At 65.7% G+C, this 57,671-nt stretch carries 42 protein-coding genes and 6 pseudogenes (1 of these 48 running past the window's edge); 34 read left to right on the top strand and 14 right to left on the bottom strand.

The window, feature by feature from the left end:
• Positions 1 to 936: a replication protein RepA gene (locus ABAZ39_RS32180; protein WP_040138461.1), complete on the top strand. Its 936-nt coding sequence runs from the start codon at positions 1 to 3 to the stop codon at positions 934 to 936.
• 206 nt (positions 937 to 1,142) lie between these two features.
• Here the strand turns inward: ABAZ39_RS32180 and galE are convergent, their stop codons facing one another.
• The gene (gene galE / locus ABAZ39_RS32185) at positions 1,143 to 2,141 is read right to left on the bottom strand and encodes a UDP-glucose 4-epimerase GalE (RefSeq protein ID WP_040138462.1); all 999 of its coding nucleotides are present in this window, start codon (positions 2,139 to 2,141) and stop codon (positions 1,143 to 1,145) included.
• Positions 2,142 to 2,801: 660 nt separating this feature from the next.
• On the opposite strand from galE, the gene ABAZ39_RS32190 reads away from it, so the two are divergent.
• The 18 genes from ABAZ39_RS32190 to ABAZ39_RS35955 all read left to right on the top strand — a co-directional run bounded on the left by ABAZ39_RS32190 (position 2,802) and on the right by ABAZ39_RS35955 (position 29,656).
• On the top strand, positions 2,802 to 3,770 hold the full coding sequence (locus tag ABAZ39_RS32190; protein ID WP_040138463.1) for a calcium-binding protein: 969 nt from the start codon (positions 2,802 to 2,804) through the stop codon (positions 3,768 to 3,770).
• A gap of 204 nt (positions 3,771 to 3,974) precedes the next feature.
• The gene (locus ABAZ39_RS33635; protein WP_144243679.1) at positions 3,975 to 8,117 is read left to right on the top strand and encodes a glycosyltransferase; all 4,143 of its coding nucleotides are present in this window, start codon (positions 3,975 to 3,977) and stop codon (positions 8,115 to 8,117) included.
• Between the two features lie 79 nt (positions 8,118 to 8,196).
• Positions 8,197 to 8,916: a class I SAM-dependent methyltransferase gene (locus tag ABAZ39_RS32200; protein WP_063922774.1), complete on the top strand. Its 720-nt coding sequence runs from the start codon at positions 8,197 to 8,199 to the stop codon at positions 8,914 to 8,916.
• On the top strand, positions 8,913 to 10,151 hold the full coding sequence (locus ABAZ39_RS32205; protein WP_040138464.1) for a glycosyltransferase family 4 protein: 1,239 nt from the start codon (positions 8,913 to 8,915) through the stop codon (positions 10,149 to 10,151). Before ABAZ39_RS32200 ends, ABAZ39_RS32205 begins: the two co-directional genes overlap by 4 nt.
• Complete coding sequence (locus ABAZ39_RS32210; protein WP_051658830.1) at positions 10,148 to 11,707, top strand: class I SAM-dependent methyltransferase; 1,560 nt, start codon at positions 10,148 to 10,150, stop codon at positions 11,705 to 11,707. Before ABAZ39_RS32205 ends, ABAZ39_RS32210 begins: the two co-directional genes overlap by 4 nt.
• Before the next feature lie 28 nt (positions 11,708 to 11,735).
• Entirely contained in the window at positions 11,736 to 12,851 is a 1,116-nt protein-coding gene (locus ABAZ39_RS32215) for a glycosyltransferase family 4 protein (RefSeq protein WP_247881818.1), read from the top strand.
• A gap of 115 nt (positions 12,852 to 12,966) precedes the next feature.
• Positions 12,967 to 13,755 carry an ABC transporter permease gene (locus ABAZ39_RS32220; RefSeq protein WP_040138466.1) on the top strand — a complete coding sequence of 263 codons (789 nt, stop codon included), beginning with the start codon at positions 12,967 to 12,969 and terminating at the stop codon, positions 13,753 to 13,755.
• 409 nt (positions 13,756 to 14,164) lie between these two features.
• Positions 14,165 to 17,437 carry a glycosyltransferase family 2 protein gene (locus ABAZ39_RS35320; RefSeq protein WP_247881819.1) on the top strand — a complete coding sequence of 1,091 codons (3,273 nt, stop codon included), beginning with the start codon at positions 14,165 to 14,167 and terminating at the stop codon, positions 17,435 to 17,437.
• A 3-nt stretch (positions 17,438 to 17,440) separates the two neighbouring features.
• Positions 17,441 to 17,992: a dTDP-4-dehydrorhamnose 3,5-epimerase gene (gene rfbC, locus ABAZ39_RS32230; protein ID WP_040138467.1), complete on the top strand. Its 552-nt coding sequence runs from the start codon at positions 17,441 to 17,443 to the stop codon at positions 17,990 to 17,992.
• A gap of 19 nt (positions 17,993 to 18,011) precedes the next feature.
• Positions 18,012 to 19,067 carry a dTDP-glucose 4,6-dehydratase gene (rfbB, locus tag ABAZ39_RS32235; RefSeq protein ID WP_040138468.1) on the top strand — a complete coding sequence of 352 codons (1,056 nt, stop codon included), beginning with the start codon at positions 18,012 to 18,014 and terminating at the stop codon, positions 19,065 to 19,067.
• A complete protein-coding gene (gene rfbD / locus ABAZ39_RS32240; RefSeq protein ID WP_040138469.1) occupies positions 19,064 to 19,996 on the top strand; it encodes a dTDP-4-dehydrorhamnose reductase in 933 nt (310 codons plus the stop codon). The genes rfbB and rfbD overlap by 4 nt, the downstream gene beginning before the upstream one ends.
• Before the next feature lie 25 nt (positions 19,997 to 20,021).
• Positions 20,022 to 20,885: a glucose-1-phosphate thymidylyltransferase RfbA gene (gene rfbA / locus ABAZ39_RS32245; protein ID WP_040138470.1), complete on the top strand. Its 864-nt coding sequence runs from the start codon at positions 20,022 to 20,024 to the stop codon at positions 20,883 to 20,885.
• Between the two features lie 114 nt (positions 20,886 to 20,999).
• A complete protein-coding gene (locus tag ABAZ39_RS32250) occupies positions 21,000 to 23,795 on the top strand; it encodes a glycosyltransferase (protein ID WP_051658831.1) in 2,796 nt (931 codons plus the stop codon).
• Complete coding sequence (locus tag ABAZ39_RS32255; RefSeq protein ID WP_051658832.1) at positions 23,792 to 25,708, top strand: glycosyltransferase; 1,917 nt, start codon at positions 23,792 to 23,794, stop codon at positions 25,706 to 25,708. Before ABAZ39_RS32250 ends, ABAZ39_RS32255 begins: the two co-directional genes overlap by 4 nt.
• Positions 25,709 to 25,735: 27 nt before the next feature.
• Positions 25,736 to 26,842 (top strand): non-hydrolyzing UDP-N-acetylglucosamine 2-epimerase, encoded by a 1,107-nt coding sequence (gene wecB / locus ABAZ39_RS32260; protein ID WP_040138471.1) that lies wholly within the window; start codon positions 25,736 to 25,738, stop codon positions 26,840 to 26,842.
• Positions 26,843 to 26,877: 35 nt separating this feature from the next.
• A complete protein-coding gene (locus ABAZ39_RS33640) occupies positions 26,878 to 27,843 on the top strand; it encodes a class I SAM-dependent methyltransferase (RefSeq protein WP_081863501.1) in 966 nt (321 codons plus the stop codon).
• A 138-nt stretch (positions 27,844 to 27,981) separates the two neighbouring features.
• Complete coding sequence (locus tag ABAZ39_RS32270; RefSeq protein ID WP_040138472.1) at positions 27,982 to 29,361, top strand: ABC transporter ATP-binding protein; 1,380 nt, start codon at positions 27,982 to 27,984, stop codon at positions 29,359 to 29,361.
• 157 nt (positions 29,362 to 29,518) lie between these two features.
• Positions 29,519 to 29,656, top strand: a complete 138-nt coding sequence (locus tag ABAZ39_RS35955) for a hypothetical protein (protein ID WP_200885656.1) — start codon at positions 29,519 to 29,521, stop codon at positions 29,654 to 29,656.
• A 109-nt stretch (positions 29,657 to 29,765) separates the two neighbouring features.
• On the opposite strand, the gene istB is transcribed toward ABAZ39_RS35955, so the two are convergent.
• The 3 genes and pseudogenes from istB to ABAZ39_RS32285 form a co-directional block, all read right to left on the bottom strand.
• Positions 29,766 to 30,638, bottom strand: coding sequence for an IS21-like element ISAzs30 family helper ATPase IstB (istB, locus tag ABAZ39_RS32275; RefSeq protein WP_040138473.1), 873 nt, complete (start codon positions 30,636 to 30,638; stop codon positions 29,766 to 29,768).
• Positions 30,638 to 31,007: pseudogene (locus ABAZ39_RS32280) on the bottom strand (Mu transposase domain-containing protein); the annotation flags it as partial. The gene istB and the pseudogene ABAZ39_RS32280, both read right to left, overlap by 1 nt.
• 1 nt (position 31,008) lies before the next feature.
• A complete protein-coding gene (locus ABAZ39_RS32285) occupies positions 31,009 to 31,599 on the bottom strand; it encodes a recombinase family protein (RefSeq protein ID WP_040137482.1) in 591 nt (196 codons plus the stop codon).
• 131 nt (positions 31,600 to 31,730) lie between these two features.
• Here ABAZ39_RS32285 and ABAZ39_RS32290 point away from each other — a divergent pair, with 131 nt between their 5' ends.
• On the top strand, positions 31,731 to 34,724 hold the full coding sequence (locus ABAZ39_RS32290; RefSeq protein WP_040137483.1) for a Tn3 family transposase: 2,994 nt from the start codon (positions 31,731 to 31,733) through the stop codon (positions 34,722 to 34,724).
• A gap of 35 nt (positions 34,725 to 34,759) precedes the next feature.
• Here the strand turns inward: ABAZ39_RS32290 and istA are convergent.
• Positions 34,760 to 35,680 (bottom strand): annotated as a pseudogene (gene istA, locus ABAZ39_RS32295) (IS21-like element ISAzs30 family transposase); the annotation flags it as partial.
• A 166-nt stretch (positions 35,681 to 35,846) separates the two neighbouring features.
• Between istA and tnpA (ABAZ39_RS36390) the strand changes: the two are divergent.
• The 3 genes from tnpA (ABAZ39_RS36390) to tnpC all read left to right on the top strand — a co-directional run bounded on the left by tnpA (ABAZ39_RS36390) (position 35,847) and on the right by tnpC (position 38,245).
• Positions 35,847 to 36,239, top strand: coding sequence for an IS66-like element accessory protein TnpA (tnpA, locus tag ABAZ39_RS36390; protein ID WP_040138475.1), 393 nt, complete (start codon positions 35,847 to 35,849; stop codon positions 36,237 to 36,239).
• Positions 36,236 to 36,589 (top strand): IS66 family insertion sequence element accessory protein TnpB, encoded by a 354-nt coding sequence (gene tnpB / locus ABAZ39_RS32305; RefSeq protein ID WP_040138476.1) that lies wholly within the window; start codon positions 36,236 to 36,238, stop codon positions 36,587 to 36,589. The genes tnpA (ABAZ39_RS36390) and tnpB overlap by 4 nt, the downstream gene beginning before the upstream one ends.
• Before the next feature lie 72 nt (positions 36,590 to 36,661).
• A complete protein-coding gene (tnpC, locus tag ABAZ39_RS32310; protein ID WP_040138477.1) occupies positions 36,662 to 38,245 on the top strand; it encodes an IS66 family transposase in 1,584 nt (527 codons plus the stop codon).
• A gap of 81 nt (positions 38,246 to 38,326) precedes the next feature.
• Here the strand turns inward: tnpC and ABAZ39_RS37800 are convergent.
• A pseudogene (locus ABAZ39_RS37800) lies at positions 38,327 to 38,782 on the bottom strand (winged helix-turn-helix domain-containing protein); the annotation flags it as partial.
• Here ABAZ39_RS37800 and ABAZ39_RS37305 point away from each other — a divergent pair.
• Positions 38,676 to 38,996, top strand: a complete 321-nt coding sequence (locus ABAZ39_RS37305; protein ID WP_247881820.1) for a hypothetical protein — start codon at positions 38,676 to 38,678, stop codon at positions 38,994 to 38,996. The pseudogene ABAZ39_RS37800 and the gene ABAZ39_RS37305 sit on opposite strands and share 107 nt — an antisense overlap.
• A gap of 437 nt (positions 38,997 to 39,433) precedes the next feature.
• On the opposite strand, the gene ABAZ39_RS32320 is transcribed toward ABAZ39_RS37305, so the two are convergent.
• Both ABAZ39_RS32320 and tnpA (ABAZ39_RS33645) read right to left on the bottom strand, forming a co-directional pair.
• Positions 39,434 to 39,769 carry an IS66 family transposase gene (locus ABAZ39_RS32320; protein ID WP_505436649.1) on the bottom strand — a complete coding sequence of 112 codons (336 nt, stop codon included), beginning with the start codon at positions 39,767 to 39,769 and terminating at the stop codon, positions 39,434 to 39,436.
• A complete protein-coding gene (tnpA, locus tag ABAZ39_RS33645) occupies positions 39,673 to 40,047 on the bottom strand; it encodes an IS66-like element accessory protein TnpA (protein ID WP_051658835.1) in 375 nt (124 codons plus the stop codon). The genes ABAZ39_RS32320 and tnpA (ABAZ39_RS33645) overlap by 97 nt, the downstream gene beginning before the upstream one ends.
• Before the next feature lie 100 nt (positions 40,048 to 40,147).
• On the opposite strand from tnpA (ABAZ39_RS33645), the gene ABAZ39_RS37310 reads away from it, so the two are divergent.
• Positions 40,148 to 40,420 carry a transposase gene (locus ABAZ39_RS37310; protein WP_081863503.1) on the top strand — a complete coding sequence of 91 codons (273 nt, stop codon included), beginning with the start codon at positions 40,148 to 40,150 and terminating at the stop codon, positions 40,418 to 40,420.
• Between the two features lie 33 nt (positions 40,421 to 40,453).
• Positions 40,454 to 40,603 (top strand): annotated as a pseudogene (locus ABAZ39_RS37840) (IS701 family transposase); the annotation flags it as partial.
• A 247-nt stretch (positions 40,604 to 40,850) separates the two neighbouring features.
• On the opposite strand, the gene ABAZ39_RS35335 reads toward ABAZ39_RS37840, so the two are convergent.
• From ABAZ39_RS35335 to ABAZ39_RS32355, 5 genes are all read right to left on the bottom strand, one after another.
• A protein-coding gene (locus ABAZ39_RS35335; RefSeq protein ID WP_144243682.1) for an IS5 family transposase occupies positions 40,851 to 41,656 on the bottom strand; the annotation gives its coding sequence in 2 pieces (ribosomal slippage) (positions 40,851 to 41,329 and positions 41,329 to 41,656; 807 coding nt in all).
• 174 nt (positions 41,657 to 41,830) lie between these two features.
• On the bottom strand, positions 41,831 to 42,865 hold the full coding sequence (locus ABAZ39_RS32340) for an IS110 family RNA-guided transposase (RefSeq protein WP_040138479.1): 1,035 nt from the start codon (positions 42,863 to 42,865) through the stop codon (positions 41,831 to 41,833).
• A gap of 269 nt (positions 42,866 to 43,134) precedes the next feature.
• Complete coding sequence (locus tag ABAZ39_RS32345; RefSeq protein ID WP_051658836.1) at positions 43,135 to 44,208, bottom strand: GHMP family kinase ATP-binding protein; 1,074 nt, start codon at positions 44,206 to 44,208, stop codon at positions 43,135 to 43,137.
• A 154-nt stretch (positions 44,209 to 44,362) separates the two neighbouring features.
• Positions 44,363 to 45,307 carry an NAD-dependent epimerase/dehydratase family protein gene (locus ABAZ39_RS32350; protein ID WP_040138480.1) on the bottom strand — a complete coding sequence of 315 codons (945 nt, stop codon included), beginning with the start codon at positions 45,305 to 45,307 and terminating at the stop codon, positions 44,363 to 44,365.
• Between the two features lie 299 nt (positions 45,308 to 45,606).
• Complete coding sequence (locus ABAZ39_RS32355) at positions 45,607 to 47,154, bottom strand: B12-binding domain-containing radical SAM protein (RefSeq protein WP_051658837.1); 1,548 nt, start codon at positions 47,152 to 47,154, stop codon at positions 45,607 to 45,609.
• Between the two features lie 1,181 nt (positions 47,155 to 48,335).
• On the opposite strand from ABAZ39_RS32355, the gene ABAZ39_RS32360 reads away from it, so the two are divergent.
• The 5 genes from ABAZ39_RS32360 (at position 48,336) to ABAZ39_RS32380 (ending at position 56,223) form a co-directional block, all read left to right on the top strand.
• A complete protein-coding gene (locus ABAZ39_RS32360; protein ID WP_040138481.1) occupies positions 48,336 to 49,181 on the top strand; it encodes a transketolase in 846 nt (281 codons plus the stop codon).
• The gene (locus tag ABAZ39_RS32365) at positions 49,178 to 50,098 is read left to right on the top strand and encodes a transketolase family protein (RefSeq protein WP_051658838.1); all 921 of its coding nucleotides are present in this window, start codon (positions 49,178 to 49,180) and stop codon (positions 50,096 to 50,098) included. Before ABAZ39_RS32360 ends, ABAZ39_RS32365 begins: the two co-directional genes overlap by 4 nt.
• Before the next feature lie 176 nt (positions 50,099 to 50,274).
• Positions 50,275 to 52,020: a B12-binding domain-containing radical SAM protein gene (locus ABAZ39_RS35340; protein WP_081863504.1), complete on the top strand. Its 1,746-nt coding sequence runs from the start codon at positions 50,275 to 50,277 to the stop codon at positions 52,018 to 52,020.
• Between the two features lie 133 nt (positions 52,021 to 52,153).
• A complete protein-coding gene (locus ABAZ39_RS32375; protein WP_081863505.1) occupies positions 52,154 to 53,242 on the top strand; it encodes a class I SAM-dependent methyltransferase in 1,089 nt (362 codons plus the stop codon).
• A gap of 149 nt (positions 53,243 to 53,391) precedes the next feature.
• Entirely contained in the window at positions 53,392 to 56,223 is a 2,832-nt protein-coding gene (locus ABAZ39_RS32380; protein WP_040138484.1) for a glycosyltransferase family protein, read from the top strand.
• Between the two features lie 270 nt (positions 56,224 to 56,493).
• Here ABAZ39_RS32380 and ABAZ39_RS32385 read toward each other — a convergent pair.
• Positions 56,494 to 56,793, bottom strand: a pseudogene (locus tag ABAZ39_RS32385) (IS66 family transposase); the annotation flags it as partial.
• A 79-nt stretch (positions 56,794 to 56,872) separates the two neighbouring features.
• Between ABAZ39_RS32385 and tnpA (ABAZ39_RS35345) the strand changes: the two are divergent.
• From tnpA (ABAZ39_RS35345) to ABAZ39_RS32395, 3 genes and pseudogenes are all read left to right on the top strand, one after another.
• The gene (gene tnpA / locus ABAZ39_RS35345; protein WP_051658835.1) at positions 56,873 to 57,247 is read left to right on the top strand and encodes an IS66-like element accessory protein TnpA; all 375 of its coding nucleotides are present in this window, start codon (positions 56,873 to 56,875) and stop codon (positions 57,245 to 57,247) included.
• Positions 57,151 to 57,531 (top strand): IS66 family transposase, encoded by a 381-nt coding sequence (locus ABAZ39_RS32390; RefSeq protein ID WP_040138485.1) that lies wholly within the window; start codon positions 57,151 to 57,153, stop codon positions 57,529 to 57,531. The genes tnpA (ABAZ39_RS35345) and ABAZ39_RS32390 overlap by 97 nt, the downstream gene beginning before the upstream one ends.
• A gap of 12 nt (positions 57,532 to 57,543) precedes the next feature.
• A pseudogene (locus ABAZ39_RS32395) lies at positions 57,544 to 57,671 on the top strand (IS256 family transposase); its annotated part runs 631 nt beyond the window's last position; the annotation flags it as partial.

A 57,671-nucleotide genomic window follows, 5' to 3' on the forward strand; every position in this document is an offset into this window, starting at 1 on the left:
ATGGGCCAGTTGCACCACCTGATCACCCAAGTGGGACGTGAACAGGCCAAAGCTCTCCAGAGCGAGCCCAAGCGACTTCAGCTAATCGACATAGCTACGGCTGTGCTGGAAGAGGAACGACAAGAACTTGGAATCACCTATTCCGGGTTCGCGTTGACGGCGCTTCCTCACCGGCGGCTTCCCGATGAACAGCCTTGGGAACGGCGAGGTCACAAGATACGTCTTCTGATCGAACCCGGTCGATTGCCGGTGCGTGGTGGTGGCTTCAAACTCTACGGGGTTCCTTACGGCAGCCGGGCCCGGATGATTCTTCTCTATCTGCAGACCCGCGCCCTGCAAACCGACAGCCGCGAGGTCGAACTCGGCCGCAGCATGCACGAATGGCTCGACCGCATGGGCTTGTCGGTCGGGGGCCAGACCTACCGCGACATCCGCGAACAGGCATCCCGCATTGCCGCCTGCAACCTGACCTTTGCCTGGGAAGACGCCAACAGCCTGGGTTTCGAAAAGGATTCCATCGTCAAGGGCGGTATCCATTTCTCGACCGCGGATTCCCAGCAGGGCACCCTGTGGGAAGATCGCGTCCTGCTGTCCGAAGCGTTCTTCCGCGAATTGAAAGCCCATCCCGTCCCGATCTGGGAACCGGCACTGCGGCACATCCAGAACAACAGCTCCAGCATCGACATCTATATCTGGCTGGCCTACCGGCTGCATGTCCTGAGCAGGCCGACGACCATCACTTGGCCCGCCGTGTTCGAGCAGTTCGGCGCCGGCTATTCCCGTCTGCGCGATTTCCGCAAGCGGTTCGTGGAAGCGCTGCAACTGGCCCTGGCCGTCTACCCGGACGCTCGCGTGGATGTAGAGGAGCATGGGTTGCTTCTCCATCCCTCGCCTCCCCCCATTCCGGAACGCAAGGCCCAGCAGCTGAGCCGGTAAGGGCCGCCATCGCGGCCCTCAGGCGCGTGCCTGCAACGGCAAGCGGGCAGCACCGATGCGCTCGCACCCACCGTTTCGGGGGCGAGCGCAAAGCCCGATTTATGGGACTCGCGCTCACCGAAAGTTGACGGGGCCAGGCATGGGCGACAAGACTCCAAGCCCGCTCTCTCCCGACGACATTCCAAAAGCGGAGAAGGCGGACCAGGTCAGACGGTCACACCCGCCAGCTTGCGCTCCCAAGCGAGCGCCGAGGACACGATGGTGTCGAGGTTGTCGTGACGCGGCGACCAACCGAGCTCGCTGACGATCCGCTTCTGAACGGCGATCAGTTCCGGCGGGTCGCCGGCACGGCGACCCACCACCTTCACCGACAACGGCTTGCCGGCGAACCGCTCCACCGTGTCCAACACTTCACGCACCGAATAGCCGTAGCCATAACCGCAGTTGAAGATGCCGCTCTCGCCGCCGCGTTCGAGATGGCGGAGCGCCGCGATGTGGGCATCGGCGAGATCGGACACATGGACGTAATCACGGATGCAGGTGCCGTCCCGCGTTGGATAATCGTCGCCGAACAGCATGATTTCCTCACGACGGCCGACCGCAGCCTCGCAGGCGATCTTGATGAGATGCGTGGCGGCCTTGGAGCATTGCCCCGCCCGGCCCTTTGGATCGGCTCCGGCGACATTGAAATAGCGCAGGGCGATGAAGCGCAGACCATAGGCCGCGGCGGCATCGCGCAACATCCATTCCGTCATCAGCTTGGAACGGCCATAAGGGTTGATCGGAGCGGTCGGCGACTGCTCGTCGATCGGCAGAACATCCGGAATGCCGTAAACGGCAGCCGTCGACGAGAAGATGAAGCGCTCCACGCCCGCCCGGACGCAGGCTTCGATCAGGGTGTGGCTGTTCAATGTATTGTTACGGTAGTAATCGAGCGGTGCCTGCACGGATTCAGGCACGACGATGGAACCGGCAAAATGCATCACCGTACGGATGCCATGCTGACTGATCACATCGGCCAAGCAAGCCGGGTCACCCACGTTGCCATGGACGAAGGGCACATCCGCCGGCACCGCCTCGCGCCGGCCGGTGGACAGATCATCGATGACAACGGCTTGGTAACCCGCTTCGCCCAGCGCCAGAACGGCGTGCGCGCCGATGTATCCGGCTCCCCCGGTGACCAGGACGGTCGTTTGTCCGCTCATGCCCTTAACCTCTCCAGTCAGTCCACGATGCCTAGGCGGATTTTAGAACGGGGCGTCGGCCCTCCTGATCCGGTCATTGGGTGGCGTGAGCTGGAAATAACCGGTTAGGACCTTCCGCGAAGATCAAGGGGGGTACCACTTGTGACAAATGAAACGCGGGCGTTTTCCCCTTTCCAGCCAGTAGCAGCCCCTGCCACCATGCTGCAACCCCCTATTGATCCCCGGTTTAAGTTCCCCCCTCCTCTGCACGCCGGGTTGTTCTTCCATAAAGAAATAAATGCTATAATAATTTTCGGTATAGCGAAATTTTTCACAATTAAAACGACATATTGTTCCAAAAACGTTTTGGGATCCTCCCGTAATAATTGATGATCTGACGATTCATTCCGAATATTTACTTTGACTCCCCAAGTATTCCGCATCTACGCACAAAACGACGAGAGTCGCCCCCTCCCCACCGCCTCCCTATGGCCCGGAAAAATAAAACGTTTCAAATCAATGGGTTGCAAGGTTTTTCCTGCCTTTTGTGCATTGCGTTACGCGAATGTAACACAATGGATTAGGTCCCCCGGCTTAACCACTTTGCGCTTGCGATACCTAATAGAGTGAGGTATCTACCCGCATAGACCTTAGGGACTAAATCATTGCGGGGGCATGACAATGGCGATTACGGGCTCGATCGACGGCGGCAACTTCTCCAATCCGACGAGTGTCGGCGTCACCTCGACGGTCGTTGGCGCGGTTCTCTCCAACGCGACGCTGGTCAACACCAGCACGCTCGAGATGGGGAAGATCGTGACGAATGATGGCACGGACGGCATCATCACGCTGGACGGCGCGCCCGACAACGGCGGCGTCGTTGTGACGGCCGTGACAGCCGCGACCGTCGTGGGCGGCAGCGGTGTCAACCAGCTCATCGCGTCGAACGACGCCTATCTCACGACGATCACCACCGGCACCGGTTCGGGCACCGTGATCGGCGGCGCCGGCGGGCAGCTCCTCGGCACCGCGGCCGAGGTGGGTGGCACCTACCAGATCTATGCGGGCTCGGGTGACGACACCGTCATCGCCGCGTCCGGCAACAACACGATCACCTCGGGCCACGGCAACAACATCGTCGCGGCCTTCGGCGGCAACAACGCCATCGTCGCCTCGGGGACCAACGACACCGTTATCGCCGCCGGCGGCAACAACGTGATCCTGGCCATCAATTCGGGCGGCATGCTCGCCGGTCTCGGCGGCAACACCACGATCGTCGGCAGCTCCGGTGACGACTTCATCATCGGCAGCAGCGCGTCGGACGCGACCTTCATGGCGGACGGCGGCGCCGGCAACGACGTCATCTTCGCGGGCAAGGGCACCAACGCTCTGCTCGGCGGCGAAGGCCGGGACATGTTCGTGTTCAGCAGCGTTTACGGTGGCGGCAAGTCCGTCATCGGCGACTTCAAGGCCGGCACGGACACTCTGGCCATCTCCGGCTACTCCGGCCTGACGGTCGGCAGCCTGCTGAACAGCGCCGTCAACACCGCGAACGGCGTCGTGATCACCCTGGGCCAGGACAAGACCACCATCCTGATCTCCGGTGTGACCGACAAGAACACGCTGAACGGTTCGATCGTGATCGGCTAACAGCCTCCGACGATCGTTTGATTGGGCCTGTCGAACACTCGGCAGGCCCAATTTTATTTGGTGCGAAAATCCACACGCACCATTCCTTTCCGATCTATAGTCCGTTTCCAGCCAGCGTCGATGCGCCATGCCGGATGGTTGGGGCGCCGCCTGGCTTTTCGCTGCCGACGCCATCGGGTTGATCACATCGCGGTTCGTTGCTCCATGACACGCACAGCTTGGCTAACCACCGCGGGCGATCGTCTGGACGCGATGCTGGCCGAGGCCCGCCTGGACGATGCGGAAGCCCTGGCTCATCAACTTCTGGGCATCAAGGACGAGCACCTCCGTGCCGTCATCGCACTGGCCCGTTGCGCCGCCGCGCGTGGGAACATTCCCACCGCCCTGCGCTGGAGCGAACGGGCGGCCCGGTTGGATCCCGACGACCATTCCCTGGCCGCCTTCCACGGCACCCTGCTGGTCGCCGCCGGCCGGCGCGACGCGGCCCGCCCCATCCTGGAAAGGCTGCTTGCCATCACGCCGCTCGCCATGCCCGGCGTGGCGCTCGCCCAACTCCTGCTGCTCGACGGCGATGCACGGACGGTCGACCTGCTGGCACGGCTGCTTGCCGACTATCCGGTGTCGGCAACGCCCCATCTGGCCAATCTGGCCGGGGCGGTCGTCGAGGCGACGGAGCGGCCTGGCTGGGTGGCGGTGGACCTGGGAACACGCCTTGCCGGGGCCATCCGCCGGCCTGCCGGGACGGGGGACGGCGTCGTGTGGATCGGCGTTCCGGGAGCCTCGGGAACCGATGCCGAGCGGCGGACCCTTCTGACGGCACCGCTCGGCGCGTTCCTGGCGCGTTTCGCCGATGCTGCGGAAATGGACGGCCAGGACGGCAGCTCTCTGGTGCGCTTCTCCGTCACCCTGGACGCGGAGGTCGGACGGCTGGCCGGCGCCCCGGATCTGCGCATGACTCTCGACGGGGTGCCGCTGTTCGGCGCGCCGCTGCGCCTGCCGCGCCGCCTGGAGGCGGAAGGGGCCGTGGACGTGGACGGGGGCCGGCTTTACGGCTGGGCGTGGTTGCCCGGCAACCCGCAGGCTTCGGCGACGCTGCGCATCACCGATGCGCAGGGGCGCTCGATCCAGCGGGCTCCCGACCAGCGTCTTGCGGAGGCCCGGAGTCTGGGGTTGGACGAGGGTCGGCAGGCTTTTTCCATCGACCTCATGGACAGCGGCCTGGCCCCCGGTTTGCTGACCGTCACCGCCGGCCCCGAGGACACGCCGCTGACCGGCAGCCCCCTGTGCTGGACGGAGGGTCGTCTCCAGACCGTGCCGATGCCCATCGGGCCGCGCCCCCGCCGTGACGGCACGGTTTCCATCGTTCCAGCCCCTATCGTTCCAGCCGGGGCGATCGACATCCTTATCCCGGTCTATGCCGGGCGGGCCGAAACGATGGCCTGCCTGCAGGCGGTCCTGGAAAGCGTGGCCGACCTGCCCTGCGAGGTCGTGGTCATCGAGGACGCCAGCCCCGAACCGGCGCTGGTCGAAGATCTCCGGGCGCTCGCCGCGCAGGGGCGGATCACGCTGCTGTCCAACGCGCGCAACCTCGGCTTTCCGGCCACGGTGAACCGGGGATTCCAGCTGCATCCGGACCGCGACGTCGTTTTGCTGAACGCTGACACGCTGGTCGCCGGGGACTGGCTGACGCGGCTGCGGGTGGCCGCCTATTCCGCGCCCGATATCGGCACGGTCACGCCCTTCTCCAACGACGCCACCATTCTCAGCTATCCCGGTGGCGACGAAGAGGACGATCCACCGCCCGGTCCCGAGGAAACCGCCGCCCTTCACGACGCGGCGGCCCGTGCGAACAACGGGCGGGTGATCGATCTGCCGACGGCGGTCGCCTTCTGCACCTACATCCGGCGAGATTGTCTGACCGAGACCGGTCCCTTCGAGGAAGTGCTGTTCGGGCGCGGTTATGGCGAAGAGAACGACTTCTGCCTGCGCGCGCACCGTCTCGGCTGGCGCCACGTGGCGGCGGCGGACGCCTTCGTTGCCCATGTCGGCGGGCGGTCCTTCGGCCGCCACAAGCGGGTTCTGACCTGGCGCAACATCCGGGTCCTCAACCGCCTGCACCCCGGCTACGACGCGCTGGTCGGCGATTTCCTGAAGCGGGACCCGCTGGCCGGGGCGCGTCGCGGGCTCGACCTTGCCCGTTGGATGGCCCCTCGCCGGACCGGCGGCGCGCCGGCGCCGCTGCTGGGGGGTGAGGGGCCAGCGGACGTGATGGCGGCGGTCCTGGTGATCACGCTCGACCTTGGCGGCGGCGTGTCCCGTCACATCGGCGAGCGTCGCCACCGCCATGCGGACGAAGGCTTGCGCACGCTGCTGCTGGCTCCCCACGCCGTCGGCGAGGATGGTCCGCCGGAGCTGTGCCGGCTGGAGGACCCGCAGCGGCGCGACCTCCGCCATCTGATCTTCCGCACGGCGGAGGAGATCGACCTTCTGGTCGGCGTGCTGCGCCGCGCGGGGGTGGTGCGGGTGGAGATCCACCATGCGCTCAACCACGATCCCTCGGTGCTGGACCTGCCGTCCCGGCTCGGCGTGCCCTACGACATGGTGATCCACGACTACAGTTGGATCTGCCCGCGCATCACCATGATCGGCATGGATGGCCGTTATTGCGGCGAGCCCGCGCCGTCCGTGTGCGAACTGTGCGCCGTCCAACCGGGGCCGCGCATCGACGAAGCGATCTCGGTCGCCGACCTGCGTCACCGCTCGGCCCGCCTGATCGCCGGCGCCCGCCGGGTGATCGTGCCCAGCGGCGACGTCGCCCGGCGCCTGTCGCGCCATGTCCCCGGAGCCGCCCTTGCCATTGAGGACTGGGACGCCGCCGCTCCGGCTCCCCGCCCCCGTCCGCCGCGGCCGCCCGGCGAACGCTGGCGGATCTGCCTGATCGGCGCCATCGGCGATCACAAGGGGCGGACGATCCTTCTGGAATGCGCGCGGGACGCGGTGCTGCGCGACCTGCCGCTGGAATTTGTCATCGTCGGCTACACGGACGACGACGGGCCGCTGTTCGCAACCGGCCGGGTCTTCGTCACCGGACGCTTCCGCGAAGAGGAGGGGGAGGCGCTGGTCCGTGCCCAGGACGCCCACCTTGCCTTTCTACCGTCGATCTGTCCGGAAACCTGGTGCTACGCCCTGTCCACCGCCTGGAAAGCCGGGCTGGAGGCGGTCGCCTTCGACATCGGCGCGATCGCCGAGCGGATCGGCAGGAAGGGGGGCGGGTGGCTGCTGCCCACCGGCCTGACCGCGGCGGCCATCAACGATGCATTGATTGGTGTTCTTGACGATTCTACGCCGTCTGGCGTAGCACTCCTTCCCGTCGGCGACACCGTATCCGCGACCCCGGTGTGCCGGAACGCACCATCCGTAGAGGCCGATTCCGCTTCCACCCGCCCGCAATCTTCCGAGGGAACATCGCCCATGTTCGGTTCCGTGACCGCGCCCGTATCCGCTCCCGCCTCCGACGCCCAGCTTGGCCAGATCACGGCGACCGCCCAGAAGATCATTTTCAAGCCCGGCCTCTTCTCGGTGGTCGTGGTGGGCGGCGGCGGCGTGACCGCTCCGGACGAATTTCCCTTGCCGAGCATCCACCTGGCGGAAGCCCCGAACAACCCGGCGGGCGGGCGCGTCAGCATCCTCGGCTCGCAGCCCGGCGGCTGGCTCGCCAAGCCGGGGGACGCGCTGGTGGTCAAGGTGGAGGGCGAGCCGGTGAACATGATCCTGACCTCCTACACGAACGGGAAGTCTCCGGAGAGCAGCCTGAACATCCAGATAACGCGCATGGACGTGGTGCCGGCGGCGCCCGGCGCGGCGCCTGCCATGCCTGCGGCGTCCATTGTGCCTGCGGCGCCTGTCGTGCCGGCGCCGCCGCGCACCGTGCCGCTGGACATCATGATGCACATGCAGCGGGTCGGCGATCTCAAATTCTCGAACGGCGACTGGGCCGGCTCTCCGGGCCAGAGGCTCTGGGTGGAAGGCTTCGCCATCGTCCCCACCGGCGTCCTGGCGCCCGGCGACATCGAATACAAGGCGCTGACGGCCAACGGCTGGGAGACGCCGTGGGTCGAGGGCGGCAAGCTGTGCGGCAGCCGCGGCATGGGCACGCCGCTGGTCGGCTTCGCCATCCGTCTGCGCGGCGCGGCGGCGGAGCGGTTCGACTGCCTGTACGAGGGCGCCTTCGTCAGCGGTCAGCGCACCACGCAGTACCGCAACGGCACGCCCTGCCGGTCCGACGTGATCGGCGATCCGTTGGAGGGGATGCTGCTGCGCGTCGTCGAAAAGGGGGCTGCGGCCTGAGCGTGCGGGACCTTTTGCATCGCGTGGCGTTCCCGCGATCTTGTCACCGGGCGGAAACCGTTTCCAGGATGATGCAAGGATGACAAACGATCCCATCGCCGCGCCTCCCTCCGGTTCCGCGGAGCGTCTGTTCGGCGTCCCGCCGGAGGATGGGCCGGTGTCCGGGTGCAAGCTGCTGCTCAACATCGGCTGCGGCGCCGAGGACATCACGCTGCCGCCCGGCCTGTTCCCGGCAGAGGAATGGCGGGAGGTGCGGCTCGACATCGACCCGTCGGTCCGGCCGGACATCCTGGCGTCGATCACCGACATGGCGCCGGTGCCGGATGCCTCGATCGACGCCGTCTGGTCGTCGCACAACTTCGAGCACCTGTTCCAGCACGAGGTTCCCCAGGCCGCCCGTGAATGCCTGCGGGTGCTGAAGCCCGGTGGCCGCCTGCTGATCAGCGTGCCCGATCTGAAGCCGGTGGCGGAGGCGATCCTGGCCGGTCGGCTGGACCTGCCCCTCTATGAGTCCCCGGCCGGGCCGATTTCAGCGCACGACATGCTCTACGGTCATGGGGCGGCGATCGCCGCGGGGCACCACTACATGGCGCACCGCACCGGCTTCACCCAGGAGAGCCTGGGCCGCGTCCTGTTCGAGGCGGGCTTTGATCCCGTGATGGTCAACCGGCCCTCACCCTACGATCTGGCGGCCTTGGCCTTCCGGCCGCCCGTGCCTGCCGAAATCCTGGCCCTTCACGGCCTGTTGCCCACCGATCAGCCGTCCGCTTCCGACACTGCTTCCAAAGCCGTTCCATGAACTATCTCTTCATCCATCAGAGCTTTCCGGGGCAGTACCAGCATCTCGTCATCCATCTGGCGGCACAGCCGGGCAACCGGGTCGTCTTCCTGTCGCACGAAAGCCAGAACCGGATCGACAAGGTGGAGCGGATCGAATATCTGCCCTACCGCACGCCGCACCCGTCGACCCACCATTACATCCGCGAGGTCGAGCAGGCGGTCATCTTCGGGCAGTCGGTGTACGAGCAGGCGCTGCGCCTGAAGAGGGACGGATTCCGTCCCGACATCATTGTCGGCCACAACGGCTGGGGCGAGACGCTGTATCTGAAGGACGTTTGGCCGGACGTGCCGCTGCTGGCCTATTTCGAGTTCTTCTACCGTTTCCGCGGCGCCGACATCGGCTTCGACCCGGACACCCCGGTGACGCTGAACGACGCTCCGCGGGTGCGCACGAAGAACACCGTCAACCTGCTGGGCCTGGAGGCGGCCGACTGGGGGCAGACGCCGACCCGCTGGCAATGGTCGCTCTATCCGGAAGACGCGCGCCGACGCATCAGCGTGATCCATGAGGGGATCGACACCGCGGCGGTGCGCCCCGACCCGCAGGCCTGGGTGCGGCTCAACCACCTGAACCTGTCGCTGAGCGCCAAGGACGAGGTCATCACCTACGTCGCGCGCAATCTGGAGCCCTACCGTGGCTTCCACGTCTTCATGCGCGCCCTGCCGGAGATCCTGCGGCGGCGGCCCAAGGCGCATGTCCTGCTGGTCGGCGGCGACGAGGTCAGCTATGGCCCGCCCGCGCCGGAGGGGCACACCTTCCGCCAGATCATGCTGAATCAGGTCGGCCGCGACCTCGACCTGTCGCGTGTCCATTTCCTTGGCCGGGTGCCTTACGACAGCTTCGTGAACATCCTCCAGGTCTCCTCGGTGCACGTCTATCTGACCTACCCCTTCGTGCTGTCCTGGTCCTTCCTGGAAGCGATGTCCGCGGGGTGCCTGATCGTCGGTTCCGCGACCCAGCCGGTCGAGGAGGTGCTGAAGGACCGGGAGAACGGCCTTCTGGTCGATTTCTTCGACCAGAAGGGGATCGCCGACCGTATCGACGAGGTGCTCGACCATCCGGACCGAATGCAGGACCTGCGCCTGCGCGCCCGGGAGACCGTGGTCCGCAACTACGATCTGCGGACGGTCACCCTGCCCCGCCATCTCGCCCTGATCGAAGATCTGATCGCCGGAAGGACGCCGCAGCCATGAGGCAATGGTCCGAGGGCTACAACGCCGACATCGCCTACACCAACAGCTTCTACCGGGATCTGGCGCCGGACTACCTGTCCTACGTCGGCCTGCTGTCGGGGGTCCGGACGCCCGACCCCGGACGCCCCTTCCGCTATTGCGAGCTGGGCTGCGGCCAAGGCCTGACGCTGACCATCCTGGCCGCCACCCATGCGCGCTCGGAGTTCGTCGGCATCGACTTCAACCCCGCCCACATCGCCGCGGCGCGCCGTCTGGCGGACGAGGCGGGGCTGGGCAACCTGAGCTTCCGCGAGGACAGCTTCCAGGCCCTGGCCCGGAGCCTGACCGAAGGCCGCTGGACGGAGGAGCCCTTCGACTTCGTCGTCCTGCACGGCGTCTACAGCTGGGTGAGCGAGGAGAACCGGCGGGCGATCGTCGATGTCCTGGACAGGCTGGTGAAGCCGGGAGGCCTCGTCTACATCAGCCACAACACGCTGGCGGGCTGGTCGCCCATCCTGCCCCTGCAGGCGCTGATGCTGGAGCATGCCGCGGCCTTTCCCGGACGCAGCGACCGGCAGATCGGCGACATGCTGGTTTTCCTGAACCGTTTGAAGGACGCCGGGGCCGCCTATTTCCAGAACAATCCGGTGGCGGCGCAGCACTTGGCGATGATGGCGTCGCAGGAGCGGCGCTATCTGGCCCACGAATACATCAACGACCATTGGGAACCGCTGCCGCACGCCCGCGTCGCCCGCGACCTGGCCCGCGCGAAGCTCGGCTACGTCGGAACGGCGACCATTCCGCTCAACAGCGACGATCTGGCCTTCCGGCCGGAGATCCGCGCCATCCTGGCCGAGATCGCCGACCCGATGCTGGCCCAGTCCGTGCGTGAGCTGGCGCTCAACCAGCCGTTTCGGCGCGACATCTACGTGCGCGGACCGGAGCCTCTGGAGACGCGGGCCGTTCTGGACGAGATGGCGGAGCGGCGCTTCACCCTGATCTTACCGCGCGAGGAGGCTTCGCTCACGTTCTCGATTCCGATGGGCGAGCTGCGCAGCGATCCGGCGGTGGGCGAGCCGATCCTCGATGCGCTTGCGGCCGGCACCCCAACCTTTGCCGAACTGCTGGCCCTGCCCGCCCTGGCCGGCCAGTCGCCGCTGGCGGTGTCGAAGATCCTGGCCCTGCTGGTTGCCGCCCATCAGGCCCATCCCGTGACGAATCAGGGCGAGGACAGCCGGGAGGGCGCCGCTGCGCTCAACCGGGCCCTCGCCCGCCGCGTGCTGGGCCAGGACGAGCAGCGGGTCCTGATCGCTCCGGCCATCGGCACGGCGGTCGTCACGGACATCCCCGACCGTCTGGCCCACGCCGGCCTGATGGCGGGCCTCCCGGCGGATCTGGAAGCGCTTGCCCGTTTCGCCGTCGATGCGTTGCGCGCCAACGGCCGCCAGGTGTTCGCGGAGGACGGCGCCCCGCTCGCCACGGTCGAGGAGATGCGGGCCCGGCTGCATGGCATCCTCTCCGGCGGTCTGCCGCGGCGGCTGCCGCTCTGGCGGCGGCTCGGCGCGGTGCAGGATTGAGCGGCGCGGCGGTCGGGGAGGCGCTCCGGTGAGCGGTCCATCGGTTCTCATGCTGACGCGGTATGGTCAACTGGGGGCCAGCACCCGGCTTCGCTTCCTCGCCTACCGGCCGGCCCTGCGGGAGGCCGGCATCCGGCTGACCGAAGCGCCGCTGCTCGACGACGCCTATCTGCAGGCTCTCTACGCCGGACGGCGGCCCAGCCGCCGGACCATCGCAGCGGCCTACGCGCGGCGGATCGCGGCGCTGCGGTCGGCGCGGCGCCATGATCTGGTCTGGCTGGAAAAGGAGGCCCTTCCCTGGTTGCCGGCGGGTGCCGAGGCGGCGGCAGGGCTGGGTTCGGTGCCCTATGTCATGGACATCGACGACGCCTGGTTCGAACGCTACGCCGGTCATCGGCTGGCGCCGGTCCGCGCCCTGCTTGGGGACAAGTTCGCCACGCTCGCCCGGAACGCCCGGATCGTGCTGGCGGGAAACCCCTATCTCGCCGACTGGGCGCGCGGCGCCGGAGCCCGCGACGTCCGGATTCTGCCAACGGTGGTGGACCTCGCCCGCTATCCGGTGCAACCGCTTCCGGAGCCGGCCGCTTCCCCTGCCGGCGCCGGCGGGCCGGTGACGGTCGGCTGGATGGGCTCGCCCTCCACGGCGCGCTACCTCGGCCTGATCGGGAGCGCGCTCGCCCGGCTCGGCCCGGCGGTGCGGCTGCGGGTGGTCGGCGCGGCCGGCCGCGACCTGCCCTGCCCCTTGCCGGTGCCGGGGGCCTTCGTGCCCTGGAGCGAGGAGGGCGAGGCCGGGGAGCTGGCCGGCTTCGCCATCGGCGTCATGCCGCTGCCCGACGACCCCTGGGAGCGCGGCAAATGCGGCTACAAGCTGATCCAGTACATGGCGGCGGGCCGTCCGGTGGTCGCCTCGCCGGTCGGCGTCAACGCCACTCTGGTGCAGCACGGGGTGAACGGTTTCCTGGCGGAGGACGAGGCGTCCTGGACGGAAGCGATCGGCCGCCTTGCCGCCGACCCGGACCTGCGCGCCCGCATGGGCGCGGCGGGACGCCGTCTGGTGGAGGAGCGCTACAACCTCGGCGCCGCCGCACCGTCGCTCGTCGAGGCATTGCGGGACGCGGCGGCCGGCCAGGGCGCCCGGCCTTGAACGGCGGGACGGCGGGCGCTATGGTCGCGCCACCGCAAGCTGGGAATTTCAAAACTTGTTGAACACATCCGCTGCGAATCCTCCAGGCGCAGGGGGCGGCGCCGGTCCGTTTGCCATGTTCCGGTCCGCCTGGTTGCACCGGAGCCTGATCGCCCGCCTTGCCAAGCGGGAACTGACGGCGCGCTACCGCGGCTCCCTTTTGGGAATGCTGTGGGCGGTCATCAACCCGCTGCTGATGCTGGTCGTCTACACCTTCGTCTTCACCACCGTCTTCCAGGCCCGCTGGGGAACCGGCGAAGGGGGGAGCCCGCAATTCGCCCTTCTGCTGTTCTCCGGACTGATCCTGTTCACGATTGTCGCCGACTGCGTGAACCGGGCGCCCGGCCTGCTGCTGGAGAACGCCAGCTACATCAAGAAGGTGGTCTTTCCGCTGGAGATCCTGCCGGTGGTCGTGCTGGCGGTGGCCCTTGCCAACGCCGGGATCGGGGTGGGCATCCTGCTGCTGTTCCACCTGCTGTTCCTGGGCCTGCCGCCGGCGACGGTGCTGCTTCTGCCGCTGGTGCTGGTGCCGTTGTCGCTGATGACGCTGGGATTGGGCTGGTTTCTGTCCGCCGCCGGGGTCTTTCTGCGCGACATCCGGCAGGTGGTGGGCGTCTGCGTCACGATGCTGATGTTCCTCAGCCCCATCTTCTACCCGGTCACCGCGGTGCCCGAGCGGTTCCGCGTCTTCATTCATCTCAATCCGCTGACGCCGATCCTGGAGCAGTCCAAGGACCTGCTGTTCTGGGGCCGGATACCGTCCCCGATCGACTGGGGGATCGCCACGCTGGCGGCGTGGATGATCGCTTGGCTCGGCTTTGCCTGGTTCATGAAGACCCGCCGCGGTTTCGCCGACGTGGTCTGACGGTCGTTGCAACCACTCTGTCGAGGATGTCATGGGCCAGTCGTTTCCTGTGCGGTTCCCGAATTGAGCGGGTCAGCGCAGTTGCGGTTCGACGGCTTCCTCTGGTGAGCCGCTGTGGCCGGCAACATGATTTTGGCCCTGATCCTACTTGCGGATGAAGCCGTTCTCTTCGACGCGACCGGCCCTTGAGACGGGTTCTCGGAAAGTGCATAAGCAGTCGCCTTGCATTCTCAAATGTGCCTGCGTATTTCTCCGCCGATCACGGGGGTGGTGTGTCGTGGCCCGAGGTGATCGGGTTTGACAGGGCACCGCTTCATAAAGGATATCTGTTCGTCATTCCCAGATAAGCCGTAGAGTTCCGGCTGCACTGCCGGACGGGGCAAAAAAAGAGGCGACTGTGGATTCATATGTGAAGGTTTCGGGGGCTGATGATCCGGGCCGCCTGTTCCGACCGATCATCCTGCTCGATCCCGATCTCGTCACAGCGCCACAGCCCTGGCTTGGTCATACGCCCTTCGCTTTCTGGATCATGGACGCGCTGCGCCCAAAGCGCTTCGTCGAGCTGGGAACCCACAGCGGCAACTCCTATGCCGCCTTCTGCCAAGCGGTGCAGCGGCTCGGTCTGCCGACGGCCTGCGCCGCCGTCGACCACTGGATCGGAGATCCGCAGGCCGGCCGTTACGGCGAAGAGGTCTACCAGACCTTCTCCGCCTACCACGACGCCCGGTACGCGGCCTTTTCGCGCCTGATGCGCATGTCCTTCGACGAGGCCGCCGGGGAGTTCGCCGACGGCTCGATCGACCTGCTGCACATCGACGGGTTGCACAGCTACGAGGCGGTGCGCCACGATTTCGACGTTTGGCTGCCGAAGATGAGCCGCCGCGGCGTCGTCCTGTTCCACGACATCGCCGAGCGCCGCGAAGGCTTCGGCGTGTGGCGGCTGTGGGAGGAGCTGTCGGCGGTCCATCCCGCCTTCAGCTTCCGGCATGCCCATGGGCTCGGTGTGCTCGGCGTCGGCGACGACCTGCCCGAGGCGGTCCGGGCGCTGTTCGCCGTTCAGTCTGGGGGCGGGGCGGCGCTGGACGAGATCCGGCTGCTGTTCCAGAGGCTGGGCGAGCGCGTCGTCCGGGGCGAGACGATCCGGGAGCTGGAGGAGCGGGACCGCGATCTGCGCGCCGGCATCGCCGCCGAGCGCGAGGCGCTTCAGGCCGAAGCCGCGGCGCTCCGGGAACGGATCGCCGGCCAGGAGCGCGCCATCGCCGAGGCCAAGGGCTGCCTGACCGAGCAGGAGCGCGAACTGGCCTCTCGCGCGCGGATGATCGACGAGCTCGGCGATCTTCTGGCCCGGCGGGAGCAGCAGATCGGCACCCTGCTCACCTCGACCTCCTGGAAGCTGTCGGCCCCCGTGCGCCAGTGCGGCCATGTCTACCACGAGCTGAACCGCGCCTACTGCCGCCACACCCACCGCATGACGCTGGTGCCGCACAGCGACCTCAAGCAGCATTCCGACGGGAGCTATGAGAGCACCGGCGGCGATCCGGCCTTCCTGCTGCAATCCGACCGAGGCAGGCTGCCCACCCGCTGGTGCAGGATCTCCTACAAGGTGCTGCGCGCGTCCGCTCCGCTCACGCCGCTGCTTTATGCGAACAGTGGACAGGGATTCGACGAGAGGACGGCGATCCGCTTGCCGGTGGACACGGTGGGCGAGGTCAGCCAGCTCGCCCTTCTGCCGCCCCACACCATGGCTCTGCGTTTCGATCCGGCCACCCGGCCGATGTCCTTCGAGATCGCCAACTTCACGATCCGCGAGATCGGCCGGGCCAACCTGCTGCTGGATTACGCGCGGCGCCACCCGAGGCGTCTGCTGGCGACGTTCGTGCGGCACGGCTGGCAGGCGACCAAGCAGCGAGTGGCCCAGGATCTACTGCCGGACAGCCGGGCCTCCGATTACGAGACCTGGGTGCGGCTGTACGACACGCTGGACCCCGAGGAGCTTGCGGCGATCCGGGCCGACGTGGCGCGGCTCACCCGCCGCCCGCTGATGTCCGTGGTCATGCCGGTCTACAACACGCCGGAGCCCTATCTGCGCGAGGCCCTGGACTCCGTGCTGGGCCAGATCTATCCGGACTGGGAGCTGTGCATCGCCGACGACGCCTCGACGGTGCCGCACGTCGCCCCGCTGCTCGCCGCCTACCAGAAGCGGGACCCGCGCATCAAGGTCGTCCGGCGCGAGCGGAACGGCCACATCTCGGCGGCCAGCAACAGCGCTCTGGAGCTGGCGACCGGCGAGTTCGTCGCGCTGATGGACCATGACGACCGGCTGACGCCGCACGCGCTCTACATGGTCGCGGCGGAGCTGAACCGCCATCCCGACGTCGACATCCTCTATTCCGACGAGGACAAGATCGACGCCGAGGGACGGCGCTACGACCCTCATTTCAAATCGGGCTTCAACCCCGACCTGCTGCATGGCCAGAACATGGTCAACCATCTGGGCGTGTTCCGCCGTTCGCTGGTCGCGCGGATCGGCGGCTTCCGCGAGGGGTTCGAAGGCAGCCAGGACTACGACCTCACGCTGCGGGCGGTGGAGGCCACCGTGCCGGAGCGCATCCGCCACATCCCGGTCATCCTGTACCACTGGCGGGTCTTTCCGGAATCCGCGGCCTTCTCGACCATCGACCTGCCGCGTGCCACGGCGGCGGCGCACCGGGCGCTGACCGAGCATTTCCAGCGGCGGGGCGTTTCGGCCACGGTCGAAACCTCGCCCGCGACCGACCGCTTCACCCGCATCCGCTACGCCCTGCCCGACCCGCTGCCCCGCGTCTCGCTGATCGTGCCCACGCGCGACAAGGTGGGCCTGCTGAAGGGCTGCGTGGACGGCCTGCTTCAGCGCACCGACTATCCCGACCTGGAAATCATCATCGTGGACAACAACAGCGAGGAGGCGAAGACCTTCGCCTACTTCGACACGGTGAAGAAGGACCCGCGGGTGCGGGTTCTGCGCTACGAGGCCCCCTTCAACTATTCCTCGATCAACAATTTCGCGGTGGCGCAGGCGACCGGGTCGATCATCGGCCTGATCAACAACGACATCGAGGTGATCGGCGCGGACTGGCTGAAGGAGATGGTGAGCCACGCCCTGCGGCCCGAGGTGGGGGCCGTCGGCGCCAAGCTCTACTACGCCGACAACACCATCCAGCACGCCGGCGTCATCACCGGGATCTGCGGTGTGGCCGGTCACGGGCACAAGGGTCTGCCCCGCGACGCCTACGGTTATTTCAGCCGCGCCCAGCTGACCCAAAACCTGTCCTGTGTGACCGCGGCCTGTCTCATCATGCGCCGCGCCGTGTTCGACGAGGTCGGCGGCCTGGACGACAAGAATCTGGCCGTCGCCTTCAACGACGTGGACTTCTGCCTGCGCATCCGCGAACGGGGCCACCTGATCGTCTGGACCCCCTTCGCCGAGCTGTACCACCTGGAGTCCGCGTCGCGCGGGCCCGACACCGCCCCCGACAAGGTCCAGCGCTTCAACAGCGAGGTGAGCTACATGCGGCAGCGCTGGGGCGACCTTTTGGCGCAGGACCCTTACTACAACCCAAACCTGACCCTGGACGCCGAGAACTTTGGGCTGGCCTTCCCGCCGCGCGTCAAGAAACCCTGGTTCGACAAGGAAAGCACCTGATCCATGGACGTCGTCTCCCTCGACATTCCCGACGTAAAGATCATCCGCCCGAAGAAGTTCGGCGATCACCGGGGATTCTTCTCGGAAACCTACAGCCGGAAGGCGTTCGAGGCGGCGGGCCTGCTGTACGATTTCGTGCAGGACAACCAGTCACTGTCGGCGGAGGTCGGCACGGTGCGCGGGCTGCATTTCCAGTTGCCGCCCTTCGCCCAGGACAAGCTGGTGCGCGTGGTGAAAGGGGCGATCCTCGACGTCGCCGTGGATATCCGCAAGGGGTCGCCCACCTATGGCCGCCACGTCAGCGCGGTCGTCAGCGCCGAAGAGTGGAACCAAATTCTCGTCCCCATCGGCTTTGCGCATGGATTCTGTACGCTGGAACCGAATACGGAAGTCATCTACAAGGTGACGAATTTCTATTCGGCCGAGCATGACCGCGGCTTGCTGTGGAACGATCCGGATCTGGGGATCGACTGGCCCGTCGCGGCCGACAAGGCCCTGCTCTCGGACAAGGACCGCAAGCAGCCCCGTTTCGCCGAACTCGGCGATTGGTTCTGACAGAGGAACAGGTGTCTTGATGAAGCGTATCGTCGTCACGGGTGGGGCCGGTTTCATCGGTTCGGCCGTTGTCCGCCAGCTTCTGGCCGAAACCGACGCCTTTGTCGTCAACGTGGACAAGCTGACCTACGCGGCCAACCTGTCCTCGCTGCCGGGCGCTGCGGAGAATCCCCGTTACGCTTTCGAGAAGGTCGACATCTGCGACGGCGACGCGCTGCGCCGGGTCTTCGCGGAACACCGACCGGACGCCGTCATGCATCTGGCCGCGGAGTCCCATGTGGACCGCTCCATCGACGGGCCGGGCGAGTTCATCCAGACCAACGTGGTCGGCACCTTCCGCCTGCTGGAGGCGGCCCGCGGCTATTGGTCGTCGCTGCCGGCGGAGGAGCGCACGGCGTTCCGCTTCCACCACATCTCCACCGACGAGGTGTTCGGCACGCTGGGGGACGAGGGCTTCTTCACCGAGACGACCCCCTACAGCCCGAACTCGCCCTATTCGGCGAGCAAGGCGTCCAGCGACCATCTGGTGCGGGCGTGGCATGAAACCTACGGGATGCCGGTGGTCCTGACCAACTGCTCGAACAATTACGGCCCCTACCATTTCCCGGAAAAGCTGATCCCGCTGGTGATCCTGAAGGGGCTGAAGGGAGAGCCGCTGCCGGTCTACGGCAAGGGTGACAACATCCGCGACTGGCTCTATGTCGAGGACCACGCCCGCGCGCTGCGTCTGGTGCTGGACAAGGGCGTGATCGGCGAAAGCTACAACATCGGCGGCTACAACGAGCGCACCAATCTGGACGTCGTCCGGACCATCTGCGCGCTGCTCGACGAGATGGCCCCGGCGGGCGCGCCGCACGACCGGCTGATCACCTTCGTGGCCGACCGGCCGGGCCATGACAAGCGCTACGCCATCGACGCCTCCAAGATCACCCGCGAGCTGGGCTGGAAGCCGCAGGAAACCTTCGAGACCGGTCTGCGCAAGACAGTCGCCTGGTATCTGGAGAACCGTTCCTGGTGGGAGGCCATCCTGAACGGTTCCTACCGGGGCGAACGGCTGGGGCTGGACGTCGCATGAAGGTCCTGATCCTCGGCACCAGCGGGCAGGTCGGCACCGAGCTGATGCGCGCCGCCTGGCCACAGGGCACGGAGCTGGTCGGGCTGGCCCGCCCGGACGTGGACATGGCCCGGCCCGAGACGGTGGAGGCCGCCGTCGCCGCCCACGCCCCCGGTCTGGCCCCCGATCTGGTCGTCAACGCCACCGCCTACACCGCCGTGGACAAGGCCGAAAGCGACCAGGAAACGGCGTTCGCCGTCAACCGCGACGGCCCGGCCCGGCTGGCGGCGTCCTGCGCCGCCTGCGGCATTCCGCTGATCCACATCTCCACCGACTATGTGTTCGACGGGACCAAGCCGGCGCCTTACGCCGAGGATGATCCGGTGGCCCCGCTCGGCGTCTACGGCGCGAGCAAGGAGGCCGGCGAGGCGGCGGTGCGCGCGGCCCTGCCGCAGCACGTCATCCTGCGCACCTCCTGGGTCTATGCCGCGCACGGGGCCAACTTCGTCAAGACCATGCTGCGCTTCGGCCGCGAGCGCGAGGAGATGCGCGTGGTCGCCGACCAGCACGGCGCGCCGACCGCCGCCGCCGACATCGCCGCCGCCATCGTGACCATCGCGGAGCGCATCGCCGCCGGCAGCGGGGCTGATGGCGTTCCTACTGGCGTTCCTGGCGACATTCCCTGGGGCACCTACCACTTCACCGGTGCCGGGGAAACCACTTGGCACGGCTTCGCGGAACGGATCTTCCAGCGTCTGGAGGCGGCCACGGGCCGGCGCCCGCGGTTGCAGGCCATCACGACGGCCGACTACCCGACGCCCGCCCGGCGTCCGGCGAATTCCCGGCTGGACTGCGCCCGCATCCGCTCCGCCTTCGGCATCGAGGCCCCGCGCTGGGAGGACAGCCTGGACCGCGTGCTCGACGAGCTGCTTTCCCCCACCGCATCCTAAGACGATTCCACGACAGGCGGCGACCATGAAGGGCATCATCCTGGCCGGCGGGTCCGGCACACGGCTTTATCCGGTGACGCGGGCGATCAGCAAACAGCTTTTGCCGATCTACGACAAGCCGATGATCTATTTCCCGCTCAGCACGCTGATGCTGGCGGGAATCCAGGACATCCTGATCATCACCACGCCGCACGATCAGGCTCTGTTCCAGACCGTGCTGGGCGACGGCTCGCAGTGGGGCATCAACCTGACCTACGCGGTCCAGCCCTCTCCCGACGGGCTGGCCCAGGCCTTCATCATCGGGCGCGACTTCGTCGGCAACGACAGCTGCGCGCTCGTTCTGGGCGACAACATTTTCTATGGTCACGGCCTGACCAGCCTGCTGCGCTCGGCCGGGGAAAACACCCAGGGCGCCCGCGTCTTCGCCTATGGCGTCCGCGATCCGGAACGCTACGGCGTGGTCGAGTTCGACGCGCAGGGCCGCGCGCTCAGCATCGAGGAGAAGCCGGTCAACCCGCGTTCCAAGTGGGCGGTCACCGGGCTGTACTTCTACGACAACGATGTGCTGGACATCGCCGCGGCGGTGAAGCCATCGGCGCGCGGCGAGCTGGAGATCACCTCGGTCAACGCCGCCTACCTGGAGGCCGGACGCCTGTCGGTCGAGCAGATGGGCCGCGGCTATGGCTGGTTCGACACCGGCACCCACGACAGCCTGCTGGAGGCGGCCGAGTTCGTCCGCACCATCCAGCATCGGCAGGGCCTGCAGATCGCTTGCCCGGAGGAGATCGCCTTCATCTCCGGCTGGATCGACGCCGAACAGGTGCGCCGTCTCGCCGAGCCGCTGAAGAAGAACGAGTACGGCCGCTACCTGCTGAGCCTGACCGATTAACCGCCGATCCCTGAGGGCGGCAGACTGCCTTCCACCGGGCTGCGTGACGTGATCGCTCCGGGACGGCGCAACAAACGGAACGTTGATTTGATGCGCGCTCTGATTCCTTCTTGGATGATCGGCCGGTTCGCGGCTGTCCTTTCCGCCGGCAGGCAGCACAAGGCCGGGCAGGAAGCTCGGATCGGGGCGTTCTTCGATCCGGCCTTCTATCTGGGCGCAAACCCCGACGTCGCCGCCGCCGGGATCGATCCGCTGGAGCATTACCGGACGTCCGGATGGCGGGAGAGCCGCAACCCCCACCCGCTGTTCGACGTCGCCTTCTATCTGGGCGCCAATCCCGACGTCGTCGCCGCCGGGGTCGAGCCGCTGGAGCATTACCGGACGTCCGGATGGCGGGAGAACCGCAACCCTCACCCGCTCTTCGACATTGCCATCTACCAAGTGGCCAACCCCGACGTCGTCGCCGCCGGGATCGATCCGCTGGAGCATTACCGGACGTCCGGATGGCGGGAGAACCGCAACCCCCACCCGCTGTTCGACGTCGCCTTCTACCGGGACCGCAACCCGGACATCGCCGCTGCCGGGGTCGAGCCGCTCGGCCATTACCTGACGTGCGGCTGGCAGGAGGGGCGCGATCCGCATCCGCTGTTCAGCGTCCGCTTCTATCAGGAGGCCAATCCGGACATCGCGGCGGCGGGGATCGAGCCGCTCGGCCATTACCTGCGCATCGGCTGGCAGGAGGGGCGCGACCCGCACCCGCTGTTCGAGACGGACGTCTACCGGCAGGCCAACCCGGACGTTGCCGGGGAAGGCGTCAACCCGCTCGTGCACTACGCCATCTTCGGTCACCGCGAGGAGCGGACGGCGACCCGCATCGTCCCGGTCCCCGGATTCTCCGACCGGGAGACCGCCACTGACCTTCTCCCCTTCGCGTTGCCGCGCCCGGTCTCGCCCGAGGTCTCGGTCATCGTGCCCGTGCATGGCAAGCTCGACCTCACCGTGCGCTGCCTGCACGCGCTGAGCCGGCACCAGACCCGGCACGGTTTCGAGGTCGTGGTGGTCGATGACGGTTCGGATGCGGAAACCAGGGATGGGCTGGCGCGGATCGGCGGCCTCGTCCTGCACCGGAACGAGCAGGCCGGCGGCTTCATCGAGGCCTGCAACCGCGGAGCGGAACTGGCCTCCGGGCGTTATCTGCTGTTTCTGAACAATGACACGATCGTGCTGGACGGCTGGCTCGACGAGCTGGTCCGCGCCTTCGCGGTGCTGCCGCAGGCCGGGGCGGTCGGATCGGCGCTGATCTACCCCTCGGGCCGCCTTCAGGAGGCCGGCGCCGTCGTCTGGAACGACGGGACCGCCGCCAACATCGGACGGAACCGGGACCCGCAGCACCCGGCCTTCTCCCACGCGCGGGAGGTCGATTACTGCTCGGGCGCCAGCCTGATGGTGCCCACCGAACTGTTCCGGCGGCTGGATGGCTTCGACCGGCGCTACGTCCCGGCCTATTACGAGGACAGCGATCTCTGCCTGCGCATCCGCGAGGCCGGCCTGCGCGTCTATTGCCAGCCGCTGTCGGCGGTCGTCCACATCGAGGGCGGCACCGCCGGCACCGACCCGTCGCAGGGGATGAAACGGTTCCAGGCGGTCAACCGCGCCACCTTCGCCGAGCGGTGGGCGCCGTTGCTGGCTTCGCAGCCGGCGCCGCATCCCATCGACCCCCACCGCCTGAAGCGTGTCGGGCAACGCCGTGTGCTGGTCGTCGACCACGACCTGCCCCATCCCGACGCCGACGCCGGTTCCGTGGTCACCGTGGAGATGATCCGGCTGCTCCAGCGTCTCGGTTATGTGGTGGTCTTCGCGGCGGTCCGCATGCCGCAGGGGCGCAATGACGCCGTCCGCGCGCTGGAGCGCATGGGGGTGGAGGTGGTGCGCGCACCCTACTTCACCTCCGCGGTCGATTACGTCCAGGCCCACGGCGGGGGCTGCGATCTGGTCTTCATGGTGCGTTACGTGGTCGCCGCCATGATCCTTCCCCATCTCGGGCGGCTGGCCAAGCGGCCGAAGACCATCCTGCTGAACGCCGACCTCCACTATCTGCGGGCCGAGCGCCAAGCGGCGCTCTATGGCGACGACGCCCTCGCCGTGGCGGCGGTCGAGGAGAAGGCGGCGGAGCTGGCGACGCTGCGCGCCGTGGACGCGACCATCACCCACAGCGGCGTCGAGCGTGAGATCCTGCGCGTCGAGGCCCCGGGGACGCTGGTCGAGGTGCTGCCCTGGATCGCCCGTCCGGTGGAGGATGCCCCGGGTCCGGACGGGCGGCGGGACATCCTGTTCGTGGGCGGTTTCGGCCATGCCCCCAACGTGGACGCGATGGTCGCCTTCGTGGTCACGCTGTGGCCGCGGCTGCGCGCCCGCCTGCCCGGCGCGCGGCTGCGCATCGTCGGCAGCCATGCCGGGGCCGCCGTCCACGCGCTGAAGCAGGAGGATGTCCTGGTGCTTGGGCACGTCCAGGATCTGCGGGCGGAGATGGACCGGGCGCGCGTCTCCATCGCCCCGCTGCGCTGGGGGGCCGGCCTGAAGGGCAAGGTGGCGACGGCCATGGCCTTCGGCCTGCCCTCCGTCATCAGCCCGATCGCCGCGGAAAGCATGGGGCTGACCGATGGGCGCGACTGCCTGATCGCGGAGCTGGACGATGCCTTCATCGAGGCCGTGGCGCGACTTTACGAAGACGACGCGCTGTGGACGGAGGTGGCGCGCAACGGCCTGGACTTCGCCGCCCGGCGCTGGTCGCCTGAACAGGGGCTCGCCACGCTGCGCCACCTCATGACGCGGGCCAGGATCTCACCCACCCACGAAATCAGCGACCAGATCGAAGCCATGGTCCGTCAACATGCCGGGGCCGCCCGATGAACGACAGCCCGATGAAGCCGTACGACGTCTTCGTGTTTCCGGTCATCGACTGGACCTTCCGGCACCAGCGGCCGCAGCAGCTCGCCCTGGAGCTGGCCCGCCGCGGCCACCGCATCTTCTACCTGACGGTGGATTTCGCGCCGGCCGACACCGCGCGCCCCTATCTCTTCTGGGACCAGCCGGAGGAGAACGTGTTCGTCGTGCAGCTCCGCTGCCCCGGCGAGGCGCCGTCGATCTACAAGCAGATGCCCTCTCCGGAGCAGGCGGGGGCCCTGCTGGACGCCATCGACGCGCTGCGCCGCAACTGCGGCGTCGGCACGACGGTGTCCATCGTGGATCTGCCCTTCTGGCGCCCCATCGCCATGGCGATGCAGGGCAACCTCGTCGTCTATGATTGCATGGACTACCATCCGGGGTTCCTCAACAACGAGTCCTCCATGCTGGTGGAGGAGGACCGGCTGATCCACGAGGCGGATCTCGTGCTGACGACCGCAGCGGGGCTGTCGGACATCGTCGGGCGGCTGCGCGAGAACACGCTGATCCGCAACGCCTGCGACGTGACCCATTTCCTGCGCCGTCCGGACCGTCCCGTGCGGCGGCTGAGCGAGCGTCCGGTCGTCGGCTATTTCGGGGCGATCGATCACTGGTTCGACGTGAATCTTCTGGTGGCCTCCGCCCGCGCCTATCCGGACTGGGACTTCATTCTGATCGGCAACTCCCACGGTTCCGACATCTCCCCGGCGCGGGCGCTGCCCAACGTCCGGTTCCTGGGGGAGATCCCCTACGCCATCCTTCCGGAATACGCGCACGGCTTCGACGTCTGCATCATCCCGTTCGAGATCACCGAGCTGACGCTGAACACCAACCCGGTGAAGATGTACGAGTACCTCGCCACCGGCCGGCCGATGGTCGGGACGGCCATGCCGGAGATCCGGATCGGGCGCGACGGGCTGGTCTTCGTCGGCGAGGACCATGCGGACTTCATCGCCAAGCTGGGCCAGGCCATGGCGGTCCACGACGATCCCCGGCTGGTCGAGGAGCGCGTCGCCTACGCCAGGGCGCAGACCTGGGGCGCCCGCATCGCCCAGTTCGACGAGGCGCTCGTTCCCTTCTTCCCGAAGGTCAGCGTCGTCGTCCTGGTCTACAACGGGCTGGAGCTGACCCGGCGCTGCCTGGACAGCATCGCGGCCAACAGCCACTACCCCAACCTGGAACTGATCCTGGTCGACAACGCCTCGCCGCAGACCGAGGTGCGCGACCTCCTCGTAGCGTTCGCCAAGGACCGGCCCTGGGTCAAGCTGGTGCTGAACGACCGTAACCTCGGCTTCTCCGGCGGCAACAACGCGGGGCTCCGCGTCGCCACCGGCGACTACATGGTGCTGCTCAACAACGACACCCAGGTCACGCGGGGCTGGATCTTCGACATGCTGCGGCATTTCCGCCGCGATCCGGGGATCGGCATGGTCGGGCCGGTGACGAACAACATCGGCAACGAGGCCAGGATCGAGATCGCCTACGACGGGCACGAGGCGATGTGCGCCGCCTCCCGCCTCTATGTGGAGGCGCGGCGCGGCCGGACGATGCCGTCCGACACGGTGGCCTTCTTCTGCGTGATGTTCAGCCGCGCGGTGTTCGAAGGGGTCGGCGAGCTTGACGAGATCTTCGGGATCGGCATGTTCGAGGACGACGACTATTGCCGTCGGACGCGCGACGCCGGCTTCAAGGTGGTGATCGCGGACGACGTCTTCATCCACCACGAACTGTCGGCCAGCCTCAACGCGCTGGGGCTGGAGCGGCGGCAGAAGCTGTTCGAGGAGAACAAGCGCCTGTATGAGCAGAAGTGGGGCGCCTGGACGCCGCACAAGTACCGCGACCCCGAAGCCCCGCAGACCGTCCCCGCGCAGACCGTCTAAGCCCTTTTCCGGATCGAAGCGACCCCCATGACCAAGACCATCCTCTGCATCGTCGGCACCCGGCCGGAAGCCATCAAGATGGCGCCAGTGATCCTCGCGCTGCGGCGGGAGCCCTGGGCCAAGGTGGTGGTGGTGGCGACCGCCCAGCACCGGGAGCTGGCCGACGAGGTGCTGAGCCTATTCGGCATCGAACCTGACGTCGATCTCGACCTGATGCAGCCGAACCAGAAGCTGGCCGACCTGACGGCGCGCGCGCTGGTCGGGCTGGACCGGGTGATCGGGGAGACCTCCCCGGACATGGTGATCGCGCAGGGCGACACGACCTCGGTGATGGCGGCGGCGACCGCCTGCTTCTACCGTCAGGTGCCCTTCCTGCACGTCGAGGCGGGGCTGCGCAGCTTCGACATGCAGAATCCCTTCCCGGAGGAGTTCAACCGGATCGTCGCCAGCCGGATCGCCACGCTGCACTTCGCCCCGACGGCGAGCGCGCGGCGGCACCTGCTGGACGAGAAGGTGCCCGACGGTGACATCGTCGTCACCGGCAACACGGTGATCGACGCACTGCACATGGTGGCGGCGCAGGACCTGCCCCTTCCGGTCGCCATCGCCCCCGATCGCCGGCTGGTGCTGGTGACGGTCCACCGTCGCGAGAACTTCGGCGAGCCCATCCAGGGCATCTGCCGGGCGATCCTCACGCTCGTCGAGGAGCATGACGACGTGGAGGTTCTGTGGCCGGTTCACCCGAATCCCAACGTGACGGGGGTTGCCCATGCGTTGCTGGGGACGAACCCGCGCATCCATCTCGTGAAGCCGCAGCCCTACGGCGGGTTCGTGGCCGCCATGAAGCGCGCACACCTCATCCTCAGCGATTCCGGCGGCGTGCAGGAGGAGGCGCCGGCCCTGGCGCGCCCGGTCCTGGTCCTGCGGCGCGAAACGGAGCGGCCCGAGGCGATCGAGGCCGGCGTGGTCCGGCTGATCGGAACCGACTCCGACGTCATTCTCCGCCACGGCCGGGAATTGCTGAGCGACGCCGACGCCTACCGCCGCATGGCAAGGGGCGAGTCCCCGTATGGGGACGGGCACGCCAGCGGACGCATCGTGGAGGCCATCAAGGCCCGCTTCCTGTCGTCCTGAACGGCGTCCTGCCTCACCGTCTTTCAAGGAAAAGCATGTCTTACCCCCTCTCCAGTGCCGTTGCGGACCTGCTTGGGCGTCCGTCGATCTTCCGGACGCCCGGCTGGCTGCCCGAAAGCACGTGGCACATGCACATTCCCTTCGCCTTCCTGCTGATGGACCTGCTGCGTCCCGGCCAGCTGGTCGAGCTGGGAACGCAGAAGGGCGCCTCCTACTGCGCCTTCTGCGAGGGGGCGGCGGCCTTCGGGACCGGCACCCGCCTGTCCGCGGTGGACCATTGGGAAGGCGACCACCAGACCGGCGCTTATGCCCGCGACACCTACGATGTCCTGCGGGAGCATCACGACCCGCTCTACGGCGCCTTCTCGACGCTGCTGCGGGAGTCCTTCGACGACGCGCGCCCGCGCTTCGACGACGGCTCCATCGACATTCTCCACATCGACGGGCTGCACACTTACGAGGCCGTCCGCCACGACTTCGAGACCTGGCTTCCGAAGGTGAGCCGATCCGGCGTCATCCTGATGCACGACACCGAGGTCCGCACCGGCGACTTCGGCGTCTGGCGCTTCTGGGAGGAGGTGCAGGCGCGCTACCCGACCCTGAATTTCCCCTTCGGCTGCGGCTTGGGTGTTGTCGCGGTGGGTGAGGCGGTGCCCACCCCCCTTCTGGCGCTCTGCCGCCTGCCGGACGCGGAGAAGGCAGCGCTGTATGCGTTGTTCGAGGCGCTGGGCGACCGCGTGCGGCTTCTGCACGAGTATCAGGAGGCCAGCCACCACGCCGCGATCTACCTGGAGCAGGGGCTCCAGATGCAGAGGGTCTATGAGGGTTACAAGGCCTCTGCCGAGGAGCAGATCGAAACGGCGATGACCCAGTATCGGACCATGTTCGCCCAGGCGACCGCCCTGCAGAACGAGGTGGCCGCGCTCATTCAGGAGCAGGATGCGTTGCGGGCCGAGTGCGCCCGGCTTACGGATGCCGCGGCCCAAAGACAGTCTCAATGACCGCTGGTGTTTCTTGAGAACCTCAGCCGTTCCGGGCGTGCTTGGAGGGTTGCCGGGCAGGACTTTTCAACGGTTGACCGCCTTGGCTTTCCATGCCTCCGTGTCATGTGTTTTGCAGAATGCTCAAGGGTTTCGTAAATGTCGTCTGAGACCGCAAGCTCCGACATTGCCATCCAGGCGGTTGGCCTCGGCAAAGTCTATCCCATTTTCCGCAAGCCCCAGGACCGCCTGTTGCAAATGATCTGCCGCGGCCGACGCAAGTATTATGATGAATACTGGGCTTTGCGGAGTGTTGACCTGACCGTCGCCAAAGGGGAAACCATCGGGATCATTGGCCGGAACGGATCGGGAAAATCTACGTTCCTCCAACTCGTGTGCGGCACGCTGACGCCAACCTGCGGCACGCTGGCTGTCAATGGGCGGATTGCGGCTCTTCTGGAATTGGGTGCCGGCTTTAATCCGGAGTTTACCGGGCGCGAAAATGTCTACCTTGCCGCTTCGGTGCTTGGCCTCAGCAACAACGAGATCAACGAGCGCTACGATTCCATCGCGGCCTTCGCCGGCATTGGCGACTTCATCGAACAGCCGGTCAAACTATATTCCAGCGGTATGTACGCCCGGCTCGCCTTCGCTGTGGCGGCCCATGTCGATGCCGACATCATGATTGTGGATGAGATCCTTGCGGTCGGCGACGCCGCATTTACGCAGAAATGCATGCGCTTCATTCACAAGTTCCGGGAGTCCGGAACTCTTTTCTTTGTGTCGCACGACACGTCCCAAGTGGTCAGTCTGTGCGACCGTGCGGTTTGGCTGGAAAACGGTGAGGTGCGCGAAGTCGGTGCGGCTAAAGACGTCTGCTACCATTACATTGCCGATCTCCACAGCGAGCGGGACACCTCGAACAGCTTCCGCATCGGGGGCAATCGCGCGGCCCCAACCGCCATCGCGGTGGTCCAGGACGCGCGGGATGATCTTCTGAAATCCTCCCAGCACCGCAACACCATCCAGATCTTCGAATTCAACAATGACAGCCCCTGGTATGGCGTGGAGGGCGCGCGCATCGTCAGCGTTCAGCTTCTCGATCCGCAGGGCAATATTCTGCCATCGTTGGACGGAGGAGAGCAGGTGATCCTAAAGGTGACCTGCCGTGCGGAAAAGGCGATCCACAGCCCGATCATTGGCTTCTATATCAAGGATCGTCTTGGGCAAAATTTGTTTGGAGACAACACATTTCTTTCCTACTGCGATGCCCCGTTGATGGTGGAACCAAGTCAGGAGTTCGCGGCAACCTTCCGCTTTCAGATGCCTTATCTGCCCATCGGTGACTTTGCGGTTGTGGCTGCCATCGCCGAAGGCACACAGCACGACCACGTCCAGCATCATTGGGCGGATGACGCGCTTTTCTTCCGCGTCCATTCCAGCCATGTCTCCCGTGGTCTTGTGGGCATTCCCATGCTCGAGATCGCGTTGGAGGTTGAGGGCACGCGCCAGCCCATCGGTTCCCACACGGCCCGCTGAGGAGCCGTAAGGCGTCTTGCGGTCGGCAAACACGTAGTCTAGATGCCGTAATGGGCCTTGCTCCAAGCTCTGGCTTGGGCGGGCGGCTGTCCCCACAGTGATGGTGTGAGAAACGGGGTCCGAGCGGATCGGCCCCAAGCATCATGGAGGGACAGCCATGGAGCACTATGCCGGGATCGACGTCTCGTTGGAACAGAGCAGCGTGTGCGTGGTGGACGCGACGGGCAAGATCGTACGGGAGGCCAAGGTGGCGAGTGAGGTAAGCGGCTGGGGAACGCCGCCTTGTTGGTGGTGAGAAAGTAGGTGAAGAGCGGGTCTACGGAGGCTCCAATGGAGTCCATGTAAAGGCCGAATGAAGTTTCCCCGGAACGGTCGGCCGAAAAATCCCCAGATGGTTTGAAGGGCTATGGATTGGCTTCGGTGTCGGCGCTCCTCGCTTTTGGTGGCCGACCTCGGCGCCGTGGAGCCGGCGGTGGGGCAGTGATCGGGCGGCTGCGGTTGTTCTCCGGCATCAGTTCGGCATGACGTCGCAAGCGGTAGCTGGCGCCTTCGATCTGCACCACTACGGCATGGTGCAGCAGGCGGTCCAGCAGGGCGGAGGCAACGACGGTGCCGCCGAAAACATCGCCCCATTCGGAAAAGCCGCGGTTGGAGGTCAGGATCATGGCGCCGCGTTCATAGCGGGCGTTGACGAGCTGGAAGAACAGGTTGCCGCCGCTGGGGATCACCGGCAGGTAGCCGATCTCGTCGACGATCAGCAGCTGTGGCCGACACAGGAAGCGCAGGCGTTCCCGCAAGGTCCCTTCACGTTCGGCCTTGGCCAGCGAGCTCACGATGTCGGCCAGGGTGGCGAAGTAGACCGAGCGGCCGGCCTTGACGGCCTCCACCCCCAGAGCGAGTGCCAGGTGCGTCTTACCGCAGCCGGGTTGGCCGAGGAAATGAACCACCTCGTGCCGGTCAACGAAGTCGAGCTGCGCCAAGGTCATGATCCGATCACGATCGAGCGAAGGCTGGAAGGAGAAGTCGAAGCCGGTGAGCGTCTTGATGGAGAGAAGCCGTCCCATCTTCAGGGCCGCCTTGATGCGGCGCCCCTCGCGCAACGTCAGTTCTTCACCCAGCAGGGCATCGATGGCCTCCAAGGCGGAGAGTTCGCCGCGTTCCAGCCGGCGCAGGATGTGCTCCAGCGCTTCCAAGGCGCGCGGCATCTTCAGCCCAACCAGATACTGGCGAATGCGGTCGAGGGTGGCGGGGCCGGCTTCCAGTGGCGTGGTGCTCATCACGGGCTCCCCGGCTGGCCGGCCAAGTGGCGGCCGATGGTGTCGTAGATGGCCAGCGAGCGAGGGGTGACGGTGCCGCCCTGCAGCGGAGGTGCCGGAGGCGTGGCGACCTCCCTGGGCGTCTGGCTGTTGGGCGGTGGAGGCTGGGTCCGGTGTCCGGTGGCAATGCGCCGCTGGCCTCGTCCTTCCAGCGCCGGGTGGGATGCGACGGCTATGCCGTCCTCCAGGATGGTGACGGTGCCGGCGGTGACCTGCACCTCCACCGTCCGCCGGCGGGTGCAATCCGGCACGGAGTAGAGGTTGCCGCCGACTCGAAACCATGCCGTCGCGGGTCACACGGCGCTCCAGGGCCAGCACGCTGTTGAAGGGGTCATCGCAGAATCTGTTCAAAATCGTACGCTAAGCGGCGGGCCCGGGAGAGCAAGCGGCTGACCGTGGCGGGATGGACGCCGAAGAGCCGGGAAACCTCGGCGGCGGACTTCCTCCCCGATGTCACCATCTCAATGATTTCACGGCATTGCGCGGTCGTGAGCTTTGGGCGTCGGCCGCCGCGCCGCCCCTGATTTTTGGCGGCTTCCAATCCCGCCCGGGTGCGCTCGCGGATCATGGCGCGCTCGAATTCGGCGAAGGCGCCCAGCATCTGCATCATCATGCGGCCGGCCGGGCCGGTGGTGTCGACGGCCTCGGTGAGCGAGCGGAATCCGGCTTGCGCCAGCTCGATCCGCTCCAGGATCAACAGCAGGTCCTTCAGCGACCTGGACAGCCGGTCGAGCTTCCAGACGACAACCACGTCACCGGGACGCAGCTGGTCGAGCAGCCGATGCAACTCGGGCCGGTCCCAGCGGCCGCCCGATCCCGCCTCCTGGAAGACACGCATGCAGCCAGCCGCCCGCAGGGCGTCCACCTGGGCCGATGCGTCCTGCCCTTCCGCTTTCGACACGCGCGCGTAGCCAAGCAGCATCGCACCATCCTTGCATAAACCCGTTGCCTTGGATACGAGTTTGGCAACAGGATTGTGCAACCAGCAAGCCTTTGTTCTACCGTTCCCCTCCAGACCGGTGCGCAGACGGCCGTTTGCGCAATGCCCATCCCATGCCCCGCCGCCAGCTTCTATCCCCTCAGACGCGAGCCGCTCTGTTCGATCCACCGTCGGAGCCGACCGCCATCACGCGCCTGTACACCCTCTCGCCGGACGATCTGGCGCACGTGCGTCGTCGGCGCCGTCCCTGGAACCGGCTCGGCTTCGCGATGCAGCTGGCCTACCTGCGCCATCCTGGACGGGCCCTGGGAATTGGCGAGGAACCACCGACCGCCATGCTCGCTCACATCGCCGGACAGGTCGGGGCCGATCCGGCATTGTTCGTCGACTACGCCCGGCGGGAGGAAACCCGGCGCGAGCATTTGGCCGAACTGCAAGCGGCCTTCGGGCTGTCGCCCTTCGGCTTGGCCGACTATCGGGCCATGTGGCGTGTGGCATCGGAGGTGGCTCGCGGCACCGACCGGGGCGATGCCATCGCCTTGGCTGTAGTGGAAGAGCTGCGGGCGCGCCGCGTCCTGCTGCCGGTCGCCACCGTGGTGGAGCGCCTCGGCCTCGCCGTCCGTGCCAGGGCTCGAGCCGCCGCTTATGCCAGTCTGATCCGCGGGTTGGAGGATCGACAGACCGAGCGCCTCCTGGCGCTCTTGAAGGTGACGGAACCGGAGGGCCGCACCGGCTTGACGCAACTGCGCGAGTGGTCGGAGGCGCCTTCCGCAGCGAACCTGGTCCGTCTGGCGGAGCGCTTGGCAACGGTGCGGGCCATCGGCATCGAAGCGGATCGGGCGCGGCGCATTCATCAAGTCCGCTATGCCATCATCGCCGGCGAAGCGGGAATCATGGATGCGCAGCACCTGTCGCGCCTGGGCCCGGAACGCCGTCTTGCCGTCCTGACCGCCTTCGTCATCGAGCAGGAGGCCCGGCTCAGCGACGCCGCCGTGGAGATGTTCGACCGGCTGATGGGAGCCCTGTTCCGGCGTGCCGAGCGCAAGCGCACGGAACGGCTGACCGACCGGGCCAAGGAGCAGGAAAGCCTGGTCTGGATGCACGCGGTGAGCGGCCGGGCTCTCGTCGCCGCCCGACGGAACGGGACCGATCCGTTTGCCGCCATCGAGGCGGCCGTGGGGTGGAAAGCCTATGAGAAGAGCGTCGATCACGCCGTCGGCATCGCCGAGACCGCCGATGAAGGCAACAGCCTGCCCGAGGTGGTGGAGCGGCATGCGTCCGCCCGGCGGTTTGCCCCGACCTTCCTGCAAACCTTTGCCTTCCGCTCGTACCGCAAGTCCGATCCGCTGCTCAAGGCGGTCGACGCCATCAAGGCACTGTATGTGTCGGAAGGCCGGCCGACCCTAGCGAAGGACGCGCCGGTCTCCTTTCTCCAGCGCCGTTGGCGCCCCCTCGTGCTGCCACAGGGTAAAAACCTCGATCGCCGCGCCTATGAAATGGCCGTGTTCGCGCATCTGCGCGAACGGCTGCGTGCCGGCGATGTCTGGATCGAGGGCGCCCGCGCCTATCGACGGTTCACCGACTTTCTGCTGCCCCGGCCAACGTTCGAGGACCTGCGCAGCACCGGGAGCCTCGATCTCCCCATCCCGGTGTCGTGGCCGGACTATGCCACGGAACGGACGAAACTCCTGGACGACCGGTTGCGCGAGGTTGCCGCTTTGGCCGAAGCCAACCGATTGCCGGACGTCACGCTGGAGGAGGGCCGCCTAACCATTTCCCCGCTGTCCCGCGCCGTGCCCGAGGCTGCGGGCATTCTCGCCAAACGGCTGTCCGCGCTCCTGCCGCGCATACGGATCACTGAGATCCTGGCCGAGGTCGACCACTGGACCGGATTCACCAGCAGCTTCACCCATGTGCGCACCGGCGAGCCGGCCTTCGACCGCGCCGCGGTGCTCGGCACGGTGCTGGCGGACGGCACCAATCTGGGGCTGTCGCGCATGGCCGAGGCGTCGCGCGGCTTGAACCATGCCCGGCTGATCTGGGCGGCGGAGTGGCATGTGCGCGACGAAACCTACGCCGCTGCCCTGGCCACCGTGGTGAACGCCCACCACGCCCACCCGATGGCCCACCACTGGGGGCCGGGCGAGACCTCGTCGTCGGATGGGCAGTTCTTCCGGGCGGGCGGCCGTGGCGAGGCGCGCTCCGACGTGAACGCCCGCTATGGCGACGACCCCGGCGTGCTGTTCTACACCCATGTCTCAGATCGGTTCTCTCCCTTCCACACGAAGGTGATCTCGGCCACGGCGGGCGAGGCGGCCCATGTGCTGGACGGCCTTCTGATGCACGGCAGCGCGCTGTCCATCCGCGAGCACTACACCGATACGGCCGGCGCGACCGATCATGTGTCGGGACTCTGCCATCTTCTGGGGTTCCGCTTCGCCCCTCGCGTCCGCAATCTCAAGGAGCGTCGGTTGTATGTGATTGACCGCATGGCCGATTATGGATTGCTGACGCCATTGATCGGCGGCCCGGTGCGCCTGCACTTCGTCGAGGAATCCTGGGATGACCTGCTGTGGCTGGCCACGTCCGTGCGCACCGGGACGGCGGCGCCGTCCGCCCTCTTGCGCCGCCTCGCGGCCTACCCACGGCAGAACCAGCTCGCCAAAGCGTTGCGCGAGGTCGGCCGCATCGAACGCACACTGGCAACCTTGGACTGGCTGAAGGACCCGGACCTTCGCCGTCGCTCCCATGCTGGCCTGAACAAGGGGGAGGCGGAGCATTCGCTCAAGCGGGCCGTCTTCTTCCATCGTCTGGGCGAACTACGTGACCGGACGTTCGAGAACCAGAGCCATCGGGCCTCGGGGCTCAACCTGGTGGTCGCCGCCATCGTGCTCTGGAACACCGTTTATCTGGGTCGCGCCGTGGACGCGCTCCGCGCAGCCGGCGAAGACATTCCCGCTGACCTGTTGGCACACGTGGCGCCACTCGGCTGGGAGCACATCGCGCTCACCGGAGACTATGTCTGGGCTGACGGCGACGTGGATTCCTCGGCAGCGTTCCGACCACTCCGGCGAATTCCCGCTTCGTTCCAGAGGGTCGCCGCCTAGCGTACGATTTTGAGCAGGTTCTGCGATGGCCCCTTGAAGGGGCCGGCCGGCAGCGGCTTGAGGTGGGGGCGCTCCTTGGCGAAATGCTCGGCGACGACGCGCTGGGTGGTGGCGTGCCGACGGCGGTTGGCGAGCTGATCCAGCCACTGGGTGAACTGGATGTTCAGGTCCTCGAGATTGCGGAAGCTGCGGGCCAGGAAGAAGTCCTCGCGCACATAGCGGAAGGGCCGTTCGACTTTGCCCTTGGTTTTGGCGCGGTACGGCTTGCAGGCCTTCGGCAGGAAACCGTAGTGGCTGGCTAGGGAGAGGAGCTTGGGATTGTAAGCGATGCCTTGGGTCGGCTGATCGGGGTCTTCGACCTCGCCCAGCACGGCGGTTTTCATGCGATCGTAGAGGATCTGTTCCGGCACGCCGCCGAAGCTGTCGAAGGCGGCGATGTGGCAGCGGAGCACGGTTTGCAGGTCCTGGCGGGCGACGAAGCGGGCCCACATCATGCGGCTGTGGCCGAGCACCATGGAGAACAGCCAGACGATCCGCTCCACCTCGGGCTCGTCGGTGAAGGTCGTCTTGAAGAAGGCGAAATCGACCTGGGCCTGCTTGCCGGGTGGCGTCTCGAAGCGACGCTCGAAGGACGGTGACGGGGTGGGACGGATGGCGCGGACCACGGCTTTCAGGATGGTATAGCCGCCGGTGTAACCGCGCTCCTTGAGTTCCCGCAGCAGGCGACGGGCGCTGAGATCGGGAAAGGCCTGCAGGCGTTCGCGCAGATAGGGCTCGAAGGGTGTGAGCAGCGTCGGCCGAGCCGGCCGGGGGGTGTAGGCAGGCGCCTCCAATCCGCGGGCGATGTATTTGCGGATGGTCTTGCGATCCAGACCGGTGCGGCGTGCGATCGCCGACACCGACAGGCCCTCGCGGGCGAGATCGAGAATCATGACGAGCTCCCCAAGTCTGACCACCTGCGCCCTCCCTCCACCTCGGAGGGTGATCATGGGCGACGGGCGGCCGCAGGGCTCCGGGGCGTATGCCCCGGAGCCCTGCCGTTGCATCAAACTGGGGAAATTTCATCCGCCCCTTCTGTGGAGTATTCACCCGGCACTGACAGTCCAGAAGGAGGCTCGCTTGATGCAGAGGGTCGAGGTGATCACCGGCAAGGAGCGGCGCCGGCGGTGGAGCGAGGCGGAGAAGGCGCGGCTGGTGGCGGAGACGCTGGAACCGGGGGCGATCGTCGCCCATGTCGCCCACCGGCATGGGGTGGCGGAAAGCTGCCTGTACACGTGGCGCCGCCAGCTGGTCGGCGGGATGGTTGATCCGCAGCCGGATGATGACGCCGCGCTGCTGATCCCGGTGGCGCTGGAGACGGCCCCGGCTTGCGAGACGGAGCCGTCGTTCCCGCCATCGGCGCCTGCGCCTCGCGCGCTGGTTCGGTTTGCCGACGGGACACGGCTGGAGATCGGGGCGGACTACCCGACGCCGGCGTTGACGGCGCTGATCACCGCGCTCACGGGGCGGCGGTGATCAGCGTGCCGCCGGGCGTGCGGGTCTGGCTGGCGGCGCGGCCGGTCGACATGCGCAAGGGCTTCGACGGGCTCGCCGCCGTCGTCCAGCAGCACCTGCGCAAGGATCCGTTCTCGGGCCAGTTGTTCGTGTTCCGGGGCCGGCGTGGCGACCTGCTGAAGATCCTGGTGTGGGACGGCCAAGGGTTCGTTCTCATCTCCAAGAGATTGGAGAAAGGCCGCTTCGTCTGGCCGAGCCCGGCCACCGAACAGGTCCGTCTGTCGCCGGCCGAGCTCGCCATGCTGCTGGAGGGCATCGATTGGCGGGCCCTGCGCCGCACCGACGAGCCGGCGCCGACGTTGGCCTCCTGACAGCCTGCGGCGGGGTGACTCACCCCGGCTCCGGCCGGTGACCGGCGCGCCGCCGGCCGGTACACTGGCACCATGCTTCCGCATTCCGCCGGCGATCCGCTCCCCGACGACGTGGCCGCTCTTCAGGCGCTGGTGGGCGAACTGTCGGCGCAGTTGGCCGAGCGCGAGCAGGCGGTGGCGGCGCGCGACCGCATCATCGACACGCTCAAGGGCCAGTTGGCCGCGTTGCGCCGGCGCAGCTTCGGCCAGAGTTCGGAGAGGCTGGGCCGGGCTGCCGATCAACTCGAACTGCAGATCGAGGAGTTGGAGCAGCATCAGGCCGAGCAAGCGGCCGTCCCCGCCGCCCCGAAGGCGGCGATGCCGACCGGCGAGCGCACCCACCCGATCCGCAAGCCGCTGCCTGCCCATCTGCCGCGCGAGGACGAGGAACTGGCGGCGCCCTATGCCGCCTGCCCGGGCTGCGGGCTCGCCTTGCGGCGGATCGGCGAGGACGTCTCGGAGGTGCTGGAGATGGTGCCGGCACGGCTGCGCGTGCGGCGCTACGTGCGTCCGGTGATGGCCTGCCGGTGCTGCGGTGACATCAGCCAGGCGCCGCCGCCACCGGTGCCGCTGCCCAAGAGCAGCGCCGGCGCCAGCCTGCTCGCCGACATCGTGCTGGCCAAGTACGACGACCATCTGCCGGCCTACCGGCAGGCCGAGCGGTTCGCCCGTGAAGGGGTGGAGGTGCCGCGCTCGACGCTGACGGACTGGCTCGGCCGCACCGCGGTGCTGTTGAAGCCGCTGGCCGAGCGCATCGCCGCCCATGTGCTGGCCGCGGGCAAGCTGCACGTCGACGACACCCCGGTGCCGGTGTTCGCCCCCGGCGCCGGCAAGACCCGCACCGGGCGGCTGTGGGTCTACGCGCGCGACGACCGGGCCTGTGGCGACGCCGCCGCGCCAGCGGCGCTCTACCGCTACACGCCCGACCGCAAGGGCGAGCATCCCCAGCGCCAGCTCGCCGGTTGGAGGGGCGCGCTGCAGGCCGACGGTTACGCCGGCTTCAACGCCCTTTACGAGGCCAGGGGCGGCGATCCGCTGGCGATCATCGAGGTGGCCTGCTGGGCGCATGTGCGGCGGAAATTCTTCGATATCCATCAAGCTCACAAGGGAGCCGCTGCCAAGGAGGTGCTGGAGCGCATCGGCCGCCTGTACGCCGTGGAGGAGCGCGTGCGCGGCCAGCCGGCGGCCCGGCGTGCCGCCGCGCGTCAGGCCGAGGCGGCGCTGGAGATCACGGCATTGCGCACGCAGCTGGACCAGTTGCTCCGCCAGGTTCCAGGCAAGTCCACCCTGGCCGAGGCGATCCGCTACACGCTGTCCCGCTGGCCGGCGCTGACGCGCTACCTCGCCGATGGCCGGTTGGAGATCGACAACAACAGCGCCGAGCGCGCCATGCGCGCCGTGGCCCTGGGCCGCAAGAACTGGCTGTTCGCCGGCTCGCACGGCGGGGGCGAAGCCGCCGCGGTGTTCTACACCCTCATCGAAACCGCCAAGAGCAACGGCCACAACCCGCGCCTCTGGCTCACCCGTGTCCTGGAGGCCATCGGGCGCGAGCGCGACCTCACCGATCATGATGACCTTCTGCCTTGGGCCATGCCAACAGAACCGGCTACCACCTAGCGAAGCGGGCTTGGTGGGCCCAGCTCCAACCTCGCGGGCAAAGGCGTCCAAGATGGCCCCGAACATGGGCGCATCAATGCCATCGGTGAGGAACCAGATTACCCGTCCGGTGCTCGGCCGCACGAAGCCCACGAGATACATCCACTCAAAGCGCTGGTGGCCGCGGGCCATGGGGCGGCAGCCGCGCGGCGCCCACACCCGGCGGAGCACCGGCTTCAGCCCGACGCGATGCTCGTCCATCGCCCACACCTCCAGAGGCGTGTCGGGATCCTCCTGCTGAAGTGCCTGCACACGGCGGCGGAACCGCGCCTTGAAGACCTCTTGGGCCAAGGGATCGGCTTCGGCATGGCGGGGGCGCGGCACTTGGCGGGTGAAGCCGAGCCGGCCCAGATAATCGGTGCCGCGCCGGGGGGAGACCAGACGCCCGAGCATGCCGGCGATCCATTGGGCGACCGAGCGGCCCGTCCACAAGCCACGGTCGGGCGGCGGATCGTCCAGATTATCCCTCAGGCGGCGCTGTTGGCTTGCGTCGAGCAGCGGTCTGGCGCCGGGGTTGAACTGGCGCTGGTCGCTTGCCGTGCTTGATGTCGATGGTGTTGGCGGCTTCAGCGGGAAGGATGTGGTGCTGCCTCTGAGCCAGCTTCACATGAGCGGCGACAAAATCGCCGTGAACATGACGAAGAATCAGCTCCAGGGTTTGGAGAAGTGGCAAAAGGATCAATACGAGGACATCAAGGGCGCGCTGAAGTAAGCGCGCAATGCGTCGGCTGCCGGGGCGGGTGCCCGTTGCGTGCCACCCCGCCCCGGCACTTTTCACTTCGACATGGCTTCGGCTGCTGAGCTTGAGGTGGGAAAGCCCGAGCGGTCGGCCTCGCTCGACGAGGATTGACATGGAACGTCACAAGACACCGCCGGCTGATCTATGGTGGTCGGGCGAGCATCGTGCAGCCTTGCACCGGTATTTGGTCGGAACACGGACAGGAGGACGAGCCGTGAGGGAGGCGCCCACTCTGCGCCTGACCCTCACCAAGCGCATTGAGACACATGAGGACCCTCCAATGACGGCGCTCTATCCTTTGGTCCGGCATGCGGATGGCAGAACCTTCCATGACGGCGCTCCGTAAGCGGCTGGGGAACGCCCTTCAGGTGGTAGCCGGTTCTGTTGGCATGGCCCAAGGCAGAAGGTCATCATGATCGGTGAGGTCGCGCTCGCGCCCGATGGCCTCCAGGACACGGGTGAGCCAGAGGCGCGGGTTGTGGCCGTTGCTCTTGGCGGTTTCGATGAGGGTGTAGAACACCGCGGCGGCTTCGCCCCCGCCGTGCGAGCCGGCGAACAGCCAGTTCTTGCGGCCCAGGGCCACGGCGCGCATGGCGCGCTCGGCGCTGTTGTTGTCGATCTCCAACCGGCCCATCGGCGAGGTAGCGCGTCAGCGCCGGCCAGCGGGACAGCGTGTAGCGGATCGCCTCGGCCAGGGTGGACTTGCCTGGAACCTGGCGGAGCAACTGGTCCAGCTGCGTGCGCAATGCCGTGGCGGGAACGACGGCTCCGTCTCGCAAGCCGGGGCCGTCTCCAGCGCCACCGGGATCAGCAGCGCGGCGTCATCACCCGGCTGCGGATCAACCATCCCGCCGACCAGCTGGCGGCGCCACGTGTACAGGCAGCTTTCCGCCACCCCATGCCGGCGGGCGACATGGGCGACGATCGCCCCCGGTTCCAGCGTCTCCGCCACCAGCCGCGCCTTCTCCGCCTCGCTCCACCGCCGGCGCCGCTCCTTGCCGGTGATCACCTCGACCCTCTGCATCAAGCGAGCCTCCTTCTGGACTCCATTGGAGCCTCCGTAGACCCGCTCTTCACCTACTTTCTCACCACCAACAAGGCGGCGTTCCCCAGCCGCTTACCACGTGCTCATCGTTCTCGATGGCGCGGGCTGGCATGTCGCCAGCACGCTGGACATCCCGGAGGGCATCACGCTGGAATTCTTACCCCCGTATTCCCCCGAATTGCAGCCGGCCGAGCATCTCTGGCCACTGACCAACGAAACGATCGCCAACACCTACTTCGCGGATCTCGGTGCCCTTGATCAAGCGCTTGCCGATCGTTGCTGCGGTCTCGCCGATAATCCTGATCGCATTCGAGCCGCGATATGGTTCCACTGGTGGCCGCAATTCGCTTGATTTCCAAGCAATGGAAGCCTTCACGCGCCGCCCGTATCACTGGTGATGCTCGCCTTCGCCCTGCTGGCGGTGGTCCGGCACAAGGCCGATGCCCGCGCCGCGCCCCCAAAAACGACGAGGAAAGTTCCCCGCCCATGGTCCGCTGGTCGATGCAGGAGATCCGTCGTGTTGCCGACCGCCTAACCCAGCGGTCGGTCGAGCCCGCCACCGTCATCGCGTGGTCAACCTGGAGACGATGCCATCAGGCCATCGCCAACGAAGCCCACAGGCGCAAAGCGCAACTGTAATGCTTCCGTAATGGTCCGTCGGACGTCAAGTCCCTCGCAGTGATTGTCACGTCGCCGGCTTCACGCTTCCGTCCGTGGTCAGCACGGTGGCCGCCACATCATGCCGTCAGAGAAAGGAAGCCAGCGGGACAATCTAAGAGCGCCTAACAGAACCATCTCTGGACGAAGCGCCAGCAGATGAGGCTGGCCGCGATATGGTGAAAGGCAGTGAAGATGTCGGCGCGCCGTTCGTAGCGGACGGCGATGCGGCGGAAGCGGGCAAACCAAGCGAGCGTACGCTCGACCACCCATCGATATCGGCCGAGACGCTCGCTGCTTTCGACGCCACGCCGGGCAATCCGCGGAATGATCGCTCGTTGGCGCAGCGCCCGCCGGCAGTGAGCGAAGTCGTAGCCCTTGTCGGCATGCAGCTTGGCCGGTCGCCGCCGGGGCCGGCCCGCACACTGGCGGATCGCCGGCACGGCATCGACCAGCGCCTCCAGCAGCTTGCTGTCGTGCCGGTTGGCTGGCGAGATCCTCAGGGCGAGCGGGATGCCGTTAGCATCGACGAGGATGTGGCGCTTGGAGCCCGGCTTGCCGCGATCCGTCGGGTTCGGGCCGGTCTCCCCACCCCCCTTTTGTCCGGGACGCTGGCGCTGTCCACCGCCGCACGATCCCAGTTGATGGCGTTGGCATAGCCGAGACGGTCGAGCAGCACACGATGCAGCCGTTCCCACACGCCAGCCCGATGCCACTCGTGCAGACGCCGCCAGCAGGTCATACCCGAGCCGCAGCCCATCTCCACCGGCAGAAGCTCCCAAGGAATACCCGTGCGCAGCACGAACAGGATGCCGGTCAGCGCAGCACGATCGCACAGCCGGGGCCGTCCGCCTTTCGGCTTGGGCGGCTCCGGCGGGATCAGAGGTTCGATGATCGCCCACAAGGCGTCGCAAACAAGAGGGGCTGCCATGCCCCTACCAACCGTTCCCAGCTGGTTTTGTTACGCACTCTAAGACGCGTGGTTCACCCCCTTGCGGGGACTTCCACAGCACTACTCCCGTCCTCACTGGTTTCCGCGTCCCGGCGACGGGACCTCACCGGAGCACCGCCTTGCGGCCCTGCTCCAAACCGTTGCCCAGCCGTCTTACGCGGCCACCGGCGCCTCCTTGCCCCAGCGGAACTCGCTGCCATCCACCCAGATGCGGTGCAGGACGGTCGCCAGCTTGCGCGCCAGAGCCACCTTGGCCCGCTTCACGCCGCGCCGCTTGGCCACCTCCAACGCCCAGCGCTTGAGCGTGGAGAACCGGGTGGTCCGGCTCAGCAGCACGTTGGCCGCCTCGTACAGCGCGGTGCGCACCATCGCGTCCCCCACCTTGCTGACCCCGCCGGTCACGTCGGTCTCGCCCGACTGGTATTTCTTGGGCGTCAGCCCGAAGTGCGCCCCGACCGCCTTGGATGAGGTGAACCGGGCGGGATCATCGACCGTCGCCGTGAAGGTCACCGCCACCAGCGGCCCCACCCCAGGGACCGTCATCAACCGCCGACAGACCTCATCGGTGCGCACGATCGCCAGCATCTTGCGGTGCAGGCGCATGAACTCGCTGTGCAAGCCCGCCCTGGCCGTCAACATGGCGCCGATGACCTCCTCCAGCATGGCATGACCTTCGATCAGCTCCTGAACCCGCGCCGCAAAGCGCCCCTTGCTGACCTCGCCGACCTTCAAGCCGAATCCGCGCAGAAGGCCGCGGATGCTGAACTCCACATCGCGCAGCTTGCTCTGCAGCAGCTTGCGCCCGACCAGCAGGGCGCGCACCTCCTGGGCGTCGGCCGACTTGCAATGCACCGGCCGAAACCACCCCATGCGCAGCAGCTGGGCGATGCCGCGGGCGTCTTTGCGGTCGGTCTTCACCACCATTGCCGAGAGCGCCGCCTTCACGTGGCGGGTCTCCAGCAGCACCGTCGCCAAGCCCGCCTCGTTCAGCCCGGCGTGCAACCACTGCGACAAGGGGCCAGCCTCCAACCCGATGCGGACCACCGGAAAGCCAAGATCAGCGAAGAAGCGCACCAGGGCATCAGGCTCGTTCGCCACCTTGGCCTCCCGTACGATCTTGCCTGTCGCGTCCACCACGCACACGCTGCTCTGTTCCAACGAGACGTCGATCCCGGCATAGTGATCCATGGCTGTCCCTCCATGATGCTTGGGGCCGATCCGCTCGGACCCCGTTTCTCACACCATCACTGTGGGGACAGCCGCCCGCCCAAGCCAGAGCTTGGAGCAAGGCCCATTACGGCATCTAAGGCAGGCAGAAATTCCGCCCTTTGATGACTGCTCATTGTTCAGAGAGGCGATAAAGCTGTTCCAGTCGTCATGGGAGCGCCAAGCGTGGTTTGAAAAATATCAAGCATCATACGGTTGCTCCTTCTGGTTCCGCCAGAGCGGCTGAATGATCACAGGAGAGCTTCCGAATCGGCGAAGGCGGGAGGGCAGTGTACGGTGTTCGCGTCGTCGGTCGGCAGGGGACGGCGCTCGAAATCGTCAGGATCGTACACCACGATTTTGCTGCCGTTGGAATCAAAGCGGAACGGCAGCGTGATTAGATGTTCCAGACGCTTTCGCACAGCCGCTTGGCGCTCCGGCGGGATGCACAGCAGGAGAAAACCGCCTCCCCCCGCTCCCAGAAGTTTTCCCCCCAACGCACCGGCAGCTCTGGCGGCATCATAGATCGCGTCAATGTTGGTGTTTGAAACGTTGGGCGATAGCCCCCGCTTCAGCAACCAGCTTTCATGCAGCATCCGCCCCAACTCTTCGAGCGATCGGTTGGGTGATCTCAGGATGTCCGCCGCCGCGTCCACCATAGCCCGCATTTCCCGGAGGTTTGCTTCGCGGGCGGAGAAATTCGCCACCTTTTCCTTCTCGATCTCCGAGGCAAAGCGGGAAAGGCCGGTGAAGCACAGAAGGAAATGGCCCTGCAGCTCTTCCCGCCGGTCGCGCGTAAGGACCAACGGCGTAACCTCAAAGGAGCCGTCCGTGTGGAAATCGATGCGATTCAGCCCGCCGTAGGCCGCCCAAACCTGATCTTGGCACCCAACCTGCTCGCCGATCACCTCTTGCTCGATGCGGATCGCCTCTGCCGCCAGTTCGGCTTTGCTGACCATGCGCCCTTGATAGGCGTAAACGGCGTTCAGAAGGCCGACCGTGAAGGATGAGCTGGAGCCCAGGCCAGAGCGGGCCGGCAGATCGCCATCATGGTGGATTTCCACGCCATTGCGCACTCCCATTTCCATCAGCACGGCCCGCACCGACGGGTGGCGGATTTCCTCGGCGCTCTGCACCAACTCAATGCTGGAGTAAACAATGCGCGAGCGATGCTGGAAGAACGGCGGCAGCGTGCGCAGGCTGATGGTGCAGTACTTGTCAATGGCGCCGCCGATGACGGAGCCGCCGTGCTTCCGGTACCAAGCAGGAAGGTCAGTGCCGCCGCCGAACAGCGACACACGAAACGGCGTACGGCTGATGATCATGGTCGTCTTTCCTGTTTGCCTGCGCCGACGATGCGATAGGGGTAGCGGGAGCCGCGGTCACGTGACGTTGGGTGGGGCGAGAGGTGTCCATTCGTGTGTGGCATGCGGTCGACTGGCCCGTCCACGCGTGCGCCGTGGCTTCGCGCGGCTCCCGTCAAACATTGCCATGCACAGCGTTGCGCAGCATGCGGTAGCCCTTGATCAGTTCGGCGACCCCGTCGTCCAGCGAGTAGGCCGGCTGGTACCCGGTCGCCTCGATGCGGGCGTTGGACACGATGTAATCCCGCTTGTCGGGGTCTTCGCCGATGGGGGCCTCCAGGAAAACGAAGCGTGGCAGATGATGCCGAATTTGCCCGCACAGTTCCCACTTCGACAGGTTGGCGTCGGACAGCCCGACGTTGTAGGGCCGATCCTTCATCGTTTCAAAACGGTCCAAGCCGTGGAGGAACGCGCGGGCGACGTCGCGAATGTGAATATAATTGCGTTTGAAATGCGGTTCGAACAGCACCACGGCCCGATCGTTGACGGCGCGATAGACGAAATCATTGACCAGCAGGTCGATCCGCATGCGCGGAGCCATGCCAAAGACGGTGGCCAGGCGGAAGCTGATGGCGTTGCCGCGATCCAGGACGGCCTTCTCCGCCTCCACCTTGGTGCGGCCATACAGGGAAATCGGACGCAGCGGGCTTTCTTCGGTGCAGAACTTGCCGGCCTCGCCAACGCCGTAACCAGAATTGGTGACCGGCATCATGATGCGTTGCTGCGCCGATGACAGCTTGATCAGCGACAGCACTGCGTCGCGGTTGACGCCTTCCGCCGCGGCTTTGTCCATGTCGCACAGTGGCGCGCCCACCAAGGCCGCCAGCGGAATGATCACGTCGGCATCCTTCAACAACGGGCGCAACACGCTTTCATCACGTGCATCCCCGCGCGCCACATCGAACTGCGGATGGGCACAGACATGCGCCAGCGAGACCTGGCGGAACATAAAATTGTCGAGAACGGTGACGCGGTGTCCCGCATCCAGCAACGCCGGCGTCAGAATGGACCCGATGTAACCAGCACCGCCGGTGATCAAAACATTGAGACGCTCGGACATTTGTTCTCCTGGCGAGTCTGTGTGTGAAGGTTCTGCTTCCCGGACTCCGGAGGGAGCTTAGCGGAACGGCTGTCGGGCTTCATCGAAAACGGAACCCGCACGAGCGTGGGCGTGGATCGTGCCGCTGCGGTGCGGTGAGGCCATCGGTCCTCGCGCGGCGGTCCTGGCACGCTTCAAGGCGTTGTGGACATGAGCCAGTCCGTTGGGCAGCAAGACCCGGCTGCCGGCTGGCAGTTCCAGAATCGCCACGTCGGTACCGGGTTGATTCCCACCCAGGTTCTTCATCGGTCCGGTCCTGCTCATGCCGCAGGGTGGGGATGACGAACTGCCTGCGCGCCGAGCAGGCGATCATAATAGGCTGGGTCTTCGTGGTGCCGCCGCCGCAAGGTGATGTCGGTCATCTGCTTGATATGGGCGCCGGTTTCCGGGCCAAATTTCTTGTCCACCAGGGCCAGATAGGCTGGGTTGGAGTAGTAGGCCTGAAAGGCAGCATCGCGGAACTCCAGCACCTGCATGGCGCTCAGATGTTCGGTCGGCAAGGGCAGCGTCTCGAACGCGTGCTGGGAATAACCGATCCAGCCGGGCCCCCCCGGCGATTCCGGAAGAAGCCAGCCGCGTTCCGTTGCGACCTGATGCAGCTTCGATCCCGGATAAGCCATGGCGGCATAGAAATTTGCCCATTCGGTGTTGAGGTCGAGGGCAAAGTCCAACGTCTCCTGCATGCTGTCCATGGTGTCGTCGGGCAGGCCGAAAATGAAATTGCTGGACACATGGATGCCAGCGTCTTGCACCTGCCGAACCACGGACGTGATGGCCGCGTTGTCGAAGCGCCCTTTTTCCACCCCGTCGCGGACGTAGCCACTTGCGGATTCGATCCCCAGCCCAAGCCATCGGAAACCAGCCGCCCGCAGCTTATCGAGGAATTCGCGTTGGATGGTGTCGATGCGGGCGTAGGCCCAGATGTTCAGGTCGTATCCCCGTTCAATCAACCGGTCGCAGATGCCCAGGACGTGCCGTTTGTTCAGCACGAACATCTCGTCGGGAATCTTGATCATCTGCACACCGTAGCGGGCGACCACATGGTCGATCTGGGCAACGATGGCGTCAGGACTCCAGTAACGGATGCCGTTGCCCCCGAACGGGGCGTTGATGCAGCAGAAGCTGCAAGCGTAAGGGCAGCCAAGGCTGGTCTGGATCGACAAGTAAGGCTGGCGGCGGTGCGGCGCCCCGAAGGACTGCCAGTTGTGGGCGCGATACAGGGACATGTCGACCAAGTCCCACGCCTGCGTTGGCAACGCCTGGTCCAAGTCCTTGATCTTGGGAGCCCAGCCGTTGGACACGGGCGCTCCATCCCGGCGCCACCACAGCCCGGCCACGGACTCGATCGACCGGCGGCCGCTCAGATGCTCAAGCAACTGGGCGATGGTGGTCGGGCCTTCACCTTGGCAGACATAATCGAATGTGGTTTCGTCCAGGGTGAGTGCGGGCAGGGCCGACGGGTGGGTGCCGAGCGCGATGCACGGTCGGTCGGTCAGCCGCGCCGTGGCTTTCGCCGTCAGGACGGCCGCAGGCATGCATTGGGTGGATGCCGACGGCTGCTGCCCGTAAATCATGAAAGCGTTCAGGCGGGCGTCGGCTGCCGCGATCCGGCGCGCCGTTTCATCGTACGACAGCCCTAGCGCTTCGGCGTCCAGCACCGCCACCGACCATCCCAGCCGACGGATGTGTTCGGCGATCAGCAGCGACCATACCGGCGGCTCGATGGCCGCGTAATCCTTGCTCAACTCCTGGTAAACGACCGCCCGAGATGGTGGCGTCACAAGAAGAAGGTCGATCTGTCCGCTCATGTCCTGCCGTTCCCTGAACCACGTTCCCGCGTTGTGCGAAAACGCCATGTTGTTTGATCCGCTTGCCGACGCCACCTTCAGGTGCCGTGCGCCAGATTACCCGTGACACGATAATGGAAGGTTTCTCCCCCGTCTTCGGCGAAGCGCGGCATCGTGTCCCTCATCGAAGCGGCAAGAAGGACGGGGCGCGCGACGGCACGGCTCCAGCCGCGCACCGCCCACCCGGACCACGCCGGCGGATCAACGGCCAGCGGTTCCAATTCGGCTGGGACCTCAATGTCTGGAGTTTCCCTTGGACAGGTGGAGGGAAGATTGGAAATCCAAACGTTCTGAGAAAACGTGTCGAAGTCCGCTCCGTCCCGGTGAGGCAAGCCGCCGGGGCGGAGCGTTGGCCATCCGCGGAGCCGGGCGGCGGCATGAGGGCCGGCGATGCGGGGGGCACCCTGCCGTCGCTGGGCTTTCAGAGCGACGCCTCCACCACGGCTGGTACCGTAAATACAAATCCAGCTGGCAGGGGCGTTGCTGCTCGCTTCCTCGATGGCCTTCATCGCTCGCACCTGTTCCTGATCGCGGCGTTTGTCTGTAATGCACCATTGACCGGCGTGAAACCGAACAGCCTGGCAAGCAAACGGGGAACGCTTCAGAACAATTCACAATGCAGAAAACCGCATTCCATGCCTGCCAAAATAGGGTGTGCTGATTGCGGAGGAGGTCGCCGTGTCTGCGCGGTTTGTCGAATGAATTCTCTCTAGAGGCGTTATAACTGAAAGATTTCGAATTCCTTAATTCTGTCGATGGCCGGGGATGTTCGCTGGAGCAACGCGCGGATTCATGCCGCGGGCAGCGGGAAAGCCAAATGATGAGGAGGGCAGGGCTTTGCGGTTTTGGTCACAAGGCAGCCAACGCGGAATTGCTGGACTTGATCGGCTGACTAATGTATCTTTCTGAAGAAGTTTAAATAAATACCCTGTTTTTCTGATCAGGCAGAGCAGACATTTCTTTGAGCATAATTTTTTTAGGAAAGTATCAATGTATTCGGCTGCATTTCTCTGCTCAAGGCCGCCGGGTTTACTGGGTGTGAAGAGCGTGTGGTTTTTGGAGATGCCGCAGGCCAGGGACCGATCGGTGTTCTTTTCGGCAGGGGAGTGAGGGTATTGACAGGCATGGACGGAACACACACGATGGATGATGTCGATTTCGACGATCTGCGTTTGCGGGCACGCCGAATGCGCGCAACCTGCATTCGCATGGCCCACGACGGGCGCGAAGGCCACCTGAAATCGACGTTGAGCTGCATCGACCTGCTGCTGGCCCTTTACGGGACTTGGCTGCGGGTGTCCCCCGACGACCCCCGCCACCCTGACCGCGATCGCTTTCTGCTGTCGAAGGGGCACGGCGTAACCGCGCTTTACGCGGCGTTGGCGGAATACGGCTTCATGCCGCCGTCCCTGTTGGACACCTATGCCCAGCCCGGAGGGGCACTGCCCAACCATGCGTGCCGCCACGCCTTGCCGCTGCTGGAAATCTCGTCCGGCAGCCTGGGGCATGGCTTGGGCATGGCCACGGGCATGGCCTATGGCATGGAGTTGGACGGACGCGGTGGGCGTGTCACGGTGCTGATGAGTGACGGCGAATGCAACGAAGGCAGCGTCTGGGAGTCCGCCATGTTCGCAGCCGCTCGGCGGCTTGACCGGGTGGTCGCGATCATCGACAACAACAACATGCAAGCGGTCGGGAGAAATGATGAAATTTCCGGCGGCATGCCGCTGGACGACAAGTTCCGCGCTTTCGGCTGGGCCGTTCGAACCATCGATGGCCACGACTTGCCGGGGATCGTCGCTACGCTTCGCGGACTGCCTTTCGAGCCGGGCAAGCCGTCGGCGATCGTTGCCCGGACGGTCGGTGGCTCCGGCGTCAGTTTCATGGAAGACCAAATGATGTGGCATTATCGTTCGCCGTCGGCGGAGGATGTTGAACGGGCGCTTGCCGAACTGGGCGTCGCCCCCTTGCACCGGGCCACGCCATGAGACGCGCCTTCGCCGACACCCTGGTGCAGATGGCGCGTGCCGACGACCGGATCATTTTCCTGACTGGCGATCTTGGTTTTCAGGTGTTCGATGCCTTCTGCGCCGAATTCCCACGTCGCTATCTCAACGTCGGAGTGGCCGAGGCGCACCTTGTGGACTGCGCCGCCGGCTTGGCCCTGGAGGGCTGGCGGCCGGTGGTCTACTCCATCGCCTCGTTTCTGACCGGACGGGCCTTTGAGCAATTGCGCCTGTCGGTCGGCTATCACCAGTTGCCGGTGATCGTCGCCGGTGCGGGCGGCGGCTACATCTATGCTCCCAGCGGCGTCACCCATCATGCCAAGGAGGACGTTGCGCTCATGTCGCTGATTCCTGGCATGACGGTGACCGTTCCTGGCGATCCGACAGAGATGGCCGAGTTGCTGCCGCAACTGGCACGCCTGCCGGGCCCGAGTTACATCCGTGTCGGCCGCTTCGGGGAACCACGGCTGGACTCCGCCGAACCGATCGAGGTGGGACGGGGGCGCTGTGTCCGGCCCGGTCGCGGCGTGGCGGTCCTGACCACCGGTGGCGCCGTCATTCCCGCGGTCAAAGCCGTCGATTCCTTGGCGGCGGAAGGGATTGAGCCATTGCTGGCCCATTTCCACACGGTGCGCCCCTTGGACCTCTCCTTGGTCAACGCAGCGGCTGCGGTGGCCAGCACCTTCATCATCGTGGAAGAGCACGGCATTCAAGGCGGACTGTACAACACGGTCGCCGCTTGGGCAGCGGAACAGCGTTCCCCGGTCGCGCTGAAGCGTTTGGGGCCGGGCGATGAGTTGGTGTTCGGCAACCCCCATTACGATGATTTGCTGCGTCAAACCGGCATCGAGGCCGGAGCCATCGGCGATACGGTGCGGCAGTTCTGGTCGCCAGATTGACACGAAGGGCGCAGTTTGGAGAGCGGATCAAGGAAAACCTGCCCTGGACCGAGACAATTCAACGGCTCATGTCCATGGAAATGAGATGCTGATCCGCGATTTAAGCTGCGGAGGCAAATTCGCCGCATTCCATCCAGGGGAAGTGGGGCGCACAGCGGGACAAAGGAGGGTCGGTCATGCGCGTTCTTCTGGTCGTTCCAAAGTTCAACTACCCCACGCCCCATGCCAGAGGCGACCTGATTCCCCAGGGCGTTGCTTATGTCGCCGGAGCGCTGGAAGCCGCGGGTCACCAGGTTTTTGGTTGCAACATCAGCTACATGCTGACGTCACTCAACAGTCGAGGCTTGCTGCACCGGACTCTTGAGCGGCGCATCGCCGAATATGATCCGCACATCATTGCTGTTGGCGGCTTGTCGGCAGACTACGTCTTCATTGCCGATGCTGTCGCCTACAGCCGCCGGCTGGCTCCGCACATTCCCATTGTTATTGGTGGTGGCATCGTCACTGCAGACCCAGCCTTTATTATGGCCGATCTGCGGCCCGACTACACCATCAGCGGAGATGCCGAAATTCCCATTGTGCATTTGCTGGCCGCTCTGGAAAACGGCAGCCCGTTGGACAGTATCCTCAACTTGGCTTATTGGCGCAACGGAGTTCCTGTTTTCAATCCTCTGGAAAAAGAGAGCAAGCGGATCAGAGACTATGCGCTGCCATCGTATGACCCTATTGATATTGAAGGATATTTTCTCGCCAGCAGCCATCGTTCGGCGTCGCACCTGACCAGCTACCATCCGCGGCCACGGCCACTTCCGGTAAGCGCCGGCCGGTCCTGCCCGTTTTCCTGTTCATTTTGCTTTCATTCCAATGGACATATTTACAAGCAAAGAAACATTCAAGATGTGCTTTCTGAAATGCAGCATTTCCATGAGAAATATCGCAATAATTTTTTCATCATCTACGACGAGCTGTTCTCGGTGAAAGAAAGCCGGCTGCGGGAGTTCTGCGACGGCTTTAAAGCACTGAAGCTTGGCGATGTCCGCTGGACCTGTGCTCTGCGGGTGCCTGACGTCAACCCGGACATTCTTGCTCACATGAAGGATGCCGGTTGCGCCGTGATCGGCTTCGGCCTGGAGAGTGCCAGCAACACAGTGCTGCACAGCATGCGTAAAAAAATTACCAAGGAGCAGATGCGCCGCGCCTTGGACCTGACCAGTACCGCGGGGATCGGCTGGAATGGAAATTTCATCTTTGGAGATGTTTGTGAAACCACAGAAACCATGGATGAAACCGTCGATTTCTTCCGAGAGTACAGTCGAAACTGCGTCAACGTCGGTTACATTATGCCGTTCCCGAGCACGCCGATCTTCGACGAGGCCATGCGGCGCGGCCTGATCAAAAGCAAAGGCTTGTACTACAGCACTGTCAACACCTACGCGATGTACAATGTGACAAAGGTTCCCTCGCCGCAGTACCAGGAGAAGATTCGAGCTGTTCTTGATGAAATTCGGCGGCTTTACCGAGACGGTTGGGTGAGGGGCAAGGTGGTCATGACGACGCAACCCGGCCGCTTGGGAACGGATGACCACCAGCGTCACGCCGCCTGCTTCCTAGTGGAATGCTCCCATTGCGGTGACAGCCACGAATACATGTTGGATGTTCCCATGAACGTCGTCGACGCTCGCGCCAGTGATGGCGAAGCACGCCAGGATCTGACGACTCTGTTGAACCAACCGGTGGATCTGATGTGCCGCACCTGCCATACCCGCATGGTGACGACACTGGCCGGTGCGGAAGTGGTGGATGTGGCTTTGCCTCTGGGTTCCATTCCGTTGTATTCGGATTTGCTGGCTCTGGCGGCGGAAGCCGACAGTCGGGAAAAACTTCCTGGCGTCTCCACCGCCGCCACAGCAGTCGGCGGATGATGCCCGGCGCGTTCCACTGGAATCCTGATGGCCGCGAGAATGTTTTCCCAATGGTTCGGGCTTCTTCACTCCTGGCCATAGGCATTCACGATCATGGTCTTCTGCGTTGCTCATTCCAGACAAGGATCCTAAAATGAGAATATCAAATTTTGTTGGAAACGAATTCTTCTTTCCAGATAACTTGTCTCCGCACAAAAATGTTGATTTCCGTCACGTCATGCTGATGACGATAGTCTCTCGCGTTCTTGAGCAAAAAGACCATATCCGTATATTGGAAATTGGCTCCTGGTGCGGTGTTTCCTCTTTGATTTTTGCTGAATCAATCCAAAAGTTCTCCAAAGGTGAAGTTCCCCACCCGGATTCATTTTTGTTGTGTATCGATCCATGGACTCCATACCTGGATAATGCCGATCTCGCGCATCAGGAGCATTACCGACTGATGGAGCAGGCCGCCGCCAGCGACGCCGTCTATGAGACTTTTCGGCACAACACCGCCCTTGGCGCTCGTCTGACCGGTGTTCGGGTCGACCATGTCCGCGGCGATTCCCGGAGCGTCCTGCCCTACCTGCGCAACGAATACTTCGACATTGTTTACATTGATGGGTCACATTACTATGAGGCGGTCAAGTCTGACATTGAGCACGCCATGCGCCTAGTCGAAAGCGGCGGTTTCATCTGCGGCGACGATCTGGAAGGCCAGTTGCACGATGTGGACGAGGAGCAGTGCGTCGCCAACCGCAACAGCGATTTCATCAGGGATGCCAGGACAGGTGGCCAGTACCACCCGGGCGTGACGCTGGCCGTCGGACGCGCCTTCGGCAACGTGTCGAACTACGGTGGGTTCTGGATCGCGCGCAAAGGTGCCGACGGCTATGAAAAGGTCGCTGTCGACGCGCTTCGCTGTTTCGCTCCGCTGTTTCTATCACCGGAAGAAGGAAAGGCATTCCAAGAGAAAATGAACGGGATCACGCCAACGATCAACATCCCCCCTTTGTTGAATCCTGAATTCGTCGAAGAGCTTGGAACCTACAACATCATCCGATACCGGCAGCAGTTCTACTGCATTCCCCATCATGCCGGTCCGTTCAGCACGGCACCGGATTGGCTGGAGACGCTTAACGGGTGGGGCGTGATCCGCAGCACCTTGGAAGAGGCCCGCACCGAATGCCGTTTCCTGACCGAGCGCCGGGCGGAAAGGGAGGCACGGCGGCGAACGGTTTGACCCGGAAGCGGTCTCAGGGCCTTGCCGCGATGAAGTTTCCCAAGAATGACGTTCCCCAAGAATAAGGTTGTTTATCTGGGGCCATGCATTTAGCTCATCGGCGCGTGGGATGGGCGGATTTATCCGGATACGGCTCAGGACAAGCGGTCATGCAGGACATTGCTCGGGGCGAACACGCTGATGACGCGCGCTTGGCCGCCGCTTTTGAGAAGGGCGATTACACGACCGTCGCCATGTCGCCGCGCAACGATCTGTGGCGGGTGGCGGCGGCGCGCGGTCTGATCGGTTTGACCGATGCGGCGCTGACCGTTCTGTCCGCCCTCGATGGGGACGAGATCCGCTTCTACCGCGGTGTGGCGCGCTGGATCGGTGGCGACGAGGATGGCGCTCGCTGGGAGCTGGCCCCGTTGACGTCGCCTCACGCCCGCGGTTTGCTGTCGCTCATCGAGCGACCGCGCATTCCCGTGCTGTCGATGCTGGCGGATGGGGGGGAAACCTGCCTCACGCTGAAGGCGGGCGCCGCCGCGGACAAGAAGTTTGACATCGTCAACATCGGCTACAGTGCGGGCGACCGTCGCAATCGGCTCGGCGCGGCGGTGACGGACTATGTGGACCTCGCCCGGCTGCCCGCGTTCTTCCTATGCCAAATGATCGAATGGCACCAGTTTCCAGCGCAGCTGGCGGCATTGAACTGCCCGTTGATCGGCCAAACCTCCGATTTTTTCGTGCACATCCAGAGCGTTGCGCCCTGGATCCGGCTGTTCGACGAGATCATCGTCACCGATCACAGCGAACATGCGGCGGCCCATCCCCTATCCTCCGCTCCGGTATCCACCTTTCCCAAATCCTATGGCGTCCCGTTCTCCCTGCCAGCCTACCGGGAGACGGAACGCCCCATCGACGTTCTGATGACGGGCACCGCCGTATCACCTTATCATCCGGAAAAAGCGGAGATTCTGCGTCAGTTGACGTCCATGGATGGCCTTCGCCTAGCCATCGTGAACGGACATCTGACTACCGCCGCGTATCACGACCTTCTGTCACGCAGCAAATTCACCGTCTCCCATTACCGCTGCGGCGGCGGGCTGGTCACGCGAAGTCTGGAAGCGGCAGCGCTGGGTTGCGTGCCGCTGATCCAGCACGACAACGTGCTGATGCTGTACGCCGGCGATGACCCAGCCTTGGTGGTCTACGACCTTGAGAACGATGGTGTCGCCGCCGCCCTGGCCGCCGCCATGGAGCGCTACCCAGTGCTTGCGCCGCGCTTGGCACCTTCCGCAACGGCCTTGCGTACGGCTCTGGATCCACAGGTCGGTGCTTCGCAGTATTTGCGCTTTGCGACGTTCCTGGCCGCCCGGCCACGGTCGCGGATGCGCCCGGCTGCGGACCCCATCGCCAAGCGGGCGATGTTCTGGAAAGGGTGGATGCCGGGCAACGGCAATCCCGGAGTGGTTCACCGGCTGCGGCGAGTCAACGCCACTCGTTGGGCGGAACAGGGGGAAACCAGTCAGAGCGTCAATGAAATCTGTCGCGAGATGCTGCTCGAAGTGGGCAGCCGCCTGTTGCGTCAAGCTGGCGGTGATCTTCTCATCGAGGAAACATTGGCCACCTACCGTAAGGGAATGAGCCGTTTCCCGCGGGCACTGGCGCTGCGCTTCAACGCCATCCGGTCAGCCATCCATTACGGTGGCACCGCCGCTGTGGCGCAGGCGACGGAATGGGCACGATCAACCGTCGCAGCCGGGCATGCGGCATGGGACCTGACCTGCGATGACGACGTCCTGCCCTACGACTTCGCCGGCAAGGCATTCAATTACCGCGTCTATCTTGACTTGCTCACAGATGCGGCGGGTGGCGCAACGGTTCCTGTCGAGCGGCTGAAATCCCTGATTTTCGCCTCTCTCGCCCATTATGTCGCAAAGATCGACGACGATCTGCCGCACGCCCGCATGGCGGTTGCGTTCGATGACCAGTTTCCATCCTACCGCCTGACTCTGGCGAAGCTTCTGGCTGAGGGGACGGCGGCCGAACGCACCGAGGCTGCGGACATGCTGACACGCCTCTGCGACCATCCGCTGGTGGGACCGGAGGCGTCGTACGTTCTCCGTCGCCTGCTGGCCGAGGGGGCCGTTTTGCCGTTCGATGCGCAGCGGGCACTGGCGTTGGCCCAGCGTTTCATGCACGCAATGACGGATACCGAGGCCTATCTCCAACGCCAGCACGGGCCCTTCCTGGCCGCGATGCAGGTCGCCACCGGCGGGGTCCGGGGACTTGTGGCCAAGCGGCGGCGCGCCCCTCAAACTCCGCCGGCGGTGTCGATCATCGTCGTGGACGCAGCCGGCGCGTTGGCCGCAGCCACTCTGGCCGCGCTGGAGCGCCAAACCTTCAACCGCCGCCGAATGGAAATCATTTCCGTCGACGTCTTCGATCGGATCGGCCCCGCCGCCCGGGCGATCGCCGACGTAGCCGCGGCCTGCAACGCCGATGGTTGCCTGCCCCATGAAAATCGCGCCGGTAACGAAGGGCTGTTGCTGGCCGGTGCGGAGCGGGTTCTTGTGTTGGCCAGCGGGGCTGAGCCCGACCCAGGCTTGGTGGAGCGCATGCTCCGCCGCCTGCCGCAGGACTCCGGCTTGGCCTCGTCCCCGGTGATCGTCGATTGCGACCCCGCTTCGGGGAGCATCCGCGCTCTGTGCGCCCGCCGGGTCGATTTGCACCTGCTGGGGGGCTTCGATCCCCATCATGCCTATTATGCCATGCCGCTGGGCCTGGACGATTTGCTGCGCCGGGCACGCTTGGCGCAGATCGTTTGCGAAACCCCAAACGGAAGGCCGGCGGAGCCGCAACCTCGCTTCCGGACGTCCTTCGCCCGCGAAGTGGTCCGCGGCTTGATGTTCCCCGGCATTGACGCGCCGGACCGCGCTTGGCCGCGCCACGAAACCCTGCGCCTTGGAACCGCAACGCCTTCCAATTCCAACGAATGAGCGGTTGGTTGCTCCACACGTTGCGTCTGGTTATACGAGCAGAGAAAAGGGCATGATTGATAGAGAGCTGCGGCTTTGGTTTGAGCGCCAAAAGCTTACGAGTGAAATCCCGGAGCGGTAAAGCGACGGACTTCCGGTGCCATGAGGCCTGGTATGGCCATTTTTGCACCGTTCGCTTGATGAGGAGCACCCCGTCACTATGACCCGTTCCCGCCGCATCTCGGTGATCGGACTCGGCTATGTCGGCCGTAAGCGGCTGGGGAACGCCCTTCAGGTGGTAGCCGGTTCTGTTGGCATGGCCCAAGGCAGAAGGTCATCATGATCGGCGAGGTCGCGCTCGCGCCCGATGGCCTCCAGGACACGGGTGAGCCAGAGGCGCGGGTTGTGGCCGTTGCTCTTGGCGGTTTCGATGAGGGTGTAGAACACCGCGGCGGCTTCGCCCCCGCCGTGCGAGCCGGCGAACAGCCAGTTCTTGCGGCCCAGGGCCACGGCGCGCATGGCGCGCTCGGCGCTGTTGTTGTCGATCTCCAACCGGCCATCGGCGAGGTAGCGGTAAGCGGCTGGGGAACGCCGCCTTGTTGGTGGTGAGAAAGTAGGTGAAGAGCGGGTCTACGGAGGCTCCAATGCAGTCCAGAAGGAGGCTCGCTTGATGCAGAGGGTCGAGGTGATCACCGGCAAGGAGCGGCGCCGGCGGTGGAGCGAGGCGGAGAAGGCGCGGCTGGTGGCGGAGACGCTGGAACCGGGGGCGATCGTCGCCCATGTCGCCCGCCGGCATGGGGTGGCGGAAAGCTGCCTGTACACGTGGCGCCGCCAGCTGGTCGGCGGGATGGTTGATCCGCAGCCGGGTGATGACGCCGCGCTGCTGATCCCGGTGGCGCTGGAGACGGCCCCGGCTTGCGAGACGGAGCCGTCGTTCCCGCCACGGCATTGCGCACGCAGCTGGACCAGTTGCTCCGCCAGGTTCCAGGCAAGTCCACCCTGGCCGAGGCGATCCGCTACACGCTGTCCCGCTGGCCGGCGCTGACGCGCTACCTCGCCGATGGCCGGTTGGAGATCGACAACAACAGCGCCGAGCGCGCCATGCGCGCCGTGGCCCTGGGCCGCAAGAACTGGCTGTTCGCCGGCTCGCACGGCGGGGGCGAAGCCGCCGCGGTGTTCTACACCCTCATCGAAACCGCCAAGAGCAACGGCCACAACCCGCGCCTCTGGCTCACCCGTGTCCTGGAGGCCATCGGGCGCGAGCGCGACCTCACCGATCATGATGACCTTCTGCCTTGGGCCATGCCAACAGAACCGGCTACCACCTGAAGGGCGTTCCCCAGCCGCTTACGCTACGTCTACATTTGGGCCGATGGCGTCTACTTACAGGCCCGTATGGAGCCGGTGGCCGAGTGCATGCTCGTGATCATTGGCGCCACGCCGGAGGGCCGAAAGGAACTGGTCGGCTT

The sequence above is a fragment of the Azospirillum argentinense genome, assembly GCF_000632475.1.
Taxonomy (GTDB): Bacteria; Pseudomonadota; Alphaproteobacteria; order Azospirillales; family Azospirillaceae; genus Azospirillum; species Azospirillum baldaniorum.

Bases quoted from the DNA above. Each gene is read 5' to 3' on its own strand.
- ABAZ39_RS32380 (WP_040138484.1), top strand. From the start codon at position 53,392: ATGCAGGACATTGCTCGGGGCGAACACGCTGATGACGCGCGCTTGGCC.
- ABAZ39_RS32180 (WP_040138461.1), top strand. From the start codon at position 1: ATGGGCCAGTTGCACCACCTGATCACCCAAGTGGGACGTGAACAGGCC.
- ABAZ39_RS32270 (WP_040138472.1), top strand. From the start codon at position 27,982: ATGTCGTCTGAGACCGCAAGCTCCGACATTGCCATCCAGGCGGTTGGC.
- ABAZ39_RS32355 (WP_051658837.1), bottom strand. From the start codon at position 47,154: ATGAGCGGACAGATCGACCTTCTTCTTGTGACGCCACCATCTCGGGCG.
- ABAZ39_RS32210 (WP_051658830.1), top strand. From the start codon at position 10,148: ATGAGGCAATGGTCCGAGGGCTACAACGCCGACATCGCCTACACCAAC.
- tnpC (WP_040138477.1), top strand. From the start codon at position 36,662: ATGCTTCCGCATTCCGCCGGCGATCCGCTCCCCGACGACGTGGCCGCT.
- ABAZ39_RS32205 (WP_040138464.1), top strand. From the start codon at position 8,913: ATGAACTATCTCTTCATCCATCAGAGCTTTCCGGGGCAGTACCAGCAT.
- galE (WP_040138462.1), bottom strand. From the start codon at position 2,141: ATGAGCGGACAAACGACCGTCCTGGTCACCGGGGGAGCCGGATACATC.
- tnpA (WP_051658835.1), top strand. From the start codon at position 56,873: ATGCAGAGGGTCGAGGTGATCACCGGCAAGGAGCGGCGCCGGCGGTGG.
- rfbC (WP_040138467.1), top strand. From the start codon at position 17,441: ATGGACGTCGTCTCCCTCGACATTCCCGACGTAAAGATCATCCGCCCG.
- ABAZ39_RS32360 (WP_040138481.1), top strand. From the start codon at position 48,336: ATGGATGATGTCGATTTCGACGATCTGCGTTTGCGGGCACGCCGAATG.
- rfbB (WP_040138468.1), top strand. From the start codon at position 18,012: ATGAAGCGTATCGTCGTCACGGGTGGGGCCGGTTTCATCGGTTCGGCC.
- ABAZ39_RS32340 (WP_040138479.1), bottom strand. From the start codon at position 42,865: ATGGATCACTATGCCGGGATCGACGTCTCGTTGGAACAGAGCAGCGTG.
- ABAZ39_RS32365 (WP_051658838.1), top strand. From the start codon at position 49,178: ATGAGACGCGCCTTCGCCGACACCCTGGTGCAGATGGCGCGTGCCGAC.
- ABAZ39_RS32220 (WP_040138466.1), top strand. From the start codon at position 12,967: ATGTTCCGGTCCGCCTGGTTGCACCGGAGCCTGATCGCCCGCCTTGCC.
- ABAZ39_RS32200 (WP_063922774.1), top strand. From the start codon at position 8,197: ATGACAAACGATCCCATCGCCGCGCCTCCCTCCGGTTCCGCGGAGCGT.
- ABAZ39_RS32290 (WP_040137483.1), top strand. From the start codon at position 31,731: ATGCCCCGCCGCCAGCTTCTATCCCCTCAGACGCGAGCCGCTCTGTTC.
- ABAZ39_RS35340 (WP_081863504.1), top strand. From the start codon at position 50,275: ATGCGCGTTCTTCTGGTCGTTCCAAAGTTCAACTACCCCACGCCCCAT.
- ABAZ39_RS32350 (WP_040138480.1), bottom strand. From the start codon at position 45,307: ATGTCCGAGCGTCTCAATGTTTTGATCACCGGCGGTGCTGGTTACATC.
- ABAZ39_RS32250 (WP_051658831.1), top strand. From the start codon at position 21,000: ATGATCGGCCGGTTCGCGGCTGTCCTTTCCGCCGGCAGGCAGCACAAG.
- wecB (WP_040138471.1), top strand. From the start codon at position 25,736: ATGACCAAGACCATCCTCTGCATCGTCGGCACCCGGCCGGAAGCCATC.
- ABAZ39_RS32255 (WP_051658832.1), top strand. From the start codon at position 23,792: ATGAACGACAGCCCGATGAAGCCGTACGACGTCTTCGTGTTTCCGGTC.
- rfbD (WP_040138469.1), top strand. From the start codon at position 19,064: ATGAAGGTCCTGATCCTCGGCACCAGCGGGCAGGTCGGCACCGAGCTG.
- ABAZ39_RS33640 (WP_081863501.1), top strand. From the start codon at position 26,878: ATGTCTTACCCCCTCTCCAGTGCCGTTGCGGACCTGCTTGGGCGTCCG.
- ABAZ39_RS35955 (WP_200885656.1), top strand. From the start codon at position 29,519: ATGGAGCACTATGCCGGGATCGACGTCTCGTTGGAACAGAGCAGCGTG.
- ABAZ39_RS32345 (WP_051658836.1), bottom strand. From the start codon at position 44,208: ATGATCATCAGCCGTACGCCGTTTCGTGTGTCGCTGTTCGGCGGCGGC.
- ABAZ39_RS32190 (WP_040138463.1), top strand. From the start codon at position 2,802: ATGGCGATTACGGGCTCGATCGACGGCGGCAACTTCTCCAATCCGACG.
- ABAZ39_RS32375 (WP_081863505.1), top strand. From the start codon at position 52,154: ATGAGAATATCAAATTTTGTTGGAAACGAATTCTTCTTTCCAGATAAC.
- rfbA (WP_040138470.1), top strand. From the start codon at position 20,022: ATGAAGGGCATCATCCTGGCCGGCGGGTCCGGCACACGGCTTTATCCG.
- tnpA (WP_040138475.1), top strand. From the start codon at position 35,847: ATGCAGAGGGTCGAGGTGATCACCGGCAAGGAGCGGCGCCGGCGGTGG.
- ABAZ39_RS37305 (WP_247881820.1), top strand. From the start codon at position 38,676: ATGCCGGCGATCCATTGGGCGACCGAGCGGCCCGTCCACAAGCCACGG.
- istB (WP_040138473.1), bottom strand. From the start codon at position 30,638: ATGAGCACCACGCCACTGGAAGCCGGCCCCGCCACCCTCGACCGCATT.
- ABAZ39_RS33635 (WP_144243679.1), top strand. From the start codon at position 3,975: ATGACACGCACAGCTTGGCTAACCACCGCGGGCGATCGTCTGGACGCG.
- ABAZ39_RS32285 (WP_040137482.1), bottom strand. From the start codon at position 31,599: ATGCTGCTTGGCTACGCGCGCGTGTCGAAAGCGGAAGGGCAGGACGCA.
- tnpA (WP_051658835.1), bottom strand. From the start codon at position 40,047: ATGCAGAGGGTCGAGGTGATCACCGGCAAGGAGCGGCGCCGGCGGTGG.